We start from the raw sequence: 57,671 nt of genomic DNA, 5'->3' as shown, positions 1-57,671 counted from the left end.
ACCCGCCTTCGACCGTGGGCGGCACTGCGCGGCGCTTTCGCCGTCGCAAGGCGGCGGCGCAATATCTCCTCGAAAAATATGGCTTCGGCGCTGCCGCGACCCTCGCGAAACTGGCTGTGACCGGCGGCGGCCCCGAATATTATAAGGCTGGCCGCACACCCCTTTATGCCGAGGACAGCCTCGACGCTTGGGCGCTGTCCAAAATCGGCGCGCCGCGCCGCTCGACTTCGACTGTTTAGCCCAGCGTATCGTTCCGGCGACGCCCGCGATGCGCGACGAGTTTCATGCCAGCGACGAAGGGGTTGAGGACGTCGATCCCCGCCCCTTCGTCGCCGCGCGTGATGCTCATGAAGACGATGCACGCCGGTACTGGAAGTCGCAGATCCGCGAGGCCCTCCACGGACGGATCGTCGAACTAGTCTCGCACCTGCTCGCCAAGAAGCCAAATGGCAACGCTCGCAACGGCAAACGTCGCTGGGGCAATCACCATTCGTTTGAAATGAATGTGTCCGGCCCCTTTTGCGGACGTTGGCGTGATTTCGAGACGGACGAACGCGGCGACGTGTTCGACCTTATTCGCCGGCAACTCGGGCTCAATTTTCGCGACGCCCTCGATTGGGCCGCACACTGGTGTGGAATTTCTCGCATCGCGCCGACCAGCGCTGAGATCGCGGGATGGAAGACCGCCGAAGCGGAGCGGGTTGAACGCGAGCGCCGCGACACTTTCGAGCAGGCCAAGAAGGAAGCCGCGACAATCGCATTTGTTCAGAGGATTTGGAGAGATACAATTGCCATCGACGGCACCCTCGGCGACAAATATTTTTTCGACTGCCGAAAAATTCAGGCGCCCGAATATCCCGCATCCCTACGCTGGAGCATCAAAGAACGCGCGATAATCGGCGCCATCACGAACGAAGCTGGCGAGATCGTCGGCGTTCAACAAATCGCGGTCACACCTTCCGGGACGAAAGACACAGATCGCTGGCCTGAACATGGGAGCGCCAAGAAGACACTCGGTTTCGCAGGCAAAGGTGTCCTTCGATTTCCGGGACCTGACGACGAGCCGATTTGCTTCGCAGAAGGACCCGAGACGGGGCTCAGTGTCTGGGCGGCAACTGGCTTCGAGACCCATGTCCTCGTGGGGTCACTCTCCAGCGTCATCGGGCGCATCTGCGATCCTAACGGCAATCCACTGCCATGTTATCAGCGCCGCAGAATTATATTGTGTCAGGACGACGATGCGCCCGGCGCACCGGCGCTGCGCGCTGCGAAGGATGCCCTTGCCAAGCTGACTAAGCTTGGTTTTGACGCCGCAATCGCGACGCCCTTCAATCCTCGTCGTCATGACAAGTCCGATTTCAATGATTTGCTCCGGGAGCAAGGCCTGGATGCAGTTCGTCAACGGATCGAAGCCGCCGTTGTCGGCTATGAAACTCGCCACGTTGACTTCCTGACGCTCGAAGAGGGGCAGGAACGCCTTGGCGAGCATATGGAGGGGTTCTTCGCGCAGGTACACCGGTCGCATTATCGCAATACGGCCCCGCCGGCCCTGCCCCTCGCGATCGCCGCCCCGGTCGGCCTTGGCAAAACCCATGCGGCGTTGGCTGAAGCTCTGCGAACGCTGATTGCGATGCGGGAGAAAGTGAACGATCGCGTGAAAAGCGCAAAAGTGATTGTTTTCGCCGTTCCTTCGATCGACTTGGCTGACGAAGTCGCCGCTCGATTCAATCAAATGGCTTGCGCGGCAGGTACAAGATTGAAGGCGGCGGTCTGGCGCGGCGCCGCCGCAATCAACCCCGATGGTGACGGCGAAAGCACGATGTGCTGTGACCTCGAAACCATGCAAGAAGCCCTTCGCCTGGAAGCGGAAGTCGGCAAGGAAGTATGCGATCGAGAATGCCCGCATGTGTTCGGGTGTGCTTACTGTCTTCAGAAGGAAGAAGAGGCCGATCTGTGGGTGATTTCTCATCCTGCGATTTTTCACAATGCGCCGCGGCCGATCCGCAACGCGAAAGTGGCCGCTCTGATTATTGATGAGAGCCCCTGGCAAGCTGGCCTGGTTGGCTTGGGCGACGACAAGATTGAATTGCTCCTGAATGACCGCGATGGCCGCTTCGGCTTCAAGGTGCGATGGCTTCACGTCGGAGAAGATCGCCTGGTCATCGCTCGCAAAAAACTCTTTGATGCTCTTAAGGCACACCCATTGGGATTTGTGGGCCGTGCGGCGCTCTTGAGCGCCGGACTGACAGCGGACGAATGCAAAAACTCAATTCAGGACGAACAATTTCGGAAAATGAGAGAGGAGAATTGGAGGACGCGGGAAATCAACGCCAGCATTCGCCCGATGATGGCGCTCTGGCGGGCGGTCGCAGACCTATTGGGAGACAACGGACCGGACAGATGCGGTCGGCTGTTCGTGTTTGAAAATGAAAATGGACAGAAGGTTCTGAGGGTGACCGGCTGCCTCTCGGTAGCCGCCGATTATCGAGCGCCGACGTTGCTAATCGACGCCACGATGGACGTGGAGCTGCTTCGACCATTTTGGTCCGACATCGAGGAAGCGCCACCATTTTTGATCGACGCCCCGCACCAGAAAATCATCCAGGCGACAAACAAGACCTATGCAAAAACCTCATTGCTTCGTGATCAGGACGGAGATGGCCGTCCAAACGAGAAAGCGAGGGCCCTCCGGCTACAAAAACTGCGGTCCGTCATTTTGCGGGAACGGCGCAACGTCCTGGGAGAAACCCTTGTCGTTGGAAACAAGCAGGTCATTGACGAATTGAAATTGCCCCAGAGGCTGGTCCATGCGGCGTGGTTCAATGCCGTGGCAGGCCGCGATCATTGGAAGAACGTCGGCTTGGTCATCGTCGTTGGCCGCCCGATGCCGAGCCCCAGAGCGGTCGAAAAACTCGCGCGGGCGTTGACGGGGCGCGTGCCGGAGGCGGCTGAAGATTGGTATCCACGTCGCGATGTCGAGCGCTTGAAACGAAACGGGCGAGAGACAATCGTAGTCGTGGGCGAGGGTTTTTCTCATCCCGACGAATATTGCGAGCGCGTGCGCCAGCGCATCGTGAACGGCGAAATCGTTCAAGCAATTGGGCGCGGTCGCGGCATACGACGCGACGCCGCGCGACCGCTGAAAATTCTCGTTCTCGGCGACACGCCGTTGCCGTTCCCGGTTGACGAATTTGCGAGTGCTGAAATCAACAACGCGTCGGCCACCGATCGCATGCTCGCCGAGGGCGGCGTCGCTTTTGAAAATGGAACGAGCGCGTCGAAGGCGTATCCGGAACTCTGGCCGATGGTGGGTGCCGCCAAGACCGCACTTCAGCGTCAAGGGCATTTGGTGCTAGCGGAGAAATGTGTTCGGTTTCAGTGTGCGGGCAAAGGTCGGCACGTCGAGCGCGCCTGGTACGATGCGCGCGTCGTTGAAGACCCACGTGCTGCCATCGAAAGCTTGTTAGGCCCGCTTGTATTTTTTGAGTTTACGGATGACGCGGAAACGGGTGACGGGACTGAGCCCGCGTCGCAGCCGCGATTATCTCCAGACGCCAAGCGGTATCTCTCACTGCTCGAACAATTGTCGCTCACCGCCGGCAGACGCGTCTTGCATCCCGGATCGAACACGGAGGTTACCGCAGTCGGCCGGGACGCTCTTCGCGCGAATTTCTATGCCGACAAGATTGGTGATGCGGAAACTGTTCGGAAGGCGTTCAGACGCGCCGAAGTCCGCATGCTCGAATTGCGCCTCATTGAAATTTTCGGCGTCGGCGAAGATGAAACGGTCGGCCTCCTGCCGGGACAAAATGTCTGACCTCCGCAACATTTCGATCGGGATATACCTTATCAGGATGTTGCGGTGGTCGGGAAAACTGTCCCGCTCTGCCGAGAAAAATGCGTTAGAATTTCGAGAACGCCAGAGATCGAAGCGGGTCAAAAATCGATGCCGCTTCCGAACGAATTGAAATGAATGGATCGACGATGTTGACCGCGAAACAACAGCGCTTTGTCGAGGAATATCTCTGCGACCTCAATGCGGCGGCAGCCTACCGCCGGGCTGGCTATGCCGCGCTCGGCAACGCTGCTGAAGTGAACGCGGCTCGCCTGCTCAGAAATGCTCAGGTCGCCGCTGAAATCGAACGCCGCAAAAAGCACCGCGCCGAGCGGGCGGAAATTCGCGCCGAAGCTGTGTTGCAGCGTCTTTGGGCGATTGCCACCGCCGACCCGCGCGAAATCATCAACGTGGTCACTGATCCTTGCCCTGAGTGCTGGGTTGATGGCGAAAAACACCATGCGCCGAATGGCGCTTGTCCCCGCTGCTGGGGACGGGGCAGTTCGCGCGTATTCATTTCCGATTTGAAAAAGCTCAGCGACCCGGCGCTCGCTCTCCTGGCGCGGGTGAAACAGACGCGGCACGGTGTCGAGGTCGAATTGCACGATCAAATGGCGGCGCTGGAAAAGGTTGCACGCCACCTTGGCATGTTCAATGATAAGCTGACATTGAAGGGCGAACCGGAAAACCCGCTGCAATTGCTTATCCAGCAAGTTCAAGGGAGCACATTGCGCGTCGTCGGATCGACCGATCAACTTTGATCTCGATCGGCCTCCGATGTTTGCCGCGCGCCGCGGTCAGAACAGCGTGGGAGCGCGCTCGTCAATTGCGGCGATGCGCGGGCGCGTCTTGCATGCTTGAAGCGCATCAGCGAGCAACGAGATCGAAGCCTGCCATTCGGTCCGCTCTTCGGCATTGTTGCGCCTGCTCGCCACGAATGACATGGCTTGAACCACGTCGTATTTCGTTTGAGCTTTCACCGGCTGACCGGGCACCGGATCGAGGAACTTCACCGGCTTCTCGGTCGCCTCGCCTTTGGCAAACGGCTCGGTCAATTCGACGTCCTTGCCGGCATCGCAAATATGGTAAACGCGCGCGGCAGCTTTCTTGCCCCATCGCGCCGAAAGGTGTTTGTTCACCCAGTCCGCGACATCGCCAATGGCGACAGGCTGCTCCTGCCAATTTTTCATTCTCTCGCGGTCAGCGTTAACCGCTGTCATTGTTGAACGTATCCGGTCGGAAATTTCGGACAAATCCAGGCTCTGGCCGTGGCGTTCCCTGATTTCGACCTTGGTTTCTCCGATCACCAGTCCGTTGCTGCACACGAACCTGAGCCAGCCGAACAGCACGACGAGACGCGATGAACCGTCCACCGAATTGAAGCACTCCAGACGCAACCCGAGCTTCCGGCCATATCGGTCTGTGATGGCGTCACGATCTGGAAAATAGATGCGCAGGTTCATCCACTCGCCAAGCTCAGAGAGCCCGATTTCGTAGCGCAGTTCTTCGACGTTCAGGCCTGCGCTCTTGAGTGCGCCACGACAGAGCGTCGCCACTTCATCGTGGCGTGCAAGCGCGTAGCTCGTTGATACCAAGCCGATCGGCATTCGCCGCTCAACTGAACCGCGCCGGGTTTGCCGGAGGCGTTTTTGTTTAAATCAGGCCGCAATGGCGGTCTGATTGAGTGAGGCGTAATAGCGCGCCTCTGCCTCGGCTGGCGGGATGTTGCCGATTGGCTCCAGCAGCCGGCGGTGATTGAACCAGTCGACCCATTCCAGCGTGGCAAACTCGACGGCCTCGAAACTTCGCCACGGTCCACGCCGATGAACGACCTCGGCCTTGTAAAGCCCATTGATCGTTTCGGCGAGGGCGTTGTCGTACGAATCTCCAACGCTTCCGACTGACGGCTCGATGCCGGCCTCCGCCAACCGTTCCGTGTACTTGATAGACACATATTGGCTGCCGCGGTCGCTATGGTGAACCAGGCCGCCGCCATGAATGGGCCGGCGCTCATGCAGGGCCTGCTCAAGCGCATCGAGGACAAAGGTGGCGTGAGCCGTCCGACTGACCCGCCATCCAACGATCCGTCGGGCATAGGTGTCGATGACAAAAGCGACATAGACCATGCCGCCCCAGGTCGAGACATAGGTAAAGTCTGACACCCAGAGGCGATTGGGCGCCGGCGCCTTGAACTGCCGATTGACGCGATCCAGCGGGCAAGGAGAGGCCTTATCCTGGATCGTCGTGCGAACCGGCTTGCCGCGAATGACGCCATGCAGGCCCATGGCGCGCATCAAGCGGGCGATCGTGCAACGCGCGACCGCTATGCCTTCTCGGTTCAATTGCAGCCAGACCTTGCGCACGCCATAGACCTCGAAGTTTTCGGCGAACACCCGTCGGATCGCCACCTTGAGGGCCAAGTCGCGCCTGGCCCGCTCGGAAAGCTTCAAGGGATCGACGCGTTTGGCGAGATGGGCGTGATAGGTAGAAGGGGCGATCGGCAGGATTTTGCAGATCGGCTCGACCCCATGGGCTTTCCGGTGATCGTCGATAAAGGCGACCATCACTTCGACCGGCGGTCGAGCTCCGCCAGCGCAAAATAAGCCGACGCCTTGCGCAATATCTCATTGGCTTGCTTGAGTTCGCGGTTCTCGCGCTCCAGCGCCTTCAGCTTATCCGCAACCTCGGTCGGCACGCCGGCGCGTTTGCCGTTGTCGACTTCAGCCTTGTTGACCCATTCGCGCAGGGTGTGCGGCGAACAGCCAATCTTCGACGCCACAGACGACACCGCCGCCCAGCGCGTGGCGTGATCGCCCTCGTGATCCAAAACCATCCGCACCGCGCGGGCGCGAACCTCAGGTGAAAATTTATTGGTCGTAGTGCTCATGATGGCTCCATCCTATTTGGGAATTGGAGCCTCCGGCAAACCCGGCGCGGTTCAAACCGGCGATCGAGGCACTCTCACGACAATTTGCAAGAACGGGTTCTGCGGCTCGTCAGGTCCGTCCCGAAACGGCTCCAAATCAAATGTCGGTATGACGCTGAGGATCGCGTCCCAATCGCCGGAATAATAGTTAACGGTCCGCGCTCGCCATGATGGACGGTCCGGCAATAGGGTCAATGCAGACATAGAAAGCTCGCAATTGAATAAGGACAGTCGCGCCAATGAGGCAATGACGCCGAATGTACCTTAAAAGCGGTCGTCTTAACGACGCCGCTGGTACCAAATTCCAGTCGGTGACCTAGGCCATCGACACCCTGAGCCCGGCCACCCGCATGCTAATCCAGATACTCGGCTCTGTCGCCGAGTCCAAACGCGCAATGATCGCCGAGGCCGACCTCATCGTGTACAGCCCCCTATCTGAAGTGGTCTCGGAAAGCCTGATGCAGGGCTTCGACGGCATCAATGGCGCCGATCACCTCGACGGCGGTGAGGCTGACAGGCGTCGAATGCGAAAACGGGTTGAGCACGACCTTGCGCCACATGCGCAGACTGGCAATTGCCGGATCGACGGCCGATTTCATAGCCACGCGAGAAGGTTCCCCCAGCCATATTTCAATGGCGTTCAACAGATCGTCGGTCGTGAGCTTACGCGGATCAATCTGGAATCTGACCGGGATCGCCTTTCGCTCGCACACCTTCTTCAGCGACAATTCAAACGCGACACGCGCATGAACAGCGCTCGCGGGATACTCATGGGCGGTGTGAAACTTCCGCGCGGTGGCAATATTGCTCGCGACAGCATCAATGTTCTGTGGGCGCAGGACCGGGCGGCTTCCACCGGTTGGCTCAATCTCCTCGAAAAGTTCGAGCGCGTTCCAGTCCTTGCGATCGGCGAGATGGAAGCGGGCCATTTCGAACCAGACACGATCATGGGTCAAGAGCACGATCTGCCAATCGGGGAAGTGCTTGTCGAGCGCCTGGAGGACCGGCAGCCTGTTCGATTGATCAAGGCCGATCAGCACGTCATCGAGCACCATGAGGCGCGGCGTATCGGTTTGGAGCGTGGCCGCGCACACTTGGCGACCGGCGAAATAGATGGCGAGCGCGAGTGCTGAGAGGCGGGCTTCGTTCAGAAAGGTTTGTGGGGAAGAGAGACTTGTCCCTCGAAAGGTTAGGCCGACAGTGATACTTCTACCTTCAAACTCGCGCCCCGTCTTCAGCCGTGCGTTATCGTAAGTGACACCAGGAAAGCCAAAGCTTATGACGCTCAGATCATCCCAGCCCAATTCGAATAGCAGGGGGTCAATTCTCGGGCGCAGGTGGTCCAAGGCGTCACGCAGTCCCTGGTTGAATGATGCCGCGACTACGTTGACCTCATCGATCTCCTTTTTTCGGAGGTGCGGGCGCGTCCTGTCGCGAGCCTTGGCTGCAAATCCCTCAAGTTTCTGCCACAGCGAGATGAGCGGTGCTTCTGTGCCACCTGCAATAACAACAGGATAATCCCTTAGAAGAACGCCAACGCAGACATCAAACAGGTTCACAACGCCCGATCCGTGCCTATAGTTCGTGTCGAGAAGCGCACGGTAGTCGAGGATTGCCTTTCGATAGGCGCCATTGACGATGCGGGCGTCGGAAGCGGGTGTGATGTCGGCTGGATGGCGCGCCTGATCCCATCGAGCGGCTGGCTTCCCGTCATCGAGCTCGATCTCGATGTAGCCGGCCGACGGAGGAAGCGCGGAGAAGCGGTTACGCAGGTTCGTAAAGCGGGCCTGGCGGCCGGCGGCATCGGCAAGCTCAATCGAGAAAAATTCATTTAACGCATGAAAGATCGAGGACTTGCCGGCGCCGTTTTCGCCATAGACCAGAAGGTTCTTGCCGCTTAGCGCGATGGTGACAGGCTCGGGACCAGCGAAGGCCCGGAAGTCGCAGACCGTGAGTGTCTTAATCTTGATCGGCGCGATGATCGGCGCGTTGGTGACGGCGACGGGAGCCGTTCCGGCGGATGGCAGCCCTTCGACGTTTATTATTGTCGCTTCGTTCATTCCCGGCCTTCGATGATGCGGACCACGTCAAGCGCAGCGAGGTCAGAGAGCATGGTGCGCAGTCGCGCGCCGGGGACGAGGTGAGTGGCGGCGAAGCTTTCCGCCGCTCTCACGAGCGCCGAACCTTCGAGGCCGGAGAGCGCACTAAGGCCCGCTTTTTCCGCCTCTTCGCACAGGGTCAGGCCACGGGCGTGAAGATCGTCCCTGAAGAAGAGTTCGTAAACGAAGCCGTTGAGGAGTTGTTCAAACCGCGGATCACGTGCAGCGATCGGCGCGTAATCAATCTGATTGACTAACTTCTCTCCGAGTGTGCCCAGGCGCGGTACGGGAAATGCCTCCAATCCGTCAGGTTGGACTTCATAAAACCCGCCTTGCTTACTAGAAAATACGTTACGCGAGTAATATTCAGATATACTTGAATTTAATATAGATAAAAGAAAGTTGTCGAACTTACCGGTCTTTATGAAGTAAGCCGTATTTCCTATAATTGATCCGGAACGATCAACGCAAAACGACGGGCGATAAGAAACCTTAGTAGACAGGATTTTTCGTTCCGAAAAATCTTCCCAATATTTACACGATCGTAGTTCCCAAAATTGTTTTCCTTGATCGTAGCGGTCGACAAGCTGGTTTCGGTATTGGATCATGAATTTGTAAATTGAAGGATAGGTTAAGGCAAAAATTGCCTCAGCGTTGCGAGATCCACTCCATGGGTGAGTCACGTTCTCGGAGGATGGTATCTTTATTAGCCAAAGGTCTTTTGGTTCAGCGTGCCAACGTTCGACGTCTGTGCCGCGAAGATATGGCAAGATGATCGCCGCGGCACTCCTGTGCTCGGCAATCAACCGATCTTTCGTTAATCCATCAATTACGAAGGCATTGTTGAATCCGGTCGTAATGCCTCGATAGACCCTCGCTGAGACGAAATCTTTGAGCGGGGTACCTGTTGAACGGATGCGCTCTAACAGTCCACGTTTGACCTGCGGCTCCAATTGCCAGCCATCCGCGCCCAGCGCCTTTTGCGGCATGTCGAAGCCGATCTCGTCCACCAGCTTCGGGAAGCCTTCGACCTCGGATTTGTCACGATCCGCCGGCCAGTTCATCACCCGCAAACTGTCCTTCGCATTCGGCGCCTGCACCGGCGTACTACGACGCGCGGCGATGATGATTGTGGGGTATGCGATAGCGTCGAACACCTCGGCATCGCCGAAATCAACGATACGGCGCAACTCCGTTTGCCGGTTCATCCAGCCGCGCAGGTTTGTGCCGTATTTGGCGCGATACCACTTGTTAGAAGTGATGTACGCGAAGGCCCCACCGGGACTGAGCAGTTCGACGCCGCGCTGCATGAAATAGACGAAAAGGTCCGCCGTGCCGGCATAGGCGCCGAGGGGGTTCCCCTTTTTGTCCTTGCCACCAAAGTGCTTCTCCAGCAGCGGCTTCTGAGCCTTGATCGCTTCGTGGCGCACATAGGGCGGGTTGCCGATGACCAGATCGAAATTGGACGACAGGCCAAACATCCATTCGGGGTCGAAGAACGGCGCCGCCGCATTCTGATCGAACGGGTCCCACGCCGCCATTTTACGTGCATCGCCCTCCGGGAGGCCTCGATCAGATTTGAGCAGCCCGGCCAGTTCATCACGCAAGCGCGCAATGTCATCGCGCCGGGCGCGCTTCGTCCTGGCGGTGCGGGCGCTGAAATAGCGCGCATTCATGCCCCTGAGTTCGGCCTCTTTCTCCGCGATCTTGGTATTGCGGAACAGATCGGACTGGGCGGGTCGCTCGATCCGAATGAGGCTGTTGGCGGCGACAAGCTTGGTCTCCAGGTTCGGCAACGCCGTGATATTGGCATTATCCTGAGCACGATCGATTTTTTGGCTAACCACCAGGGAGATGAAGAAACGCAGCTTGGCGATCTGCACGGCGATCGGCTGAATATCGACGCCGAACAGGCACTTGTCGATCAGATAGAGCTTGCGCGCATAGTCTGGCTTGTTTGCATCCGAGAAGTCGTGGTCGAGTTTCGCCAGCGCGGCTTCGGCCTCCTCGATCCGCTTTTCCTTATCGGCTGGGTTGACGGTCGCGTGAGCGGCGGCAAGACTCTGCTCCAGCGGCCCACGGTTCTGCGCTTTCCAGCGCACATTGTCTGGGTCGAGCCGATGCAGAACGTGAATGAGCTTCTGCAACAGCCCCATCGGGAAGGCGCCGGAGCCACAGGCCGGGTCGAGCGCCTTGAGGCTGTCGATAGCGGCGACGAGCGTGTCCGTCTCGGCGCCGGAAAACGGATTGCCTGTCTCCTTGAACGAGAGAAGGTTGCGCAGACGTGCGTCGAACTCTGCGAGTCTGCTGACGGTCGAACTGCCGTTCGAACGTGGCGTGTCCGTGAGATCAAATTCGCCGGGCATCGCCATGTCGAGCATCTGCGGTTTCGGCTGGCGGCGGTCTGGCTCGGAGGGCTTCGTTGCAATGCGGAGGCTGAAATACGCGATCAGCGCCTCATCCACCATGTAGTCGACAACTTCGCGCGGGGTATAGAACGAGCCGGATTTCTTGCGCGCCGTCGTGCGTGTATCAGCATTGTAGCTCGCTAGCAGGTTCTCAAAGACCTTGCCGAGCAGTTCGGGATCGAGCGCCACCTCCTCCTCGACGGGCGTGTTCTCTTCGACCGTGAACTTGTAGCGCGAGAACAGCTCGATCAGACCATCGGCTTCGTAGGCCTTGCCTTTGGTGTCATATTCCTCGTTGAGATCGACCTTCTCAGCCCGTGCAAAGAATATCTTGTTGGGGACTTCGAGGGGATTTCCAGGCCGTTCGGAGAAGCCGTCGATCCGAATGACCTCCCGGTTGCCCTCCTTAACCAGGCGCCGCTTCAAATCTGGGTTTCGCTCAAGGTCGAGCGCCGAAACCTCACGGTCAAGACACTCGAAAAGTCCGCCGTTCAGGAAGGGCACCTGCTTGAAGAGCGCAAGCGCCGCTTCTGGTTCACGGAAGGCGTCGCGGAAGCGATAGACGGAATGGATGAGATATTGCCCATCGAGACCGCTGCCGGTCACTTTGGTGCGCCACTTGCGATCTTCAGTCATCTCCGTGTTAAGGGTGGCAAAGAACAGGTTTTGCAGGACGGCCTTGTAATAGGTGCTGTTGTCGCGCTCGTTAGCGGGGTTCTCGTTCAGCAGCTTGTCGAGCTGATCGGGCTCGAATAGCGCCTCTGGGACAAGGCCCTTTTCCTTGATAAACCAGACGAAAATGAGCCGGGTCAGCAAGCGGATAACGGCAATCTGGTTTTGTTCGTCACGCTTCTTCTGGTCCGTCTCAATCGCGGCGGCTGGAAACGTCACTTCGTTCACCGACCAGAAGAACCAGTTCGCCAGTTCGCGATAGAAACGCGTGTTCAACGCCTGCGCGGACAGGGCCTCGATCCAGCCGTCATAGAGATCGCGAAAATTGGTCGGTGTGCCTCGGCCGCGTACCTTCACCTCCGAGAGGGCGATGTCGTACAGGATATCGACATGGGCGCGATGCGGCGCGGCAAGGTTGATGTCCTTGACGATCGATATCCGTTTCTCCACCACATCCCGCGACCCGTCCTTCTTGTTGGGGCGACGGTCGATCACGGCCAAGGAAGCGAAGTCGCCGTGCGTGAAGAGGATGACGGCCGGCATTGGGAATAGACGGTTGATCTCCCGCGTGATGCCGGCCAGCCCGCCACGGGTCCACTCATCCCCAGCCAACTCGATGGCGAGGAAGACGAATGACTCGATGATAGAGGTCCGGTAATCCTGCTGGCTCTGGAAGAGATCGCGGTTGCCCTGGGCGAGGATTGGGATTTCATCGTTGGTGAGCTGAAAGAGGAAGTCGACACGCCGCCATTGGTCGATTTGCGCCGCGGTCTTGCCGGCAAGGCCGCCCGCCGGGTCCACAAACCTCAGAAATGAAGACGGCTCCCCATCGAGATCGACGGTCTTGCGGCTAGCATAGCCGAGCGCCGCGAACAGCTCTGTCGCGGCCTGTTTGACCGGCTTCGTGATCAGCGCTTTCAGCGCTGATTGGACCTGAAGACGCGCGTCAGCCATCCACGCTCTCCGTGTCCCGCATGATGACCAGCCACGTGATCAGGTCGAAGTCGGACGCGGATTTCGGCAGCGTGGTATCGTCGATCAGCTTACCACCTCTGCCGGTGAAGAGATTGCCCAGGTTCTTTTTGTCGTATTGCGAGGCTATGGCGCTGATAGCGGCGTCCAGCAGGTCGCTGAAGCGGGTCATGTCCCTGCCGTCGTCGGTCTGCGCATCGAACAATTCGCACAGTTTGGCATAGGGCGCGGTCGCGCCCTGACAGACGGCGCGAAAGATTTCGAGCACCTGTTTCGGTGCGGTGAAATTGTATCGGACTTCGCCGGTTTCGTGTACGTACACTAGAAAATAGGGCTGTAGCGGGTTCACGGCTTCGCCACTTGGCGAGGTCACCCGCTGCTTGAGGCAGAAGATCGTCCCCGGCTGGATCGTCGGATAATCTGGATGCGGCGGCACGACAGTATAGAGGCCGAGCGGCGCTTCATCGAGACGCTCGCGATTGGCTTCGATGTAGCCCATCAACTCGATCCGGAAATCGTCGAGTGTGAACTCGTTCAGGGCCACTGACTCGTTGAAGTCCTCAAGATCGAGCACCTCGTCTTTCAGGCGAAGTAGCTGCTTGTCACGATAGCGGAGATCATCTTGAATCAGGTCTTCAATATCTTTCGTTTGAAGAATATTGTCCTCGGCCGTCGCGGATATATCGACGAGAGCCATACGCGCCTCGACGCGATTTTTCAGGTTGATGTATTTATTCAGATCGGGCGTCGGCCAGAAATTCACCAATTGGATTTCGTCGTTAAGACTGCCGATGCGATCAATGCGGCCGAAACGCTGGATGATACGAACTGGGTTCCAGTGGATGTCGTAATTAATTAGATAGTCGCAGTCCTGAAGGTTTTGGCCCTCCGAAATGCAGTCAGTGGCGATCATGATGTCGATCTCGCCATTCTGCGGCATCGACTTAATTTTCGAGCGCTGCTTGGCTCGCGGGGAGAAGTTCGTCAAAATCTGAGAGAACTCCGCCTTGCCAAATGTCGTTCGGTTCGGCTTGGAGCCGCCCGAGACGAGCGCAATGTGAACGCCGAGCGTTTTCCTGGCCCAATCCTCCAACGCCTCATACAGGTAAGCCGCCGTATCCGCAAAGGCACAGAACACGATCACTTTGCGATTTTCTTCGCCGAAAGTGTTGCGTTCGGGATGCCGAACCTTGTGCTCGATCAGCTTCTTGACTTCCGCGAGCTTCGCATCGCGGGAGGTATCGACGGCCTTTGCCGCATCCGAGAGCAGGGATAGCTGTTGTTTGTCGGTCGCAAGGTCTCTGAGCCACCGATCGACGTCGAGGTGGGCCATCTCGAATTTGAGCTTTGTCCCCACCTGAAAGGCTTGTGTCAGCTCTTCGTCGTCCTCGTCCTCGGCAGCAAACAAATCTGGCTGTAGGGCTTCAGCCGCTGTTTGTGCATGGAACTGGTAGCCGCGCAACCTCCCTTCAATCTGCTCGATCTTCGCAACTGTCCGCTCCATCGTAATCGCGAAGGCGTGGACGGAGCTTTCCAGCCGCTTGAGGAAATTGACCTTGATCATGCCGATCAGGAATTTTTCGCGATTGGCTTGGGAAAAGTTGACGATCTTCCGCTCTTCATATTGAGCGGTGTATGCCGGCAGGACGTATCGCGACGGATTAAAGAGCGAGAGTTCGTATTTTGAAATCTCGTCATTAAGCCGATCATAAGACAGAAATCGCCCCTTCAGGTCGATTTCCGAGAATACGGAAAGCGGCTTCCTTCGCTTCGGGAAATGGCCGATCTTCTCAAGTGATGCCCTATAGTATTTCTTGATGTGTTTGCGGGACCTGGCGATGGTGAGTTCGTCGAGCAGTGTGAAGAAGGCGGCGGGGAGACGATCCATTAAATCGCGGGCGTCGCGTTCACCGCTGCGACGCGCCCATTCCATGAACGTCTTTTGCGCAGTGGCGAGTGTGTCTTTGATGCTGTTGATCGCCAAATCCGGAGCAAAGGCAGAATCACGCCCTTCTGTTACAAAGTAGATTTGGTTCCGTAGGTCGCGAAGGTCGTTGTTGACCGGCGTCGCAGACAGCAGCAGAACCTTGGTCCTGACGCCTTTTTTGATCACATCGTCCATCAGTCGCTCGTAACGGCTTTTCCTGACGATGTTTCCGTCCTCATCGCGCTTACCCTTTGTATTATTCCTGAAATTGTGAGACTCATCGATCACAATGAGATCAAAGTTACCCCAATTTATTGTCGCCAAATCGATGCCATCAACCTTGCCGGATTCACGTGACAGGTCCGTGTGCGAGAGCACCGTGTAGCTAAAGCGGTCTCGCAAAAAAGGGTTCAGATCGCTATTGTTTTGGGCTAAGAAAACGGTCCAGTTATCACGCAATTTCTTTGGGCATAAAACTAAAACCCGGTGATTGCGTAGCTCAAAGTATTTAATCACAGCGAGTGCTGAGTAGGTTTTCCCAAGACCAACGCTATCGGCAAGAATGCATCCATTGTGGGCGTTTATTTTATGGATCGCGCCTTTCGCTCCGTCTTTCTGGAAATCAAAAAGTGCTTTCCACACGTCTGTATCAATAATCGCGGTTTGTTCAAACAGAGCCGCATCTGCATCATGACCGGAGATAAAACGCTCGAAAATATGGTATAGCGTCTTGAAATAGATAAATTCTGGTGGATGGTTGACATAAAGTTGTTCAAGATAGCGAAGTACTTCGTCCTTTACGTCTGAGACGAGATTTTGATCGCTCCATAGAGCATCGAACCAACCTTTCAGGTCGGCACGATCGCGATCACTATCGACAATCAAATTGAGTTCGATATTCGGCGTGCTCGATAAACCTAGACCGCGACGCGTGAAATTGGAGCTCCCAACTATCGCGTGTTCTCTGCGACCGTCGTCAATGTGATACATTTTTCCATGAACAAAATTGGCGTCGACAACGGAGCGTATATCGACTTTTTCGCTCAACCATCGAGCGCAATCAGAGGCAACCTTACGCTGCTGCAGCCGGTTTACGAGTTCAAGCCCGTCGTCCTCGATCGCAAAGCTTTTGCGTTCGGTTTTCTCCGGATCCAACCCCCCTAAGAATCGCGGCTCGCCGAACAAAAATCTGAGGCGACCAATGCCGTCTAAGTTCGTTTTGAGGGCGTCATAAGCGTGGATCGTAAAATACGCGGATACGACCGATAGCGCGCTTCCGTCCGATATCCGGTGCTTGAGAAACTCCGCAACGCTGCCTCTAGCGTGGTTATCTCGAATCCCATGCATGGAGGTTGGGGGCGATTGCGTCATACTGGTCTCGCTCGATGAAGCGTTGAAAAAATAATCCTGCGTGGAGCCCTTGAGTGATTCAGAGGATTGTTTTTCGACCAAAGTGTTGGTGTCGGCCCTCTTGAACCGGCATTGCCCCCGGACCTTAAATGCTGAGACCTCGGCACGCTGGGCCATCGTATATAGCCTGCAGCCTGTTCCGCGAAACCGGAAAGTGTTGTGCGGGCGTGCTTGGCCTCGACCCCGTTGCCCGCGCCGAGTTTTAGCTTTGCTCTCGATTGAACGAGGCAGCCGTAAGCTGCGAGCAATTGGTCAATCGCTACGCGCTCTTTGATTTTAGGGTGGAAGGCGGCTTCAGACATTCCGGCAGGCAATCAGGACAAAGATGCAAAATGGAGGGCTGGAACAAAATTAGACAATGACCCAGGGCGTTGGCGACTCACTGCCAAGTTAGCCCGAAAATTATGAACGGCAAGCCGGGCATGTTTAGCGACCACTGCCGCCTTGGTCGGCTCAAGAACGCAGTCCAGCCGCAGCAGCACGACCATCGGCAACATGACAAGTCGGTATTGCGGAGGACGATAGGGGCCGCGCAGGCGATTAGCGATTTCCCAGATTTTTCCGGCAATGACTTTGTGGTGATCGGTGAGCAAATCAAAAATCCTTTTGAGCGTGATCTTTGCCTTACCGAGCGCCGATAACAAGTCCCGTTAGATTTTCGCTTCTTTTGTCGATGGCGCGGGTGGGGCCGCCGATGGACCAGGTTTGGGCTGTCCGCGTCGTGGCCAACTCTTATCACCAGGTAGGGACGCCTGACTTCAGTCGCAGGTCTGAGCAGCGATGAAGCGGTCAATCGCGGCTTCAGGAACGATGGTTCTGGCTGTCCAGATGAGATGTCTCAAGGTCTCGTCGCCCGCCATCTCGATTGCTTCGTTGATTGCCTTTTGGTTTTTTGGATGACTGTAATCTATATAAGTCATTGCAAGAATGTATCCCAATTTTTGACGAAGCTCATCTTTGCCGTCGGCCAAATAGATAGCGAACTTCAGAATCTCCGCTGCTTCATCGGGACTTTGGCAAATCGTGCGCATTCCATGTTCTTCGTATTCTTCGCTTTCTTGAGAAAGCATTTCATCCAACACTTCGTCGCCAGACAATCGAGCTCTCATCATAAGGGTTAAAATATCTTGAAGGTGGGCGAAACTAAATGGTGCATCGAATTTATCAGCCCGTTTGACCTCCGTGGGAATCGCTGGGGATGGATCGTCAAAATATGCCGCCATCGCCTCCACTTCATGCACTGTCAAACGGGTGGTCTTGCCGGTGGCCAATGCGCGGATCACCGCCTCGCTCAAGCCGATGGCTTTCGCGAGGCCAGCTTGTGACTTCCCCTTTTTATGAAGGTTCGCCCATATCCACTTTTGGTGGTCGGGCATGCACTGGGGCTTGATCCACTTGATGTCGCTCTTCATGATTAAATCCGTCCTCCTAAATCCAATCGGTTTTTGAACCGTCCAGCCAGGCAAGGCAGGCCGTAGCGATTCGCAATGACGTGGCCACAGGGCTCGAATCTTCACATACTGCCCATCCCCAGCGCGCGATAGCCCCTCGCCAGTCCGGCACAACGGCAAAATCACGAGCCCCGCAGGTCGAGAAGCGAAACCGGCGAGCGCGGCCAATTTCAGGGAACGGGGTTCCGTCAGGAAGGCCGATCACATCGAACGCTACGGACGCGGAATGATGGCAGACCCGGCACACGGGGCAAACGCCCGTCAGGCCCTTGGCCTTCATCGTGGCAATGGTCGGGGCCTGGGTCGGCATCTTACCTGCCATTGGCGCGGCCGAAGTGAGATTGTGGCGGTGCGCCGGCGCTTACCGATGATTTCCAAAAACTGCTTACCGAGCGCTTACCGAGCGCAAAAACACGCCTGAAATCCGCGTCAACCTGTCACCTAAGCCATTGATTTTGCTTGGTGAGCGCGCTGGGACTCGAACCCAGGACCCTCTGATTAAAAGTCAGATGCTCTACCGGCTGAGCTACGCGCTCCCTTACGGGCGAGAGGGGAAGTACAGGGCTTCTCCGCGCCGGTCAATACTCATTCCGCGCTTTCCCCGGCCCCGGGCCGCGCGGGATGCGCCAAAAACCGTCAACGGGCGCGCCATTTCCTCACCAGCGCGAACAGGCGAGGATCGCGCTTGATCGCGGTTTTGATCGTCGCGGCGAAGGCGAAGAAGGGCGCAGCCACGCGGCCGAGCGCGGTCGGCGCGAACAGCACGTCGGCAAGCTGCTCGGTTTCGTCGCAAAAGACGTGCTTGTAGCGAGCCTCTCCGATCCCGAGATCGAACGCGGAAAGGTTCCGCGCGCATGCGTCGCGCAAGACATGGCTCAGCAGCAATTCGCCGGGACTGGATCTGGCGATCTCCGGGTTGGACTCGTAGGAAATGAAAGTGCCCTGGAGCCGTCCGCCGTTACGACCGGCACCCAGAGCCGCGATGAGTCTCCCATCCAGCGCCAGCGCGTGAAACTCCATTGTTTCCCCCGCGTCGTGGCGGGCCAGCGCGCGATAGAAGTCATGTGTCGCATCGACCTGCTCTGGCGCGATGTGCCCGGCGCCTTGGCGGCTTTTATGCGCGAAATAAGCGTCGATGATCTGCTCCGACTCGCGCGCGTTTTCGGCGCGGAAATAACACAATGGGCCCATTGCCACGAGGCGCTTCTCCTTCTTGCGCAATTTCTTGCGCGCGTCGGCGGAAAGGCGCGTCGCGAGGAAGGCCTCGCCGTCCCCGGCCAGACGCGTCGAAAAAGCGTTGCTGGCGGCAGGGCGATGCGGCAGCAATGTCAGCGGATTGGCCGCGCCGCGCCAGGATACCGGCAGATTCACGAGTCGGTAGAGGTGCGGGCCATCGGGGATGGCGCGCGCCGCCGCGCGCAATAAGTCCTCCAGATCGCCCGCGGTGAATGTCCGGTCTGCGCGAAACAGGCCGAGATTGTAATTGGAATGTTTGCCGCCGAGGAATTGCGCGACCCGCAGCGAGCCAAAACGAAAAAGGCCGAGCGGAAGCAGCGCCAGCGGAGCGCCGCCTTCGTCGCGCGCCAGAATGAAGAAAGGCCTCGCCTTTTCCCGCGCGGCAAAGCTTTCCAGCCAGGCCAGCAGAAAGGCCTCGCTCTGATAGAATGAGCCGCAGGCTTCGGGCGCCAGGTCGCGCCACTCATCGAGAACTCGCGCCGGATCGTCATAAACTTCAACGCGCGCGAAAGCAGCCCCGGCCGGCGCAGCGTCCAGAGCGGCAGAAGGACAAAGCATTTGCGGCGCGGCCACGGACATTCGCTTTCCCTCGGCGCGAAGAGTTTCCGTCCTATCAACAAATGGTCAATGCATGATTGCTAGTTTGTTGTTTCGCGACAAAGCTGGAGCGCCTTGGCCGGGATGGATTGGAAGAAAAACGCGATAGCCGCCGGATTCGGCCTGTTTCGCGCCACGCAGCTGCACCGGCTCGCGGGAGATTTCTTTCGTGGCCGCGGCGTCATCCTCACCTTTCATCGCGTCCGCCCGGCCCGGGACGCCGCCTTCGCGCCCAACGCCCTACTCGAAATCACGCCGGATTTCTTCGACGCCATTCTGACTCGCCTCCGCGAAACAGGCTACGCCATCGTCTCGCTCGATGAGGCCGCGTCGCGGCTGGTCAGCGGGGAGGGAGGCCCGTTTGCGACGCTCACCTTCGACGACGGCTATCGCGACATGCTGGACCATGTGCTCCCGGCGCTGGAGCGGCACGACGCGCCAGCGACCTTTTATGTCGCGCCCGGCCTCGTCGACCGCACGGCGCGGCTGTGGTGGATCGAGCTTGAAGAAGCCATCCGCCGTCTCGACGTCGTGGAGCTGAACCTCGACGGCGAGGAGCTTGGGCTGCTGACGACCGATAATTCCGAGAAAAACGAGGCGTTCGAACTGCTCATCCAGAAGCTGCGCGGCGGCGGCGAGAAGCGCCTGCTCGCGGCAGTGGCGGAACTAAGCGCGCAGGCCGGAATTGACCCGCGCGCGCTGGTCGAAGCCGAGTGCCTGGGCTGGGAGGAACTGCGGGAGATGGCAGCTCATGACCTGGTCGCCATCGGCGCCCATTCGATGACCCATGCGCGGCTCGCGGACCTGGAGGTCGGGGCGGCGCGCGCGGAAATCGTCGAAAGCCGCAATCGCCTCCATCGCGAACTCGACCTGCCCTGCCGCCATTTCGCATTTCCCTATGGCGATCCTGCATCGGCCGGTCCGCGCGAATTCGCGCTGGCCGCCGAGGCCGGCTTCGCCACCGCCGTCACCACGCGCCCGGGCATGGTCTTCCGCCAGCATGCGGACCAACTGCTTGCCCTGCCCCGCATGTCGGTTAATGGGCTTTGGCAGGATCTCGCCTCGTTCGACGTCCTGCTGTCCGGCGCGCCGTTCTTTCTTTGGAACGGCGGCCGCCGGGTCAATGTGGGCTGAGGGCGCAAGCCGCTTACAACGGTCGCGTCGCCTGTCAAGGAACGTCATGAACGCCCATGCCGTCCCCCTACGATGGCGATCCCGCCAAGGAAGTAAGACTTACTTTCCCTTGATCTCCCAACTCGTATTGTGCGGGATGTCCATAGCGGAATAATCACCCATACCAGCCAATGCCGGCATCGCATTGCATGCAAACGGCTCACTGCCGGTGATACCAGCGTATTTCCCGGTGCCGCCCGTGATGATGTGGGTGCCGCAACTCATCGCCGGCTGTGACTTGTCAACGTCGCGGGTATCGAAAGTCGAGAAAATCTTGTCGCCGTCGGCATCCGCCAGGACGCACGCGCCATCGATATATTTCTTCGGGCCGGAGTCGACGCTCAACGCCGTGCATCGCGCCGACATCTTGTCCAGCATCTTCTCCCCCTTCATGTTCTGGGTGGTTCCAACGGCTTCCAGCAAGGTGGCTGAGAAACCGGGAGCCGCAAGACTCTGCACGGGCCGGAAAATGAAGTGGGTCACGTAGGGCGTGGTCCCCTTCTTCTCCATCATCTCGGCGCGGGCCATCCCTGGAGTTAAGGCCGCGAGCGCCATGGAGAGAAGTATGGGCTTCACAACCGCGAAATTTGCAGTGGGAGCCGCTAACATTTTTTTCATTGCAACCTCCCTGGGCTGATAACGGCAGCTAGGAGAATCGCGAATACGCACTGAAGATCGAGCGCGTTCGCGGCCGCTTCAGTTTTTCGTTTCTACTTGAACGCCTTTCAGCCGGCATCGCCAACATTCAGCAAACGACAACGCTTTAGCCATCCGGCTGCGGCATTTCTTTATATTTATGTAAAATTAACACTACGTCATGACCACAACAAGCTCTGCCATTGCTCGATTTTTATTATTTATACTTATCGCTTAGCACTAGCTGTTTGGGGCAAATGGAATCAATTTGTAATTGCTCGCTAAATTAGTCGTCCCGGCGCTCCATCCAGGCGATCAGCGGGACCATCGGAACGGCCCAGCCAAGGCCCAGCACGGCGAAGATCAGCAGACGCAATACGCCGGATTGCACCTTCAGGGCCGTGACCTGCGCCAGCATCATCGCCGCCAGCGCATAGACGATGACAAAAACGACCATGAAGATCGCGCCGATCAATTTCCGCTGGCGGCTGCGCATTGAAAACTCTCCCCGAGGAAACGCCGACCGCGCGGCGGGGCGCACGGCTTCGCGCGTTCATACCAAGTTCATGCCGCGAGGTGCAAATAAAGGATGACGCCGCTGTATTACGGCCGGCGCCGGAAAAAATATTCTGGGAGATTAGAATGCGCATCCTCAAAATTTCCGCCTTGGCCTTGGCCTGCGTTGCCGGCGGACTGGCTTTCTCGCAGGCGAACGCTGCGCCGGACATGCCGAAGGGACCGCAGGGCTGGATCGAACGCATGTGCTCCGCCGACGCCAAGGGCGACAAAATGGCCTCGCATATGGAAAAGCGCGCCGCCCGTATGGCGACGATCCTCCAGTTGAACGACGCTCAGAAAGCGACGCTGAAAGATCTTGAGGACGCGCGTGCCAAGCAGCGGGCCGATTTCAAGACCTCCCTCTGCGCCAAGAAGCCCGATCTCTCGACCTTCCCCAACCGTCTGGCCTTCCGCGAGCAGATGATGCAGCATCGGCTCGACGCGCTGAAGGCCGAAACGCCCAAGCTGATCGCCTTCTACAACAGCCTCGACGACAAGCAGAAGGCGGCCTTCGAGGAAATGCGCGGCGCGATGATGGGCGGCCACCACCCGATGATGGGGCGCGGTCCGGGCGAGCGCCATGGCATGGGTCCGGGCGGCCACGACGGCGGCGATTCCGGCGACGAGTGACGCCGCATAAGGCTTCGAATTCACACCGCAGTGGCCCCCCGCTGCGGTTTTTCTTTGCCGCTTGGCCGCGCCGGGCTAAAAGCCCGTAACGCCATCGGAAACGACATGCCGAATCGCAATTCTTCGTGCGCTGCTGCGCCGACCCCCGACCCACAACGCGCCGTGCGAATTTGGCTGTGGCTGGTCGCGGCGGGTATTTTCGCCATGGTGGTCGTCGGCGGCGCGACGCGACTGACCGAATCCGGCCTGTCCATCACGGAATGGAAGCCGGTGACCGGCGTCCTGCCGCCGCTGAACGAGGCCGATTGGGGCGCGGCCTTCGACAAATACAAGCAGATTCCGCAATATCGCGAATTGTTCCCGGACATGGACCTCGCCCGGTTCAAGACCATCTATGGCTGGGAATGGAGCCATCGCCTGCTCGGGCGCCTGCTCGGTCTGGTGTTCGCGCTCCCCTTCCTGTGGTTTCTCGCGCGCGGGAAAATCACGGGCGCCCTGCGCTGGCGGCTCGCCGGCATTTTCGCCTTGGGCGGCCTGCAGGGCTTCGTCGGCTGGTGGATGGTCTCGTCCGGCCTCGTCCATCGCGTCGAGGTCGCGCAGGAGCGGCTTGCGATCCATCTGCTGCTCGCCTCGGCGACCTTCGCCGCCGTGCTTTGGACGGCGACAGGCCTCATGCCCAATTACCGCGACCCGCTCGGCCCTGACGGGGCGAGTTTCCGGCGCGAAGGCGCGGCGCTCGTGGCGCTGGCTCTGGCGCAGATCGGCCTCGGGGGCCTGGTGGCCGGCTTGCGCGCCGGGCTGGTCTATAACACCTGGCCGCTGATGGACGGACGCTTCATCCCCCCACGCGAAAACTTGTTCAGCCTGACGCCCTGGGCCGCCAATTTCCTCGACAATGTCACGATGGTGCAGTTCCAGCACCGCATGACCGCCTATCTTCTGGCGGCGCTGGCTCTGTTTCATGCGCTGCATATCAGCCGTGAGACGCTCGCGAAGCGGGCCGTTCGTCGGGCGGGGCTGCTCGCCGCGCTGGTTCTGGTCCAGGCGGGATTGGGAATCGCGACGCTCGTCCTCGCCGTTCCGCTGCATGCGGCGCTGGCGCATCAGGCCTTCGCGATGGCCGTTCTTGGCCTGGCGACGATCCATCGCCGGAAACTGGGTTGAAGCGTCGAACTCGCCTTTTGCGATTATAATTTCCTTTATACATATCCACGATTGTAACGGCGCTCCATCGTCCAAATCGTGGGAAAATAAATCATGTTGCGTGCGATCGTCGCCTCCGTCGCCCTGATGGCCGCCGGCCTGCCTGCCATTTCCTGCACCGCCGTCGACATCACGGCGGCCGACAACACCGTCATCGCGGGACGGACGATGGAATGGGCCTTCGACATGCAATGGAAGCTCGTCAGCCTGCCCAAGGGCGCCAAGCTGACGCTCACGGCGCCGAAAGATTCAGGCCTGCCGACCAAAGAAGTCGAAATCCTCTATCCGCTCGTCGGCGTCGGAGCCGGCGTGATGCCGGGCAATCCCTTGCTGGAAGGACAGAATTCCGAGGGCCTCGGCATGAGCGGCAATTTCCTGCCGGGCTTCACCACCTACCAGTCCGTGACGCCGCAGGATAAATCCGCCGTCGAAATCCTGTCCTTCGGCGCCTGGGCGCTGGGGCGCTTCGCCAATGTGAAGGACTTGCGCGCGGCGCTTCAGGTAACGAAAGTCTGGTCGGATTCCTCGCTCGCGACCGGCCCGACCCCGCCCCTGCTCCATTTCGTCTTCACCGACCGCAGCGGCGCCAGCATCGTGGTGGAATATGTCGACGGCGAAGCGCGCATCCATGACAATGTCGCCCATGTTTTGACAAATGCGCCGACCTATCCCTGGCACCTCGACAATCTGCGCAATTACCTGAACCTTTCCACGGTCGGCGTGCCGAGCCGTCAGATCGGCGCGGTCAATGTCACGGCGATCGGCCAGGGCGGCGGACTTGTCGGCCTTCCCGCCGATTACACGCCGCCGTCCCGTTTCCTGCGCGCGGCCTTCCTGCAGCATGGAACCCAGGCCTCGAAGACCGGCGCGGAGGCCAGCCAGGCCGTCGCGCATATCCTGAACACCGTGGATATTCCGATCGGCGTCGCCCAGTCCAAGCTCGAAGACGGCTCGCTTATTTCCGATTACACGCAATGGGTCACGATCAAGGATCTGACCCACAACCGCCTGCTGATCGCCGACTACAACCACCGCCTCGGCTATCTCGCCATCGACCTCGATCCGATCTTCGCGCAAACGAAGCCCGCGACGCGGCTGGTCAGCGACCTGCCCTATCCGAAGACCGAGGGCGGCGTGAACGTGTTCGCGCCCTAACCGGTCTGCCGCTCGAGAAAGGCCCGCGCCTCGTCCGAGAAGGGCTTGGAGCGCCGCGTCGTTACATCGGTCAGCACGACGGTCGACTCACCCGTGGCGACGCATTCGCCGTGCTGGAACACCGCCTGCTCCAGCCGCAGCGAACTGCGCCCGACCAAGGCGACGCGCGTGCCGATCTCGACCTCGCCTGGCCAGTTCACCTCGCGGCGGTAATCGAGCAGCAGCCGCGCCAGCACGAAGGCGCCATTCGGCCCCATCAGGTCCGCGCCGCCATTGATGAGCATTTCGACACGGCCGGTTTCGAGAAATGTCGCGAAAACCGCGTTGTTCACGTGGCCCTGCCGATCTGTGTCGCCATAGCGCAGTTTTTCGCGGGCCTGGAAGGGGAAATCGGCCAGGACAGGCGCGGGGCCGGGAGCCGACGAAGACGTGCGTTGCGACATGGGACCTCGCTCAGGTGGATTCCATGAAAGCGATTCTAGAGCTTTCCCGAAGCGGACGGAATTTGCAATTTTCGCGTGGGCGGCGGATTCGCTGCAAGAGAATACCGGTTCCCCTTCGCGTTTCGCCGCCGTAAGGTTCCCGCCATTGGCCGAACGGAAGAATCAGTTCGACCAGCGCAGGAGCCCGCAAAATGTTCGGACTTTTCGCGAAACAGCGCGTCATGGGAATTGTCTTCGCGGTCGTTTTCCTGGTCGCGGCGGCGGCGTTGGGCATCCTCTATCTCTGGTCGCCGCACGCCACGCTGCGCATCACCTCCGGCGTAGAGGGCTCGAAAGCGCAGCGTTTCATATCGGCCTTCATCAAGGTCGCCGAGGCGCAGCATCCCCGCATCCGGTTCCAGACCGTGCCCGTCGCAAGCCTGACCGAGAGCGCCAAGGCCTTGGAACAGGGCAAGGCGGACATCGCGATCATCCGCAGCGACGCGACGCTGCCCGCCAATGGCGAGACGCTGGTCATCCTGCGTCATGACGCGGTCGCCGTGATCGTGCCGCACCACTCCTCGATCAGCAGCCTTCCCGATCTGACCGGCAAGAGCGTGGCCATTCCCAGCGGACCCGCGCAGGACGACGATTCCCACGCGCTCGACCTGCTGCTGAACTTTTACAATATCACGCCGGACAAGGTGAAACGCGAGTTCCTCGCCATCGAAGACATCGGTCCGGCGATCCTGCACAAACGGGTCGTCGCCGCGGTCGCGGTCGGTCCCGTCGGCCCGGGCCCGGCCGTCGATACGGTCGCCTCGATCGCCGCCGCCACCAAGGGAACGCCGAAAGTCCTCGGCTTCGACGACGCCGACGCCATCGTCAAACGCTTCCCGATGTTCGAATCCTATGACGTTCCAGAGGGCGGCTTCAAGGCGAAACCTGCGGTTCCCGACGACACCGTGACCATGCTGGCGGTCAATTACCGCTTCGCCGTGCCGATCACCATGCTCGATATCGTCGCCGACGCCATCGGGCGATCCATCCTGACGGCCAAGGCGCAATTGATGAATGTCGCCCCGATGGCGGGGCAGATCGAGGCGCCCGACGTCTCCGACCAGAATCCCCTGCTGCCGATTCATCCGGGCTTTGCCGCTTATCTCTCCAATGGCGACCAGAGCTTTTTCGATCAGGCGCAGCGCTATCTCTATATTTTCGGCATTCCTCTGAGCATTGGCGCGTCGCTGATCACCCTGCTGGTCAGCATGTTCAATGCGCGCGGTTCGAAAAAGGATCGCGACGCCGTCGAGCGCCTGCTTTCGATCGCGCATGAGGCCAATACAGCAGATCGCGAACGGCTGGAAACGCTGGAGAAAGAACTTCACGAGGCGGTCGCCGACTGCATCGCCAAGCCCGGCGACGCCGCAAAAGGCGAGCAATGGAAGACGCAGCTTGTCCTGCAACACGCCATGAGGCGGTTCGAGCGGCGCGACGCCGCGCTGAAAGCCGGAGGCGCTCCGAGCCAGACGCCGCAAGCTGTGGACGTCAGCCCATCACATTCGCCATGACCACGACAATGGCGTAGACGGCAAAGGCGAGCAGCGTGGTCGCCAGCGCCTTTTTCAGGAGCAACGGCGCGACGGGCGCGCCGGGATCCGCCCCCTCCGGGAGGTCTTCCCGCGCTTCCTGATGATTGCGCACGCCGAAGGGCAGCACCGCGAACAGGCAAACCCACCACGCGGTGAAGAAGATGGCCAGCGCCATCGGCAAAGTGAAAGGCGCGAAATTGAAGTCCGACATTTCGCGCCCCTTCGGTCAGACCTGTTCGATTTCGACGAGCGTGCCGTTGAAATCCTTGGGATGCAGGAACAGCACCGGCTTGCCATGGGCGCCGGTCTTCGGATTGCCGTCGCCGATGACGCGGGCGCCCGTCGCCTTCAGTCGGTCGCGGGCGGCGATGATGTCGTCGACCTCATAGCAGACATGATGCATGCCGCCGTCGGGGTTCTTCTCCAGAAACTTGGCGATGGGCGAACCGGCGCCGAGCGGCTCCAGCAATTCGATCTTGGTGTTCGGCAACTGGATGAAAACCACCGTCACGCCATGGTCGGGCTGTGCGATCGGGTCCGAGACTTCGGCGCCCAGCACGTTGCGATAGGTTTCGGAAGCGGCGGCGATGTCCTTCACCGCGATGGCGACATGGTTCAAACGACCGATCATGCTCTGCTCCTGTCTCAAACTTCTATCGCCAGCACATGGACATGCGGCTTCTTGCCCCAGACGGCGGCGACTGCCGAGCGCACGGCGCGCTCCACCGCCGTGCAGGCGGCGTCGGCGTCTCTTTTCTTCGCGCGTGGCAGTGTGTCAAGCGTTTCGAACAGCGCGCGATCCACGACATCGCCTAAGGGGCGATTATCGCGCGTCTTTTGCGGCAGGCCAAACATGGTGACGTCGGGCACGCCCGCGAGATCGCCCTTGGCGGTGAGGGCGAAGGCGATGGAAATAATTCCCGCCGCCGCCAGGCGGTGGCGCTGACGGAAACATTCCTCGGACGCGCTCAGGATCAATTCGCCATCCTGATAAAGCTTGCCGGACGGAATTTGCGCCAGATGCGTCGGACTGTCGGGGCCAAGCGCGATCATGTCGCCATTATGCGCGATCAGGACATGCTCGACGCCCCGGCTGCGGGCGAAATCGGCATGCACTTGAAGATGCAGCGGCTCGCCATGGGCGGGCACCGCGACCTGCGGACGCAGCCAGTCGTAGAGCTTGGCGACTTCGCCCCGGCGCGGATGGCCCGAGCAATGAACCAGCGCGTCGCGGTCGGTCAGCACGTCGACCCCCTGCAGGATCAGGCCATTGACGATGGCGTTCACCTCGCGCTCATTGCCGGGAATGGTGCGCGATGAGAAAATGACGAGATCATTGGGCGCGAGCTTGACCGCATGTTCGCCGCGCACGATGCGCGACATGGCTGCGCGCGCCTCGCCCTGGCTGCCGGTGGCGAGCACCACCACCTTGTTCGCCGGGAGGCGCGCGAAACTGTCGAGCGAGAGCAATTCCGGGACGCCGTCGAGATAGCCGCATTCGCGCGCCACCTCGAGCGAACGCTCCATGGCGCGCCCCGCAAGCACGATGCGGCGTCCCGCCGCCTCGGCCGCCAGACAGACCGAGCGCAGCCGCGTGACATTGGAGGCGAAGGTCGTGACCATGACACGGCCCGTCGCCGCGAGGATCTTTTCGCGCAGAACAGCGGCGACCTGAGCCTCTGACGGGCTTTCGCCCTCGCGCAGGATATTGGTCGAGTCGCAGATGAGAGCGCGCACGCCTTCGTCGCCGATCTTCTTCAGCCGCTCGATGTCGGTCGGCCGGCCGAGGCCCGGCGTCGGGTCAAGCTTCCAGTCGCCCGTATGGACGACCACGCCCGCCTTGGTGCGGATGGCGAGCAGGTTCGACTCCGGGATCGAATGCGACATCGGCACGAATTCGATCTCGAACGGGCCGAGCGTCAGCCGCGACCCCTGCGCGACGATCTTGATCGGCACCTGCGGCGCGCCCGGCTCGGCCAGCCGCCGCGTCGCGAGCAGGCCCGCCGCAAAGGCCGTCGCATAGACTGGGCAGCCCAGCCGCGGCCACAGCGCCGCGATAGCGCCGACGTGATCCTCATGCGCATGGGTCACGATCAATCCGAGCAGATCGGCGCGGTGTTTCTCGATGAAGCCGAGATCGGGCAGGATGAGATCGACGCCGGGCATGTCCGCCCCGGCGAAAGCAACGCCGCAATCAACCAGAATCCATTTGCGTTTTTTCGCGGGTCCGAAGCCATAAAGCGCGGCGTTCATGCCTATTTCGCCGAGACCGCCGAGCGGAGCGAAAACGATTTCTTCCTGATCTGTCGCCATTCCAATTGCCTTTACGGGTTCTGTGCGCCGAACGCCACGTCGCCCGCCTCTATGGTCTCGATCGTTCCGCCCGTCCTTTCCAATAGCATGCGCCCTTGCGCGTCAATGCCCTGGAAGAGCCCTTCGAGCGTCTGGCCGTTGCGCGTCACCCGCGCCATCTCCCCGATCCCGCCCGCGCGCTCCAGCCACGCCGCGCGAATGGCCGCGAAATTGTCGCCGCGCGCCCAGAATTCCAGCCAATGCGCGAAACGATCGGACAGAGCCGCAAACAGCGCGGCGCGATCCGCCGATGCCGCGCCGATGCTGCGCAGGCTGGCGGTGGGGTAAGGCGCGTCGCCGGGCGAATTCTGGCAATTGACGCCAATGCCGACGACACAGGCGAATTGTCCGTTGCGCAGGCTGGCGCCCTCCAGCAGCAGGCCCGATATTTTGGCGCCGTCGCACAACGCGTCATTGGGCCATTTCAAACGGATTCGGGGATCGTCGGCGGTCATCGCCCGCAGCGCGTCGATCAAGGCTACTCCCGCCACGAAGCCAAGCTGCGCGACGCGCGACGGCGGAGCCGGATCGATCAGCAGCAGGCTGGCGTAAAGATTGCCGGGCGGCGACGTCCAGACGCGGCCCATGCGCCCCCTGCCCCGCGACTGGGTCGCGGCGACGATCCACAGCCGGCCCGGATCTCCGGCGGCGACCCGACTCATCGCCTCGTCATTGGTCGAGCCGAGCGCGGTGAAGACTTCGAGTCGATATCCGGCGCGCGACGCGGCCGGACCAAGGGCGCAATAAAAATCCATCAGCGCCCGATCACAAAAGAGCCTCCGGCGCGTCGGCCATCGATAGGGATGGACGCGCGCCGGAGGCGCTGAAACATCATTTCGCTTGCGATCAGAACAGCGAATGGGCCGCCGCGGTGGCCGCCTCGACCAGCGGCGCCGGATAGACCCAGAATAGAAGCATGGCGAGCGACGCGAGCGCCAGGACGGCGCGCTGGGTGCCGCTTGGACGGTCGAGCGCCGGGGCCGGATCGTCGAAATAGATGATCTTGACGACACGGAGGTAATAATAGGCCGCCACGGCGCTGGTGAGAATGCCGATCACGGCCAGCCAATAGAGCTGTGCGTCCACGGCCGCCATGAAGACGTAGAACTTGGCAAAGAAGCCCGCCAGCGGCGGCACGCCGGCCAGCGAGAACATCAGCATCGACAGGAAGAAGGCCATCGGCGGATTGGTGCGCGAGAGGCCGGCGAGATCGGAAATCTGCTCGACCGCCTTGCCATTGATCCGCATCGACAGGATCGCCGCAAAGGTCCCGAGCGTCATGACCAGATAGATCGCCATATAGAGCGCGACGCCCTTGACGCCCGCCTCGGTCCCGGCGGCGAGGCCGACCAGCGCGAAGCCCATGTGGCCGATAGAGGAATAGGCCATCAGCCGCTTGATGTTGGTCTGGCCGATCGCGGCGAAGGAGCCGAGCGCCATGGAGGCCAGCGCCATGAAGACGATGATCTGCTGCCACTGGCTGACCGCGCCCGGGAAGGCGGTCATGATGACGCGGGTCGAGATCGCGACGGCGGCCATTTTCGGCGCTGAGGCGAAAAAGGCAGTGACCGGCGTGGGCGCGCCTTCATAGACGTCCGGCGTCCACATGTGGAACGGCACGACCGACATCTTGAAAGCGAGGCCGGCGAAGAGAAATACGAGGCCGAAGATCACGCCCGTGCTCGGATGTCCGCCGATCGCCGCCGCGATGCCGCCAAAGGACACCGTGCCGGCGAAGCCATACAGCAAGGACGCGCCATAAAGCAGCATGCCGGAGGACAGAGCGCCGAGGACGAAATATTTCAGACCGGCTTCCGAAGCGCGCGCATCGTCGCGGCTGAGCGCCGCGACGACATAGAGCGCCAGCGACATCAGCTCCAGCCCCAGATAGAGCGCGATCAGGCCATTGGCCGAGATCAGCACCAGCATGCCGAGCGTGGCCAGCACGACGAGAATCGGAAATTCGAACTTGTCGACGCCGCTGCGGCGCAGGAAATCGCCGGACATGAGCAAGGTGACGATCGACCCGGTCAGCGCCAGGCCTTTCATGAAATCACCGAAGCGATCGTCGATGAAGGAGTCGTTGAAGACCGCGCCGGCCTCCTTGGCGCTGCCAAGGAAAACGGCGACCAGCGCTGCGCCGAGAAGGGCGACGGCCAGTTCGGTCATCGGTCCGTCGCTCTCCTTGCCGCGAATAGCGCCGATCAGCACGAGCAGGATGGCGCCGACCGCGAGGATCGTTTCCGGCAGCGCATGGGCGATTTCGAGACTAAGCGAATTCATGGAACGTCTCTCAATGCAGCGTGAGGGCGGCGGTCTTGGTCAGGGCCAAGGCGGATTCGTAACCCTTGATCAGTTCGGCGACCGAACCGGCGCAGGCGTCGAGGATCGGGCCGGGATGAACGCCGTAATAGATCGTCAGCACGACCAGCGGCGCCAGCACCGCCATTTCGCGCGGGCTGAGATCCTTCAGGCTTTGCAGGCTCGGCTTTTCGAGCTTGCCGAACACCACGCGCCGATAGAGAAACAGCGCATAGGCGGCCGATAGAATGACGCCGGTGGTGGCGAAAAAGGCGACCCAGCTATTGGCCTGGAACACGCCAAGCAGCGACAGGAACTCGCCGACGAAGCCCGAAGTGCCCGGCAGACCGACATTGGCCATGGTGAAGACCATCAGGGCCACGGCATAGACCGGCATGCGTTCGACAATGCCGCCATAGGCCGCGATCTCGCGGGTGTGCATCCGGTCATAGATGACGCCGACGCAAAGGAAGAGCGCGCCGGAGACGAGGCCGTGCGACACCATCTGGAACACCGCGCCCTGCACCGCCTGCTGGTTCATGGCGAACAGGCCCATGGTGACGAAGCCCATATGCGCCACCGAGGAATAGGCGATGAGCTTCTTCATGTCGTCCTGAACCAGCGCCACCAGCGAGGTGTAAATGATGGCGATGATCGACATGGCGAAGACGAGCGGCGCGAAATAATGCGACGCATCGGGGAACATCGGCAGCGAAAAGCGGATGAAGCCATAACCGCCCATTTTCAGCAGAATGCCCGCCAGGATCACCGAACCCGCCGTGGGCGCCTCGACGTGGGCGTCAGGCAGCCAGGTATGCACGGGCCACATCGGCATCTTCACCGCGAAGGAGGCGAAGAAGGCCAGCCAGAGATATTTCTGCAGGTCCGGGTCGAACTTCGCGTGCAGCAGCACCGTGATGTCGGTCGTGTGCGTCTGGGCATACATGGCCAGGATGGCGATGAGCATCAGCAGCGAACCGGCAAGCGTATAGAGGAAGAACTTGAAGCTCGCATAAATGCGGCGCTTGCCGCCCCAGACGCCGATGATGATGAACATCGGGATCAGGCCGCCCTCGAAGAACAGGTAGAACAGCACGATATCCAGCGCGCAGAACACGCCGATCATCAGCGTCTCCAGCACAAGGAAGGCGATCATATATTCCTTCACGCGGTTCTCGATCGAGTTCCACGACGCCGCGATGCAGAACGGCATCAGGAAGGCGGTCAGGACCACGAAGGGGAAGGAAATTCCGTCCACGCCCATCTTGTAGCTGAGGCCCGAGCCGAACCAGCTCTTTTCTTCGAGGAACTGGAAGTCCGCGACGCCGGGAACGAACTTGCCCCAGGCATAGAGCGACAGCGCGAAAATCACGAGCGTCGTCCACAGGGCGATCCAGCGGATGTTGTTCTTGCCCGATTCCGTTTCGCCGGGAACCAGCAGGATGAGCGCGGCGCCGACCAGAGGAAGGAAGGTCAGCCCGGAGAGAATGCCAAAACCGAACATCAGCGTACCCCGCCGACCAGATAGAAGGTGATGATCGCAGCAAGGCCGATCAGCATCGCAAAGGCGTAGTTATAGATGTAGCCGGTCTGCAACTTGACGATCCAGCTGGTGCCGTCGAGCACCCGCGCCGCGACGCCGTCCGGGCCGAGGCGATCGATGATCGCAACGTCGCCGCCCTTCCAGAACAGGCGGCCGAGCCAGAAGGCCGGACGCACGAACAGGAAGTCATACAGCTCGTCGAAGTACCATTTGTTGAGCAGGAACTTGTAGAGCGGGTTGAACCGGGCGGCGAGACGGGCCGGCGTTTCCGGCGCGAACACATACATATAGGCCGCGACCACAAAGCCGCCGAGCATCATCAGGAAAGGCGCGAGGCCGACCCATTCCGGAATCTCGTGCATTTCATGCAGGATGTGGTTGTTGGGGCCGACGAACAGCGAATTGCGCCAGAACTCGCCGGCGTCATGGCCGATAAAGACGTTCTTAAAGGCGAGGCCGGCGAAGATCGCGCCGATGGACAGCACATAGAGCGGGATCAGCATCGTGTTCGGGGATTCATGCGGATCGAGCGCGTGATGACCATGATCGTCATGAGCGTGATCATCCTTGGCATGGTCATCGTGACCATGCGCGTGATCGTCGTGACCATGCGCGGCGGCGTGCGCATCGCCGTGGCCAGCCTCGGCCCAGTGCGGCTTGCCGAAGAAGGTCATGAACACCAGGCGCCAGCTGTAAAAAGAAGTCAGCGCCGCTGCAACCACGGTCATCACGAAGGCATAGGTCGCGGCCTGGCCATGCACGCCTGCGGCATAGGACGCCTCAATAATGGCGTCCTTGGAGAAATAGCCGGCGGTGAGCGGGAAGCCCGTCAGCGCCAACGTGCCGAAGGTCATGCACCAGAAGGTGATCGGGATTTTTTTCGCGAGCCCGCCCATGTTCCGCATGTCCTGCTCATGGTGCATGGCGTTGATCACCGAGCCGGCGCCGAGGAACAGCAGGGCCTTGAAGAAGGCATGGGTGAAGAGGTGGAAAATGCCGATCGAATAGCCGCCGATGCCGAGCGCGACAAACATATAGCCGAGCTGCGAGCAGGTCGAATAAGCGATCACGCGCTTGATGTCGTTCTGCACCAGGCCGATCGTGGCGGCGAAAAAGGCGGTGGTGGCGCCGACGATCGTCACCACGGTCAGCGCCGCCGGCGCTTGTTCGAACAAGGGCGAGAGGCGCGCCACCATGAACACGCCAGCCGTCACCATGGTTGCGGCGTGGATGAGTGCAGAAACCGGGGTCGGGCCTTCCATCGCGTCCGGCAGCCAGGTGTGGAGCAGGAACTGTGCCGACTTGCCACAAGCGCCCATGAAGAGCAGCAGGCAGGTGATCGTCATCGCGTCCCAGTCGGAGCCGAAGACATGGATCGTCTTGTTGGCAAGGCCGGGCGCGGCGGCGAAGACCGCATCGAAGGAGATCGACTGGGTCAGCATGAAGACCAGGAAGATACCCAGCGCGAAGCCGAAATCGCCGACGCGGTTGACGACGAAGGCCTTGATCGCCGCAGCGTTCGCCGAGGGCTTTTCATACCAGAAGCCGATCAGAAGATAGGACGCGAGGCCCACGCCTTCCCAACCGAAGAACATCTGCGCCAGATTGTCGGCCGTCACCAGCATCAGCATGGCGAAGGTGAAGAGCGAGAGATAGGCGAAGAAGCGCGGCCGCGACGGGTCCTCGTGCATATAGCCGATCGAATAAAGATGGACGAGCGACGACACCGTCGTCACCACCACCAGCATGACGGCGGTCAGCGTGTCGACGCGCAGGGCCCAATCCACTTTCAGGACGCCCGACGTCATCCAGTTGCCGAGCACGGGCGCGGAAAAGGGCGCGCCGCCAAGGCCCACGCGTGCGAACACGATCCAGGACAAAAGGCACGAGACGAACAGAAATGACGTGGTGACGATCTCGCTGGGACGCGCGCCGATCCTGCGACCGAACAGGCCAGCGATCAGAAAGCCGAGAAGGGGGAGAAAGACGATAGCGGAATACATGTCGTTCAGCCCTTCATCATATTGATGTCTTCGACCGCAATCGTGCCGCGGTTACGGAAATAGGTGACGAGGATCGCAAGGCCGATCGCAGCCTCGGCGGCCGCGACGGTCAGGATGAACAAGGCGAAGATCTGTCCCGTCAGGTCGTGCAATTGCGCCGAAAAGGCCACCAGATTGAGATTGACGGAGAGCAGGATCAGCTCGATCGACATCAGGATCACGATGACGTTCTTGCGGTTGAGGATGATGCCGGCGACGCCCAGTGTGAACAAGACGGCGGCGACGATCAGATAATGTTCAAGACCGATGACCATTGGCCGCTCCTCACACGCCCGCCCGAGACGGGACTTTCTTGACTTCGATGGCCGAGGCGCGGGTGCGCGCGTTCTGCTCCGCGATGTTCTGGCGGCGGACATTCGTCCGATGCTGCAGCGTCAGGACGATCGCGCCGATCATGGCCGTCAGAAGGACGAAGCCAGCGGCCTGGAACAGATAGACATATTGCGTATAGAGCACGCGGCCGATCGCCTCGGTGTTCGAAAGATTGGCCGGCGTCGGCGTGTTGAGCGCGGCCTGCGGCGCCACGCTCCAGACGCCGATGACCGTGATCAGTTCGACCAGAACGACAAGGCCGACCAGCATGCCGACCGGCAGATATTGCAGGAAGCCCTGCTTCAATTCGGCGAAATCGACATCGAGCATCATCACGACGAAGAGAAAGAGCACCGCGACCGCGCCGACATAGACGACGACCAGAATCATGGCCAGGAATTCGGCCCCGGTCAGCAGGAAGAGGCCCGCCGCATTCACGAAGGCGAGAATCAGGAACAACACCGAATGGACCGGGTTGCGCGCCGAAATGACCATGACGGCGGATGCGATCGTGACGATCGAAAACAGATAGAAAAAGGCCGCGGCTAACGTCATGGTCCACCTGTGCGCCCGATGTTCGGGCCTTGATCGCTCATCTTCCGACCTGGATTAAACAAACTTGGCTTAATCAAGAGTCGGCGTGGGGTAAAGTCTGCTTTAGGCAAGGCCCGCGCCCGAATGGCGCGGGAGAAAAATCAGCGGTAAGGGGCGTCCGCAGCCAGGTTGCGCGCGATTTCGCGCTCCCAGACCGCGCCATTGTCGAGCAGGCGCTGCTTGTCGAAGAACAGCTCCTCCCGCGTCTCCGTCGCGAATTCGGCGTTCGGCCCCTCGACGATGGCGTCCACCGGGCAGGCTTCCTGGCAGTAGCCGCAATAAATGCATTTGGTCATGTCGATGTCGTAGCGCGTGGTGCGACGGGTGCCGTCATTGCCGCGCGGCGCCGCTTCGATGGTGATGGCCTGCGCCGGGCAGATCGCCTCGCACAGCTTGCAGGCGATGCAGCGCTCTTCGCCATTGGGATAGCGGCGCAGCGCGTGCTCGCCGCGATAGCGCGGCGATTGCGGGTTTTTCTCGTGCGGATAATTCAGCGTCGCCTTCGGCTTCAGCAGATAGCGGAAGGAGAGGAAGAAGGCGCCGACGAATTCCTTGAGCAGCAGGGCCTTGGCGGCGGTCACGATTGGCATGGCGATCCCCTCACTGGCCGACTTTGACGACGAATTCGAGCACCGCGGCGACGATGATCACGGCGGCGAGCGAAATCGGCAAGAACACTTTCCAGCCCAGCCGCATCAGCTGATCGTAGCGATAGCGCGGCACGAAGGCCTTGACCATGGCGAACAGGAAGAAGAACCAGCTCACCTTGAGCACGAACCACACCACGCCCGGCACCCAGGTGAAAGGCGCGATATTGATCGGAGGCAGCCAGCCGCCGAAAAACAGAATCGTCATCAGCGCGCACATGGTGACGATGGCGACATATTCGCCGAGCATGAACAGCAGATATTGGCCCGAGGAATATTCGACCATGAAGCCGGCGACCAGTTCCGATTCCGCTTCGACCAGATCGAAGGGCGGACGGTTGGTCTCGGCCAAGGCCGACACGAAGAAGATCACCAGCATGGGGAGCAGCGGCAGCCAGTACCAGCCCAGTATGCCCCATTTGGTGTCCTGCGCGCGGACGATATCGCTGAGGTTGAGCGAGCCGGCGCAGAGCAGGACGGTGATGATCACGAAGCCGATCGAGACCTCGTAAGACACCATCTGCGCCGCCGAGCGCAGCGCCGCGAGGAAGGGATATTTCGAGTTGGACGCCCAGCCGCCCATGATGATGCCGTAAACGCCGAGCGAGGAAATGGCGAAGATGTAAAGCACGCCGACGTTGAGATTGGCGACCGCCCAGCCCTCATTGACCGGGATGACCGCCCAAGCCGCCAGCGCGAGGGTCGCTGTGACCAGCGGCGCGATCAGGAAGACGCCCTTGTTGGCGCCGTCGGGGATGATCGGCTCCTTGACCATGAACTTGATCATGTCGGCGAAGGACTGCCAGAGGCCCCAGGGGCCTACGACATTCGGGCCGCGCCGCAGCTGCACCGCCGCCCAGATCTTGCGGTCGGCGAGGATATAATAGGCGACCAGCACCAGCAGGACGATGAGAATGCCTAAGCTTTTCGCCAGGATGATGAGAAGGGAGAGCAGGAGGTCCATGTGCTTCTTCTCCTCATTCCGCCGCTTGGGCGGTGACGCGGCCCTGGGCAAGGGCCGAGCATTCGCCCATGACGCGCGAGGCGCGGGCGATCGGGTTGGTCAGGAAGAAATCGGAGATCGGCGAGACCAGCGCGCCATGCCCCAAAGTCCCGTCCGGCAGCGAAGCCAGAGACGCGGGATCCGAGGTCGCAATGGCGTCGACTCGCGCGAGCCATGGCCTGGCCTCATAGATCTTCGCGCGTAACTGCGTCAGCGAATCGAAGGGCAGAGCCTTGCCGAGCACGGCGGAAAGGGCGCGGAAGATCGCCCAGTCCTCGCGGGCGTCGCCGGGCGGGAAGGCGGCGCGGTCGGAAATCTGAACGCGGCCCTCGGTGTTGACATAAGTGCCGGTCTTTTCGGTATAGGCCGCGCCCGGCAGGATGACGTCGGCGCGATGGGCGCCGCGGTCGCCATGCGAGCCGACGTAGACGACAAAGGCGCCCGGCTCGACAGTGATCTCGTCCGCACCGACGAGGAAAGCGACGTCAAGCGCGCCGGCCTTGGCCATGGCCGCCGTATCGAGACCGCCCTCGCCCGGCACGAAGCCGATATCGAGCGCGCCGACGCGGGCGGCCGCCGTGTGGAGAACGGACAGGCCGGTCCAGTCGCCCTTCGGCGCGCCGAGCTTGGCGGCCAGCGCCAGAATGGCGGCGCCGTCCTCGCGGGCCAGAGCCCCCTGCCCGACCAGAATCAGCGGACGCTCGGCCTTGGCGAGGATTTCGCCAAAACCTTCGCCCTGCGCGAGTTTGGCGAGCGCGTCGGTGCCGGCGCCGAGGTGGGTGTAAGTATAGGTCAGGTCGAGATTTTCGCCGATCACGCCGATCGGGAAATCGCCATGGCGCCAGCGTCGGCGGATGCGGGCGTTGAGCACCGGGGCTTCCCAGCGCGGGTTCGAGCCCACGATCAGCAGAGCGTCGGCGCGATCCACGCCTTCGATGGTCGCGTTGAACAGATAAGAGGCGCGGCCCCTGGCCGGATCGAGCTTCACGCCATCCTGGCGGCCGTCGATATTCTTGACGCCGAGCGATTCCGCGAGCGCCTTGGCCGCGAACAGATCCTCGACCGAGGAAAGATCGCCGCCGATGAAGCCGATCTTTTCCGGCGCGGCGGCCTTGACCTTGGCGGCGATGGCGGCGAAGGCCTGCGCCCAGCTCGCGGGGCGCAGCCTGCCGTTTTCACGAACATAGGGCCGGTCGAGCCGCTGGGTCTTGAGGCCGTCAACGATCTGGCGGCTCTTGTCGGAAATCCATTCCTCGTTCACCGCCTCGTTGAGACGGGGCAGGATGCGCATGACCTCGCGGCCGCGCGTGTCGATGCGGATCGCCGAACCCAGCGCGTCCATCACGTCCACGCCGGGGGTCTTGTTATATTCCCACGGGCGGGCGCGGAAATTTTGCGGCTTGGGCAGCAGCGCGCCGACCGGGCAAAGGTCGGTGACATTGCCCTGGAGCTCGGAGGTCATCGCCTTTTCGAGATAGGTCGTGATCTCCATGTCCTCGCCACGGCCGATGGCGCCCATGTCGGACGTGCCGCAGACTTCGGCGGTGAAGCGGACGCAGCGCGTGCAATGGATGCAGCGAGTCATCTCGGTCTTGACCAGCGCGCCGATATATTTGTTCTCCACCGCGCGCTTGCTCTCGTGATAGCGCGAGCGGTCCAGGCCGAAGGCCATGGCCTGGTCCTGCAGGTCACATTCGCCGCCCTGGTCGCAAATCGGGCAGTCGAGCGGATGGTTGATGAGCAGGAACTCCATCACGCCTTCGCGCGCCTTCTTGACCATGGGCGAATTGGTCAGGACGACCGGCGGCTCGCCGTTCGGACCGGGACGCAGGTCGCGCACCGACATGGCGCAGGAGGCCGTCGGCTTGGGCGGGCCGCCCTTCACCTCGACAAGGCACATGCGGCAATTGCCCGCCACCGACAGGCGTTCATGATAGCAGAAGCGGGGGATTTCCTTGCCCGCCTCTTCGCACGCCTGGAGCAGCGTGTACTCCGGCGGGACGTCCACTTCGATGCCGTCGACGATGATCCTGGCCATCTGGTCTTTCCTTTTGCCTCGCCCGCCCCAGGGCGATCAAGGCGCCCCTCGCAACGGCTCGGCGTCGCATTCGCTCCTAGCATCGGCTTCGCCGATGCAAAATCCCATCTTTCGTGGCGCTTACTGCGCCGCTACTTTCACCGCGTCCTTGTCGGCCCGCGCCGTATAGCTGTCGATGCGCGCTTCGATCACCGGACGGAAATGCGTGATCAGCCCCTGCACCGGCCAGGCCGCCGCATCGCCGAGCGCGCAGATCGTGTGTCCCTCGATCTGCTTCGACACGTCGAACAACATGTCGATTTCTTTCTTCTGCGCGCGGCCTTCGACCATGCGCTGCATCACGCGATACATCCAGCCGGTGCCCTCGCGGCAGGGCGTGCACTGGCCGCAGCTCTCGTGTTTGTAGAAATGCGACAGACGGGCGATGGCGCGGATGATGTCGGTGGACTTGTCCATGACGATCACCGCCGCCGTGCCAAGGCCCGACTTCAGCTTGGACAGGCTGTCGAAATCCATCGGGCAGTCGATGATGTCCTGCGCCGGCACGCAGCGCACTGACGAGCCGCCGGGAATGACCGCCAGCAGATTGTCCCAGCCGCCGCGAATGCCGCCGCAATGCTTTTCGATCAACTCCCGGAACGGGATCGACATCGCCTCTTCGACATTGCACGGCTTGTTCACATGGCCGGAAATGCTGAACAGCTTGGTGCCGGCGTTGTTCTTGGCGCCGAAGCCCGCGAACCAAGCGCCGCCCCGGCGCAGAATGGTCGGCGCCACCGCGATGGATTCGACATTATTGACCGTCGTCGGGCAGCCATAGAGGCCCATATTGGCCGGGAACGGCGGCTTCAGCCGCGGCATGCCTTTCTTGCCTTCAAGCGATTCCAGCAAGGCGGTTTCTTCGCCGCAGATATAGGCGCCGGCGCCGTGATGGACATAGACCTCGAACGGATAGCCGTGAATGTTGTTCTGGCCGACCAGATTGGCGGCATAGGCCTGATCTACCGCGGCCTGCAGGCGCTCGCGCTCGAAGATGAATTCGCCGCGCAGATAGATATAGGCGGCCGAGGCGCCCATGGCGAAACCGGCGATGATACAGCCTTCGACCAGCAGATGCGGGTCGTTGCGCATGATCTCGCGATCCTTGCAGGTGCCGGGCTCGGATTCGTCGGCGTTGACCACGAGATAGGAGGGGCGCGCCGGGTCGGGTTTGGGCATGAAGGACCATTTCAGGCCGGTCGGGAAGCCGGCGCCGCCGCGTCCGCGCAGGCCCGACGCCTTCATTTCGGAAATGATCCAGTCCTTGCCCTTTTCCAGCAGGCCCTTGGTGTTGTCCCATGCGCCGCGCTTGCGCGCGCCTTCGAGGCCCCAGTCGCCATAGCCGTAAAGGTTCTGGAAGATGCGATCCTTGTCCTGAAGCATCCTCGTCTCCTTACTTGGCCGGATTGGCGGGCTGAAGAGCCGCCTGCATGTCGCTGAGCGGGCCGCTCTTGCCGTCCGCGCCATAGAAATCCGTCAACGCCGTCAGGCCGCCGAGCGGCTCCGAGCGCAGCCGGCCGTTCTGGGGCCCGATATGGACGGGCCGTCCCGCGGCGAGATCATCGAGCAGCTTGGTGAAAGTCGCGGCGTCGAGATCCTCGAAATAATCGTCGTTGATCTGGACCATCGGGGCGTTGCAGCAGGCGCCGAGACATTCGACTTCGAGCCAGGAGAACAGGCCGTCGGCGGTCACATGGCGCTGCTCGCCGATGCGCTCCTCACAGATTCGAATGAGATCATCCGAGCCGCGCAGCATGCAGGGCGTCGTGCCGCACAGCTGGATGAAATATTTGCCGACCGGCTCCAGATTGAACATCGTGTAGAAGGTCGCGATTTCCAGCACGCGGATATAGGGCATGCCGAGCAGGTCCGCGACCTTCTCGATCGCCTTTTGCGGCAGCCAGTAATCATGCTGCTTCTGCGCCTGCCACAAGGCCGGGATCACGGCCGAGGCCTGGCGGCCAGGCGGATATTTGGCGATCTGCGCATCGAGCCAGGCGCGGTTTTCCGGCGTGAACTCGAAGCTCTCGGGCTGTTTTTCGGCGAGACGGCGGACGCTCATGATGACTGCTTCCCGTTGGAGCGGCGCAAATCCTGAAAGACGACGTAAGCGGCGACCAGAACAGCGCCGATGAGAATGCCAAAATCGGATTGCGGCTGGAACAAAGGCGCGCCGCTCGACCAGCGCATGAGGACGAGCACGGCGATCGCCGAGACGAGGCCAGACAGCAGGAAATGCCAATTCTTGCGCAGGGAGTCCATGACCGTCACCGATCCACCTCCCCGAACACGATATCGAGCGCGCCAAGGATGGCGGAGACGTCGGCCAGCATGTGGCCCCGGCTCAGGAAGTCCATGGCCTGGAGATGGGCGAAGCCCGGCGCGCGGATCTTGCATTTGTAGGGCTTGTCGGTGCCGTCGGCGACGAGATAGACGCCGAACTCCCCCTTGGGCGCCTCGACCGCCGCATAGACCTCGCCGGCCGGCACGTGGAAACCTTCTGTGAACAGCTTGAAGTGATGGATCAGCGATTCCATCGACTGCTTCATCGCGCCACGACGCGGCGGCGTGACCTTGTGATTGGGCGCCAGCACCGGGCCCTCATTGGCGCGGTCCAGCAGCTTGTTCACGCATTGGCGCATGATGCGGACCGACTGGCGCATCTCTTCGAGGCGCACGACCTGGCGATCGTAGCAGTCGCCATGCTTGCCGACGGGAATGTCGAATTCCATTTCCTCGTAGCATTCATAAGGCTGCGCGCGGCGCAGGTCCCAGGCCGCGCCGGAACCGCGCAGCACCGGGCCGGAAAAGCCCCATTTCCAGCAATCTTCCAGCGTCACGACGGCGATGTCGACATTGCGCTGCTTGAAGATGCGGTTCTCGACGAACAGGTCTTCGAGATCGTCGCACAGCTTCAGGAACGGGTCGAGCCAGGCGCCGATGTCCTCGATCAGCTTGACCGGCAGGTCCTTGGCGACGCCGCCCGGACGGAAATAATTGGCGTGCATGCGGGCGCCCGAGGCGCGCTCATAGAACACCATCAGCTTTTCGCGCTCTTCGAAGCCCCAGACCGGCGGGGTGAGCGCACCAACGTCCATCGCCTGCGTCGTGACATTGAGGATATGCGAGAGCAGGCGGCCGATTTCACAATAAAGCACGCGAATTAGCTGGGCGCGGCGCGGAACCTCGACGCCGAGCATCTTCTCGATCGCCATGCAGAAGGCATGCTCCTGATTCATCGGCGCGCAATAGTCGAGCCGATCGAAATAGGGCGTGTTCTGCATATAGGTGCGGGCTTCCATCAGCTTTTCGGTGCCGCGATGGAGCAGACCGATATGCGGATCGACGCGCTCGACGACCTCGCCGTCCAGCTCCAGCACAAGGCGCAGAACGCCATGGGCCGCCGGATGCTGCGGGCCGAAATTGATCGAGAAAGTGCGCGGCTTCGGTTCGGACATGTGCTGCTCGCCCATCAGATTTTCACTTCGACGCCGTTCTTGCGCATTTGCGCCTGCGCCGATTCCATCGCCCGAGGAACGACATAGGTCTGCATCAACGGCATGATCTGCGCCATTCGCGCCGACAGCGTCGGCATTTTCTTCAGCGCGCTGGCGCCGACCGGGGTGGACTGGAAGCGGATCAGCGCCTCCAGCTCGTCCCGGCTCATGATTTCAACCATGTCCAGGACCGCCGCCCGCTCCAGAATTTTCCCATTGTCCTCGAACAGGTTCTGGAGAAAGGCCGCGACGAATTCCTGGGCCTGCTCTTCGGTCAGTTCCGGGTTTTTCGTCCGCAACTGGTTATTCACGTTCTGGACCAGGAAAGGCACGCTCTTCTGCACCATGCCGCCGAGATTGAAGCTCCTGGCGAAGCTTTCCGCAGCCGCGACCGTCGCGGGTTCATAACCCTTGAGCTTTTCCTCGATCTGGCCCGGCGCCTGATCCTGCGCGCGCGCCGACAGCCCACCCAGAAGGGCGAGAGTCGCGACTGCCGCGAAGATTCGAGCGAAGGCGCGCATCGGTCAGACCTATTTGGTGGCCTTCTCGTCGCCCGGAAGCTCGTATTGAGCCGCTTCCCAGGGCGAGAGAAAATCGAAGCTGCGATATTCCTGGCTGAGCCTGGTCGGCTCATAGACGACGCGTTTCTGCGCATCGTCATAGCGGACCTCGACATAGCCCGACATCGGGAAATCCTTGCGCAGCGGATGGCCGTCGAAACCATAATCCGTCAGCATGCGGCGCAGGTCGGGATGGCCCGAGAACAACACCCCATACATGTCATAGGCCTCGCGCTCGAACCAGTCGGCGGCGGGCCAGACGTTGACGCTGCTCTCGACGGGCTGCGTTTCGTCGGCATGGCATTTCACGCGAATGCGGAGATTGGCCTTGGGGTCGAGCAGATGCACGACCACGTCGAAGCGCTTCTCGCGCGCGGGCCAATCGACCGCAGTCAGGTCGATGAAGCAGATGAAGCCATTGTCGCGCAGGAAAGTCAGCGAGGGGATCCACTGCGCCGCGTCGACGACGACGGTCAGTTCGTCATAGGCGATGTCCGCCGATAGCACGGCGGCGCCCAGGCCCGCCGAAATCCTGGCGGACAGAGCCTGCAATTGGTCCCGCAGGACGGCGGCGTGATCCACCGCGGCAGCGTTCTGCTCATTGGCCATATTCGAACCCCAGAACCGGCTTGCGCCGGAAATGACGACAAGACGCGCCGGAGGCGGCGCGCCGGATATTCAGCGCTCGATCGTGCCGGTGCGGCGGATTTTCCGCTGCAGCAGCATGATGCCGTAAAGCAGCGCTTCGGCGGAAGGCGGGCAGCCCGGCACGTAAATGTCGACCGGAACGATGCGGTCGCAGCCGCGCACCACCGAATAGGAATAATGATAATAGCCGCCGCCATTGGCGCAGGAGCCCATCGAGATGACGTAACGCGGCTCGGGCATCTGGTCATAGACCTTGCGCAGCGCGGGAGCCATCTTGTTGGTCAGCGTGCCGGCGACGATCATCACGTCGGACTGGCGCGGCGAGGCGCGCGGCGCGAAGCCGAAACGCTCGACGTCATAGCGCGGCATCGCCACCTGCATCATTTCCACGGCGCAGCAGGCCAGGCCGAAGGTCATCCACATCAGCGAGCCAGTGCGCGCCCAGTTGATGAGATCGTCGGTCGCGGTGACCAGAAAGCCCTTGTCGGCCAGTTCGTCATTGATCGACAGGAAGGTCGGGTCATCCGAACCGATCGGCTTGCCGGTGCGCGGGTCCAGAATGCCACGCGGCGAAGGGGCGATGAGGGTCTGGCTCTTTTCAGAGATCAATCCCATTCCAGGGCTCCCTTCTTCCACTCATAGATAAAGCCGACGGTCAGCACGCCGAGGAAGACCATCATCGACCAGAAGCCGAACACGCCGATCTTGCGGAAGGCTACGGCCCAGGGGAACAGGAAGGCGACTTCCAGATCGAAGATGATGAACAGCAGCGAGACCAGATAGAACCGCACATCGAATTTCATGCGCGCGTCGTCGAAGGCGTTGAAGCCGCATTCATAGGCCGAGAGCTTTTCAGCGTCGGGCGCCTTGAACGCGAGCAGGAAGGGCGCGACGAGCAGCGCCCCCGAAATAATCGCCGAAAGGGCGATGAAAATCACCAGCGGCAGATAATCGTTCAGGAGGACCGGCATGGCATTGTCCTGGCTCTGGGTTCCGGCTCGCCGCCCGCCCGGGGCAAGGGCCCGGTCTGACTCGTCGCCGCTGCGTGGGTGGGGAAGCCGCCTTGAAAAAGCCGCATCTCTCCACGGGATCGTCTTGGTTCCGTATCGCAGGGCGGCGCCGCGCGCAAGGCCTAAGCGCGCACATGCTCCCGGACGCGTCCGGCCCGTCCGAGGCCCACCGGCCCCGCCGCGCCACGAGTCCCGTGAAAAGCCGGGTTTTCCTTGCCTTTCGCCTGCGCAAAGGGCAGCAACCAATCATGCGAAAGTTGGAGCGCGGCGTCAGACTGGCGCAAATCGCGCCGCGACGCCAGTTTGTTTAACAATCGCTTTTTTTTGGCTTTGGCCCGTCGCCCGCAAGTCGGAGAGCGATTGCGCATCTTGCCGCCGAGAGGGACGCGTCTGGAACCGCGCGATCCGATTCCCTCGTCCACGAATCGTCATTGATCTGGCGAGCTTACGACAACGAATTTTCGGTCGAACCGTGGGGCGCGGCTGGCCAACAGAGCTGGCGTTTGGGCTTTGATTTTGGAGGATTTTTTACATTCAAACGGTCAGCAGACGGTTTGAATGGCGAGAGAGACGGGACTTGAACCCGCGACCTCCGGCGTGACAGGCCGGCGCTCTAACCAACTGAGCTACTCCCCCGCTCGACCGCGACGCTGCTGCGTCGATCGGAGGCCTGCGAATTAAGACAGCCGCGCTGGCAAGTCAAGCGTTGATGTGGCGAATTGTTGAAAGGCTTTCCGCGGCGCCGGGACGACCCGGCGGAACCCCTCAGAAAGCGCGGCTCGCCAGCCGCCAGCGCGCCATTTCATGCGGCGTCACGACGTGAATCGAATTGGAAGAAATACGCTCTGCGAAACGAATCAGATCGCCGGAGACCCCCATGCGCGCGCTGTAACGCATCAGCGCGCCCGCCAGCGAGCCGTCGTCATAGACCCGGCGCCCTTTCGAATCGAACATGCTGTCCGACGCATTGGCGAACATCCGGTGAATGCCAAGCGATGCGCCGCGCGGCGCGACCCGTTTCACGCCGCCCATGAAGGAATAGACGCAAGCCGAGAGACATTGATGCGACACGATGGTCGCCGCGCCGATTCGACGGAACATCTGCCCCAGCTCCATCGAGGCGACGACATAGCCCCCCTGCGAATTGAGAAGCACGACCGTCCGCAAATCGCGATCGCCGACGTTTTCGCGCAGAAATTCCAGGAATTCACTCGGGGTCGAATTGGTGATCTGGCCTTCCGCGACGATCACGCGCGGACAATGGGCTCGGCAGCCGGTCCCATCAGCAACGCTTTGCAGACGGAACTCCATCGCCCGCGCGCCGCCAGAAACCAGGGTCAGGAGAGCGAAAACGGCCAGAGGCGCGGCGAAGGCGCGCGAAAGATTCCCAAACTTTCCAGCCGACATCGACTTCCCCGGAGTTTGGTGGGCGGTGACGGGCTCGAACCGCCGACCCTCTCGGTGTAAACGAGATGCTCTACCAACTGAGCTAACCGCCCCAATACCCAATAACGCGGCGGATTTCCACCGGTCGTCTTCGGCTCTTGAATCCGGCTCTTAGAACGGCGAGCCCGCGCTGGCAAGAACGAAAACGCCGACGCAAAAGCGCCGACGGTGACAGGCCCGCCGGACCCCGAACCGGGCCTTCGCGCGAACGCCGGCGCGGGACCGCCCGCGCCGGGATGCGAACGCGGCTTACTTGTTGACGGTGGTCTTCAGCTGCGCGCCGGGCTTGAAGCGGACGCTCTTGGACTCCGGAATGGTAATCTCAGTGCCCGTCGCCGGATTGCGGCCCTTGCCGGCGGCGCGGGTCTTCACCGAAAACGTGCCAAAGCCGACCAGGCGGACTTCTTCGCCCTGCTGAAGCGCATTGGTGATAGCGGCGATGACAGCATCCAGAGCGGCGCCGGCGGCGGCTTTGGACGTTTCCGTGGCTTCCGCGACCGCGTCGATCAATTCGGCTTTGTTGGTCATTTGTATTCTTCCCGTTTTTAGGGCGCGTCTCTTCCGACCGCGCCAGATGACTCACCGCGGAGCGCCCAACGCCCCGGTAATCCGATTTCCATCGAGGAGCGCACGAATAAGGCGCCGCTCAGGCGGCTGCAACTCGAATCGAGCCATCCCGACGCCGCCACTTTCTGATTGAATGCCCCGCAAATCAAGGGATTCCGCGAGAGAGCGCGTGAAAAAGCCAAAAATAGCTTCGGTTTCGCTCGGAGAAGCGAAGTTTGCAGCGCAAAAAAGCCGGGGCGTCTGACGCCCCGGCTCTGGCCGCCGCGCTTGTCACGCGGCGTTTCAAGATACTCGCGGAGACTGGCGCGTCAGTGCGCCACGACCCCGACCGTCTCGTCCTCGATCTCCGGCTTGGCCGGCTTGACCGCGCCTTCTTCCCAGGAGATCGGCTCGGGCATGCGCAGAAGCGCGTGCCGCAGAACCTCCTCCATGCGCGAAACCGGCACGATTTCGAGGTTATTCTTCACGGATTCCGGAATATCCACCAGATCCTTGGCGTTGTCTTCCGGGATCATGACCTTCTTGAGCCCGCCACGCAGGGCGGCGAGCAGCTTTTCCTTCAACCCGCCGATCGGCAGCACCCGGCCGCGCAGGGTGATTTCGCCGGTCATGGCGATATCGCGGCGCACCGGAATGCCCGTCATGACCGAGACGATGGCGGTGGCCATCGCCACGCCCGCCGACGGGCCGTCCTTCGGCGTTGCGCCTTCCGGCACGTGAACGTGGATGTCACGGCGATCGAACAGCGGCGGTTCGATGCCGAAATCCACCGCGCGCGAGCGGACGTAGGAAGCCGCCGCCGAGATCGATTCCTTCATCACCTCACGCAGATTGCCGGTGACCGTCATGCGGCCCTTGCCAGGCATCATGACGCCCTCGATCGTCAGCAGCTCGCCGCCGACCTCGGTCCAGGCCAGGCCCGTGACGACGCCGACCTGATCTTCCAGCTCCGCCTCGCCATAGCGATAGCGCGGCACGCCGAGATAGGTTTCGACGTTCTCCTCGGTGACGACGACCTTGGCGATCTTCGTTTTGGAGAGCAGGATCTCCTTCACCGCCTTGCGGGCGAGATTGGAGATTTCGCGCTCCAGGTTGCGCACGCCCGCCTCGCGGGTGTAGCGCCGGATGATCTTGGTCAAAGCCGCGTCTTCGATCGACCATTCCGTCGGGCTGAGCCCGTGCTTCTTGGTCGCGGCGGGGATCAGGTGCTTGCGCGCGATCACCGCCTTCTCGTCCTCGGTATAGCCGGCGATGCGGATGATCTCCATGCGATCCATCAACGGCGCCGGAATGTTCAGCGTATTGGCGGTCGTCACGAACATCACATTCGACAGGTCGTAGTCCACCTCGAGATAATGATCGTTGAAGGTGGCGTTCTGTTCCGGGTCGAGCACTTCCAACAGCGCCGAAGACGGATCGCCGCGGAAATCCTGACCCATCTTGTCAATCTCATCGAGCAGGAAGAGCGGATTGGACGTCTTCGCCTTCCGCATCGACTGGATCAGCTTGCCGGGCATGGAGCCGATATAGGTCCGGCGATGGCCGCGGATTTCCGCTTCGTCGCGCACGCCGCCAAGCGACATGCGGACAAATTCGCGGCCCGTGGCCTTGGCGATCGACTTGCCGAGCGAGGTCTTGCCGACGCCCGGAGGGCCGACGAGGCACAGGATCGGGCCAGTCAGCTTGTTGGCGCGGCTCTGCACGGCCAGATATTCGACGATGCGGTCCTTGACCTTGTCCAGGCCGTAATGCTCGGCGTCGAGCAGTTCCTGCGCTGAATTGAGGTCCTTCTTGATCTTGGAGCGCTTGTTCCACGGGATGGACACCAGCCAGTCGAGATAGTTGCGCACGACCGTAGCTTCCGCCGACATCGGCGACATCTGGCGCAGCTTCTTCAGCTCGGCCAGCGCCTTGTCATGCGCTTCCTTCGACAGCTTGGTCTTGCGGATCTTCTCTTCAAGCTCGGAGAGATCGTCCTTGCCGTCCTCATCGCCCAGTTCCTTCTGAATGGCCTTCATCTGCTCATTCAGATAATATTCGCGCTGGGTCTTCTCCATCTGGCGCTTCACACGCGTGCGGATGCGCTTCTCGACCTGAAGGACCGAGATCTCACTTTCCATCAGCGCGAGGCATTTTTCGAGCCTCTTGGCGACAGAGGTCATTTCCAGCACGGCCTGACGATCGGAGATCTTGACCGAGAGATGCGAGGCCACGGTGTCGGCCAGCTTGCCGGGATCGTCGATCTGCGCGACCGCCGACACGACTTCGGGCGACACCTTCTTGTTGAGCTTCACATAGCCTTCGAATTCCGAGGCGACCGAACGGGCGAGGGCTTCCGCTTCGACCGGATCGGGCATTTCCTCGGGCGTCACCGACGCCTCGGCCTCGTAATATTCGTCGGTGCGGACGTAGCTGGACACCTTGGCGCGCGCGACGCCCTCGACCAGGACCTTGACGGTGCCGTCGGGCAGTTTCAGCAGTTGCAGCACGCTGGCGAGCACGCCGGCCGAGAACACGGCTTCCGGCTTGGGGTCGTCCTCGGCCGCGTTCATCTGCGTGGCGAGCAGAATGAATTTGTCGGCCTTCATCACTTCTTCAAGCGCGCGAATGCTTTTTTCGCGGCCGACGAAGAGCGGCACGATCATGTGGGGGAAAACGACAATGTCGCGGAGCGGCAGAACCGGATATTTGTCGGTCACGCCGGCGGGGGGGAGCTCACGCTTGGGGCTGGTCATCGCTTGATCCTATCTCTCATGGCAGGCGAAACCGTCTGTGAAGGCGATTTGACCCGCCCATGCGGCTTCGGCGTTCCGGCCCTTGGAGCCTCGACATCTCCGGAGGGAGTTGCGGGGCTGCAATTTTCTGTTTGCGCGATCCCGGCTCGATCAGCATTCCGGGACAGCTTGCGGCGCCGGAGGCCTCCGCCCCATGCGCTGCCGACCTTTTCAAGCATCGGCGGCGATTGGGTTAACATAAGTGGCAGATGGGGCGCGCCGCTGCGCTTTCAAGCCTTCCAAACGAAAGCGCGGCTTTTTCCAAACGCCAGACTCTCCATGAAAGAAGGCGGCGGCCTGAGCCCCCGCCTCCCTTGACCTCAGGCGCTGACGCCGCTCTTTTCCGCCCGTTCGGCGTAGATATAGAGCGGCTTCGCCTTGCCCTCGACGACTTCGGGGCCAATCACCACCTGCTCCACGCCTTCCAGCCCGGGGAGGTCGTACATGGTGTCGAGCAGGATGCCCTCCATGATGGAGCGCAGGCCGCGCGCGCCGGTCTTTCGTTCGATCGCCCGGCGGGCGATGACGTTGAGCGCCTCGTCCTGGAAGGTCAGTTCGACATTCTCCATCTCGAACAGGCGCTGATATTGCTTCACCAGCGCGTTCTTCGGATCGATGAGGATCTTCTTCAGAGCCTCTTCGTCGAGATCCTCCAGCGTCGCGATGACCGGCAGACGTCCGACGAATTCGGGGATCAGGCCGAATTTCAGCAGATCCTCGGGCTCGACATTGCGGAAGATTTCACCAGAGCGGCGTTCGTCAGGGCCAGTGACCCGGGCCTGGAAGCCGATCGAGGTGGTCTTGCCGCGATTGGAGATGATCTTGTCGAGGCCAGCGAAGGCGCCGCCGCAGATGAACAGGATGTTGGTCGTGTCCACTTGCAGGAACTCCTGCTGCGGATGTTTCCGGCCGCCTTGGGGCGGAACGGAGGCGACCGTGCCTTCCATGATCTTCAGCAGGGCCTGTTGCACGCCTTCGCCCGACACGTCGCGGGTGATCGACGGATTGTCCGACTTGCGGGAAATCTTGTCGATCTCGTCGATATAGACGATGCCGCGCTGCGCGCGCTCGACATTATAGTCGGAGGCCTGCAGCAGCTTGAGGATGATGTTCTCCACGTCCTCGCCGACATAGCCCGCTTCCGTCAGCGTCGTAGCGTCGGCCATGGTGAAGGGCACGTCGAGAATACGCGCCAGCGTCTGAGCCAGCAGGGTCTTGCCCGAACCGGTCGGACCGACCAGCAGGATGTTCGACTTCGCCAGCTCGACGTCGGAATGCTTGGTCGCGTGATTGAGGCGCTTGTAGTGGTTATGCACCGCCACCGAGAGCACGCGCTTGGCCTGGAATTGGCCGATCACGTAATCATCGAGAACCTTGCAGATTTCCTTCGGCGTCGGAATGCCGTCGCGCGTCTTGACCAGCGCGGACTTGTTCTCCTCGCGGATGATGTCCATGCAGAGTTCGACGCACTCATCGCAAATGAACACCGTCGGCCCGGCGATCAGCTTCCGCACCTCGTGTTGGCTCTTGCCGCAGAACGAGCAATAGAGCGTGTTTTTCGAGTCGCTATTGCCAACCTTGCTCATCAGCATCTCCTTGCGGCCGACCGGGCCTCGTTCGACCGCCCTTGCGCCGCCCCCGGCGGTTGAACCGCCAAAGGCCGCTGGGATTCTCGCCGCCGGTTCGGCGAAATCGCGCTCTCGCGCCCCGGTTTATCCATTGACGTCAGCGGCCTGATTTTATGCCCGTCGGCGCCAATGGCAAGCGTCACAATATTTTTAAGCCCATGCAAGACGGGCGCCGTCCCCAGTTCATTTCGCTTCCGCTTCCTCGGGACGCTTGCTGAGCACGTCATCGATCAGGCCGAAAGCCTTGGCCTCATCCGATGACATGAAGTGGTCGCGGTCGAGCGTGCGCTCGATCGTCTCGTAGTCCTGGCCCGTATGCTGGACGTAAACGTCGTTCAGGCGCTTCTTGACCTTCATGATGTCCTCGGCATGGCGAAGGATGTCCGACGCCTGGCCCTGGAAGCCGCCCGAGGGCTGGTGAACCATGATGCGGGCGTTGGGCAGGGCAAAGCGCATGCCCTTTTCGCCGCCGCACAGCAGCAGCGAGCCCATCGAGGCCGCCTGCCCCACGCACAGCGTCGAGACCTTGGGCTTGATGAACTGCATCGTGTCGTAGATCGCCATGCCCGCCGTCACCACGCCGCCCGGCGAGTTGATGTACATGGAGATTTCCTTTTTCGGATTCTCCGCCTCGAGGAACAGCAGCTGCGCGATGATGACCGAGGCCATGCCGTCCTCGACCGGGCCGGTAAGGAAGACGATTCGCTCGCGCAAAAGTCGCGAATAGATGTCGAAGCCGCGTTCGCCGCGCGGCGTGTTCTCGATGACCTGCGGGATGAGATATTGATTATAGACGTCAACCGGATCGCGCATGGATCTTTTTCCTTCGACGGCCAAAGCCGTTCTTGTGGCCTCATCCCAACATAATGCGCCTGCGGTCCGAGGCAATGGCCGCCACGCATCCAAAAGAAATGCAAGAACGAGGCCGAATGGAGGCGCCGACGCGCGCCCCGGAATATCAGGGGCTAGACGGCGGCCTCGCCTGCGACGCTGCTGCGTATTGCGCGCCCCTTGCGCGGCTACGAAGCGGCGAAAGGGCTTTCAGATGCCTTTTTTTACGAATCAGCCCGTCTCAAACGCGACAAGTCTTCTGGCTTAAAGGCTCGTGCATGAAAAAAGTCTGAAGCCCGCCCGGCGCTTTTCGCGCGCCAAATGAAAAGCGCCCGCGAAACCGCGGGCGCTTCACATGTTTCTCGTCAAAGGATTCAGGCGTCGGCCGCGTCATCCTCGGCCTTGAACAGCTCATCCTTGGAGATGGTCTTGTCGGTCACCTTGGCGGCCGCGATAATGTGATCGACGACCTTTTCCTCATAGATCGGGGCGCGAATCTCGGCGAGGGCCTGCGGGTTCTTCTGATAATAATCCCAGAACAGCTTTTCCTGACCCGGGAACTGGCGGGCGCGCTCGACGATGGCGCGGCTCACCTCGTCGTCGCCAACCTTGACGCCGGCCTTTTCGCCGACTTCCGCCACGACCAGGCCAAGGCGCACGCGGCGCTCGGCGATGCGGCGATATTCGGCGCGCTGCTCTTCCTCGGTCGTGCCTTCATCGGCGAAAGTCTTGCCGGAGGCGTTCTGCTCAGCCTGGATCTGGCCCCAGATGCCGCTGAACTCCTGCTCGACCATGTCCTGCGGCAGTTCGAAGTCGAACTTCTTGTCGAGGGCGTCCAGCAGGGCGCGCTTCAACTTGTCGCGCGAGGCGCGGTCGTAATCGGCCTTGACGCGGGCGGTCACGGCTTCGCGCAGCTTGCCGAGATCCTCGAAGCCGAATTTCTTCGCGAGCTCATCGTCGACGGCGACTTCGCCCGCAGCGGCGACCGCCTTGACGGTGACGTCGAACACGGCTTCCTTGCCGGCGAGATGCGCGGCCTGGTAATCGGCGGGGAAGGTCACGACGACCTTGCGCTCGTCGCCGGCCTTGGCGCCTTCGAGCTGGCCTTCAAAGCCAGGAATGAACGAGCCCGAGCCGAGCACGAGATCGACGTTTTCCGCCGTTCCGCCCTCAAAAGCTTCCTCGCCGATGCGGCCGACGAAATCAATCGTCAGCTTGTCGCCGCTCTGGGCTTCCGCGCCCTCTTCGCGCGCCGTGTAATTCTTGTTGCGGTCGGCGAGATCCTTGAGCTGCTGGTCGATGTCCTCGGCCGGAATTTCGGCAATGACGCGCTCGAGCTCGATATCCTCGAAGGAGCCGACCTCAAAGCTCGGCAGGACCTCGAAAGCGATGCTGAACTTGAGGTCGCCGGTCGCTTCGAGCACCTTATCCATCTCGGCGCGGTCTTCCGGGAAGTCGAGCTTCGGCTGGCCGGCGAGGCGGAGATTATTGTCGGCGAGAATCTTGGTCTGGGCGTCGTTGACGGCCTGCTGGACGACATCGCCCATGATGGACTTGCCATAGAGGCGCTTCAGATGACCGGGCGGCACCTTGCCGGGACGGAACCCGTTGATGCGCACCTTGCCCTTGAGCTCGGACAATTGGGCCTCGAGCTTGGAGGCCAGCTCGGAAGCCGCGAGGATCACCTGATATTCGCGCTTCAGCCCTTGCGAAAGCGTTTCAGTCGTCTGCATCGTCAAAACCTTCTCAAAACCTCTGCGCCGCTGGGCCGAAGGGCCTTTGCGGGATGAAACCAGCCGAATCGGGCGTTTTGCCGGGCGCTGGTGCGGGCGGAGGGACTCGAACCCCCACGATTTTCACCACCGGAACCTAAATCCGGCGCGTCTACCAGTTCCGCCACGCCCGCGCGCCTGCGCGCCCGCGAAACAAGCGGCCGCCCACGTAGGTTGGGGTCTATAGCAATGGAAGAAAAGGAAAGCAGCAAAAAAATGGAGTTCAACCCGTCCCATTCGCCGACTTGCAATCAGAATCTGCTAAGCTCGCGCGCTTTCCGCCCCCGAGAGGCCCGATGATCCTCACCCGCCGCACCCTGTTCGGCGCCGTCGCAGCCAGCGTTTTCCCCCTGAGCGAAGCCGCCAGGGCAGAGGATTCCGACGGTTTCACGCAGCTTGTGGCGCGTCCCGGCGTGATTCCACTGAACCCGGCGCCCGCCGCGCAGACGAAAATCTGGGGATTCGGCGGCGACGCTCCGGGCCCACTTTTGCGTGTAAAACTTGGGCAGGAGATCAAGGCCCGGCTGGTCAACAAGCTGGAGCAGCCCACCGCCCTGCTCTGGCGGGGCATGCGCGTCGCCAATGAAATAGCCGGCGCGGCCGGTCAGGCGCCGAAATATACGGCGCCCGGCGAGAGCCGCGACTTCCGCTTCACGCCGCCCGACGCGGGGACTTATTTCTACCAGCCGCTCGTCCAGCCCTTTTCCGGCGAACAGCTCGGGCGCGGGCTTTATGGCGTCGTCATCGTGGACGAGCCGCAGCCGATCTTCTCGGATTCCGACCTCGTCCTCGTGCTGGACGACTGGCGACTCGATTCCTCGGGCCAGATCGTCCCCGATTTCGACAATCCCGCCGACGTCATCCGGCAAGGACGCCTCGGCGCGGTCGCCAGTGTGAATTCGCGCGCCAAAAACCCGCCGCTGACCTTCGCGCCCGGCGCGCGATTGCGGTTGCGGCTCGTGAACGCCGCGACGGCGCGGATCATGGACCTCGCCTTTCAGGGCGGCGACCTCAAGATCATCGCGCTCGACGGCCAGTTCTGCGACCCGTTCGAGCCGGCGCGGCGCGCCTTGCCGCTCGGCCCCGGCGCCCGCTGCGAATTGCTGCTCGATCTGCCGCCGGTGGAGGCGCAAAGCTGCAAGCTCATATTGCGCGGCGAGACGGAACTGCCGGACGTCACGCTGCTGGAGTTCAAGACGGAAGGCGCGGCCAAGCCGCCCGCGCCGCCGATCCTTCCGCAGCCGACCAATCCGCTGCTGCCTGCTCAAATCCGGCTGGAAAAGGCGAAAAAGCTCGATCTGGTGATCGAAGGCGGCGCGACGCGGACCACGCCGTCGAATTTCAAACCGACAGGCGACGCCCTGCGCCGCACCTGGTCGATCAACGGCAAATCCGGGACGGGCTTCGACGGCCCGCCGCTGTTCTCGGTGAAAAAAGGGACGCCGGTGAGCCTCGGACTTGTGAACAAGTCCCTGTTTCCACAGGTCATCCATATCCAGGGCCATGTCGTGCGGCTGCTGCACGATCTCGACGACGGCTGGGAGCCCTATTGGCGCGACAGCGTAATCGTCCCGCCGCTACGAACGAAGCATATCGCCTTCGTCGCCGACAATCCCGGCAAATGGCTACTCGCTTCGGCCATTATGGACCATTTCGGCAATGGGTTGGCGGCGTGGTTTGAGGTGACGTAGGAGCCGACAGGAGCGCCAAGGCTTTGCAAAAAGCACTCCCGCCTCGATTAAGTGCACGTTTCAACCGAAAGCCTATTATATGTCCAAACGGAAAACAAAACACCCTGACAAACCACATATCACAAAATGCATTTTTTGCGGTGGCGTTCCCCTTTCCGAAACTCACATTTGGCCAAATTGGCTGCGAAAAGTTATACCAAAGCAAAATAACCATTTTGAACTTTTAAACAAAGCAGTACCGATAGGGCCTGCTCGCACGGACTACTCAGAGTCTCTCCAAAAATATAAAAGAGACCTCTTTTCCAAAGATCCATTACTCGCTTGCGGGGCGTGCAACGGTGGGTGGATGAAGGACATCGAAGATAAGGTGGTTTATTTTTTAAAACAGGCACTTAAAGGAGAGTTAAAAAGACAGCTATCGCGCTCAGAACAGGCTGCATTAGCCGCATGGATTGCTCTTATAACCATACTTGCTGAATATGAAGGTAACAAAATACCTACTATTTACCATAACATCCTAAGTCATATTAGACAATACGCCACACCTACAGATAATTTCAATATTTTTATTGGATAAAATAACGGTGATAAATGGAAAAAAAGATATCATTACGATTCAATGGCATTACACAGAAACATCTCATCCGAATTAGACATTCCAATCGGCAGAGACGGACGCCCCGTATACAACTCTCAAATCACAACAATGGGGATTGGCAATTTAATTATTCAAGTTTTTACATGCCCATACGATAATGTGGCATATAGTTACCGGATTGCAGCAGAAGGTGCCGGTCTATTTCAATTGTGGCCAGCACGGTACATCCTCTGGCCTATCTATCAGCGCCTTTTGCAATTCCCATTGAAGAATGGATTCTCTGACAATGAGATTGATCAGCTTTCTAGCTCGATGAGAGACAGAATATTAGCGACAAGTAATATGTAAATCTGCAATTACGGTGACATGATACTTATTCCCCAATAAGCCTCGGTGAATAGTATCACGTCACTGTAAATGCTTGTGGCATGCTGATCGTGGGTGACGTCCGTAGCGTCTATGCTTTTGTTGTATGAAGAGTGACTGCATACCCGTCCGGGTCCTGGAAGCTGAAAAAGCGTCCGAACGGCCCGTCTTGGGGAGGCGATAGAACGGTCACGCCAGCGGCTGTGAGCCGCTCGTGGAAAGCGTCTGCATCGTCGCAGGCGAGCCAAAGCGACACGCCCCAACCAAGTCGCTCGGAAGCCGACAAGTCGACCAGCGGAGCACGAATCGCAAACGGGATAGGCGTCGTGTCGAACACAACCGCGCCAGGCTGCGGATTCCGACGAAGCCGGCCACGCATTCCAATAGGAAGCCGGCCACCTATTCCGATCTGAAGCCGGCCAGCGTTCCGATTTGAAGCCGGCCACTTGCAGTTTGCCGCCGCAGGTCAGGATTGATGATGTTTCGCCG

General features: G+C 60.7%; 47 protein-coding genes, 4 tRNA genes and 1 other annotated feature (1 of these 52 running past the window's edge). Of the genes, 10 read left to right on the top strand and 41 right to left on the bottom strand.

Going from position 1 to position 57,671, the window contains the following annotated elements:
- The 3 genes from QZ409_RS11250 to QZ409_RS11240 form a co-directional block, all read left to right on the top strand.
- Nucleotides 1–239 carry the 3' portion of a hypothetical protein gene (locus tag QZ409_RS11250; RefSeq protein ID WP_296710866.1) on the top strand. Its footprint begins 34 nt before the window's first position, so only the last 239 of its 273 coding nucleotides appear in the window; the start codon falls outside the window, past its left edge; the stop codon is at nucleotides 237–239.
- Nucleotides 188–3,817, top strand: coding sequence for a toprim domain-containing protein (locus tag QZ409_RS11245; RefSeq protein WP_296710863.1), 3,630 nt, complete (start codon nucleotides 188–190; stop codon nucleotides 3,815–3,817). Before QZ409_RS11250 ends, QZ409_RS11245 begins: the two co-directional genes overlap by 52 nt.
- A 152-nt stretch (nucleotides 3,818–3,969) precedes the next feature.
- Nucleotides 3,970–4,596, top strand: a complete 627-nt coding sequence (locus QZ409_RS11240) for a terminase small subunit (protein ID WP_296710859.1) — start codon at nucleotides 3,970–3,972, stop codon at nucleotides 4,594–4,596.
- A gap of 36 nt (nucleotides 4,597–4,632) precedes the next feature.
- Here QZ409_RS11240 and QZ409_RS11235 read toward each other — a convergent pair whose 3' ends face one another.
- The 9 genes from QZ409_RS11235 to QZ409_RS11195 all read right to left on the bottom strand — a co-directional run bounded on the left by QZ409_RS11235 (nucleotide 4,633) and on the right by QZ409_RS11195 (nucleotide 19,515).
- Nucleotides 4,633–5,442, bottom strand: a complete 810-nt coding sequence (locus QZ409_RS11235; protein ID WP_296710856.1) for a DUF932 domain-containing protein — start codon at nucleotides 5,440–5,442, stop codon at nucleotides 4,633–4,635.
- A gap of 51 nt (nucleotides 5,443–5,493) precedes the next feature.
- A protein-coding gene (locus tag QZ409_RS11230) for an IS3 family transposase (RefSeq protein WP_296710854.1) occupies nucleotides 5,494–6,722 on the bottom strand; the annotation gives its coding sequence in 2 pieces (ribosomal slippage) (nucleotides 5,494–6,434 and nucleotides 6,434–6,722; 1,230 coding nt in all).
- Nucleotides 6,325–6,441 (bottom strand) — a sequence feature (AL1L pseudoknot). It overlaps the preceding gene by 117 nt.
- 470 nt (nucleotides 6,723–7,192) lie before the next feature.
- Nucleotides 7,193–8,821, bottom strand: coding sequence for an AAA family ATPase (locus QZ409_RS11225; protein ID WP_296710852.1), 1,629 nt, complete (start codon nucleotides 8,819–8,821; stop codon nucleotides 7,193–7,195).
- Entirely contained in the window at nucleotides 8,818–12,894 is a 4,077-nt protein-coding gene (locus QZ409_RS11220) for an Eco57I restriction-modification methylase domain-containing protein (protein WP_296710850.1), read from the bottom strand. The genes QZ409_RS11225 and QZ409_RS11220 overlap by 4 nt, the downstream gene beginning before the upstream one ends.
- Nucleotides 12,887–16,366 carry a helicase-related protein gene (locus QZ409_RS11215; RefSeq protein WP_296710847.1) on the bottom strand — a complete coding sequence of 1,160 codons (3,480 nt, stop codon included), beginning with the start codon at nucleotides 16,364–16,366 and terminating at the stop codon, nucleotides 12,887–12,889. Before QZ409_RS11215 ends, QZ409_RS11220 begins: the two co-directional genes overlap by 8 nt.
- Before the next feature lie 197 nt (nucleotides 16,367–16,563).
- Nucleotides 16,564–16,893: a type I restriction-modification system subunit M N-terminal domain-containing protein gene (locus tag QZ409_RS11210; protein WP_296710844.1), complete on the bottom strand. Its 330-nt coding sequence runs from the start codon at nucleotides 16,891–16,893 to the stop codon at nucleotides 16,564–16,566.
- Between the two features lie 114 nt (nucleotides 16,894–17,007).
- A complete protein-coding gene (locus QZ409_RS11205; RefSeq protein ID WP_296710842.1) occupies nucleotides 17,008–17,661 on the bottom strand; it encodes a helix-turn-helix transcriptional regulator in 654 nt (217 codons plus the stop codon).
- A 499-nt stretch (nucleotides 17,662–18,160) separates the two neighbouring features.
- Nucleotides 18,161–18,236 (bottom strand) — tRNA-Lys (locus QZ409_RS11200).
- A 100-nt stretch (nucleotides 18,237–18,336) separates the two neighbouring features.
- Nucleotides 18,337–19,515 (bottom strand): GNAT family N-acetyltransferase, encoded by a 1,179-nt coding sequence (locus tag QZ409_RS11195; RefSeq protein WP_296710841.1) that lies wholly within the window; start codon nucleotides 19,513–19,515, stop codon nucleotides 18,337–18,339.
- A 102-nt stretch (nucleotides 19,516–19,617) separates the two neighbouring features.
- On the opposite strand from QZ409_RS11195, the gene QZ409_RS11190 reads away from it, so the two are divergent.
- Nucleotides 19,618–20,667 (top strand): polysaccharide deacetylase family protein, encoded by a 1,050-nt coding sequence (locus QZ409_RS11190; protein WP_296710839.1) that lies wholly within the window; start codon nucleotides 19,618–19,620, stop codon nucleotides 20,665–20,667.
- Between the two features lie 99 nt (nucleotides 20,668–20,766).
- On the opposite strand, the gene QZ409_RS11185 is transcribed toward QZ409_RS11190, so the two are convergent.
- Both QZ409_RS11185 and QZ409_RS11180 read right to left on the bottom strand, forming a co-directional pair.
- Entirely contained in the window at nucleotides 20,767–21,324 is a 558-nt protein-coding gene (locus tag QZ409_RS11185; RefSeq protein WP_296710837.1) for a hypothetical protein, read from the bottom strand.
- 304 nt (nucleotides 21,325–21,628) lie between these two features.
- Complete coding sequence (locus tag QZ409_RS11180) at nucleotides 21,629–21,838, bottom strand: DUF2842 domain-containing protein (RefSeq protein WP_296710836.1); 210 nt, start codon at nucleotides 21,836–21,838, stop codon at nucleotides 21,629–21,631.
- A 146-nt stretch (nucleotides 21,839–21,984) separates the two neighbouring features.
- Here QZ409_RS11180 and QZ409_RS11175 point away from each other — a divergent pair, with 146 nt between their 5' ends.
- The 3 genes from QZ409_RS11175 (at nucleotide 21,985) to QZ409_RS11165 (ending at nucleotide 24,888) form a co-directional block, all read left to right on the top strand.
- Nucleotides 21,985–22,530, top strand: coding sequence for a Spy/CpxP family protein refolding chaperone (locus tag QZ409_RS11175; protein ID WP_296710834.1), 546 nt, complete (start codon nucleotides 21,985–21,987; stop codon nucleotides 22,528–22,530).
- Nucleotides 22,531–22,635: 105 nt separating this feature from the next.
- Complete coding sequence (locus tag QZ409_RS11170) at nucleotides 22,636–23,694, top strand: COX15/CtaA family protein (RefSeq protein WP_296710832.1); 1,059 nt, start codon at nucleotides 22,636–22,638, stop codon at nucleotides 23,692–23,694.
- Between the two features lie 93 nt (nucleotides 23,695–23,787).
- Entirely contained in the window at nucleotides 23,788–24,888 is a 1,101-nt protein-coding gene (locus tag QZ409_RS11165) for a choloylglycine hydrolase family protein (RefSeq protein ID WP_296710831.1), read from the top strand.
- On the opposite strand, the gene QZ409_RS11160 is transcribed toward QZ409_RS11165, so the two are convergent.
- Nucleotides 24,885–25,331, bottom strand: coding sequence for a thioesterase family protein (locus QZ409_RS11160; protein ID WP_296710827.1), 447 nt, complete (start codon nucleotides 25,329–25,331; stop codon nucleotides 24,885–24,887). The two genes, QZ409_RS11165 and QZ409_RS11160, sit on opposite strands and share 4 nt — an antisense overlap.
- Before the next feature lie 191 nt (nucleotides 25,332–25,522).
- On the opposite strand from QZ409_RS11160, the gene QZ409_RS11155 reads away from it, so the two are divergent.
- On the top strand, nucleotides 25,523–26,881 hold the full coding sequence (locus QZ409_RS11155; protein WP_296710825.1) for a TAXI family TRAP transporter solute-binding subunit: 1,359 nt from the start codon (nucleotides 25,523–25,525) through the stop codon (nucleotides 26,879–26,881).
- On the opposite strand, the gene QZ409_RS11150 is transcribed toward QZ409_RS11155, so the two are convergent.
- The 29 genes from QZ409_RS11150 to QZ409_RS11010 all read right to left on the bottom strand — a co-directional run bounded on the left by QZ409_RS11150 (nucleotide 26,859) and on the right by QZ409_RS11010 (nucleotide 54,661).
- Nucleotides 26,859–27,113 (bottom strand): DUF1467 family protein, encoded by a 255-nt coding sequence (locus tag QZ409_RS11150; RefSeq protein ID WP_296710824.1) that lies wholly within the window; start codon nucleotides 27,111–27,113, stop codon nucleotides 26,859–26,861. The genes QZ409_RS11155 and QZ409_RS11150 overlap by 23 nt on opposite strands.
- Before the next feature lie 15 nt (nucleotides 27,114–27,128).
- Nucleotides 27,129–27,533 carry a methylmalonyl-CoA epimerase gene (mce, locus tag QZ409_RS11145; protein ID WP_283365512.1) on the bottom strand — a complete coding sequence of 135 codons (405 nt, stop codon included), beginning with the start codon at nucleotides 27,531–27,533 and terminating at the stop codon, nucleotides 27,129–27,131.
- A 14-nt stretch (nucleotides 27,534–27,547) separates the two neighbouring features.
- Nucleotides 27,548–29,215 (bottom strand): ribonuclease J, encoded by a 1,668-nt coding sequence (locus QZ409_RS11140; protein ID WP_296710814.1) that lies wholly within the window; start codon nucleotides 29,213–29,215, stop codon nucleotides 27,548–27,550.
- A gap of 11 nt (nucleotides 29,216–29,226) precedes the next feature.
- Nucleotides 29,227–30,009 (bottom strand): biotin--[acetyl-CoA-carboxylase] ligase, encoded by a 783-nt coding sequence (locus tag QZ409_RS11135; protein ID WP_296710811.1) that lies wholly within the window; start codon nucleotides 30,007–30,009, stop codon nucleotides 29,227–29,229.
- Between the two features lie 91 nt (nucleotides 30,010–30,100).
- Nucleotides 30,101–31,537: an NADH-quinone oxidoreductase subunit NuoN gene (nuoN, locus tag QZ409_RS11130; protein WP_296710807.1), complete on the bottom strand. Its 1,437-nt coding sequence runs from the start codon at nucleotides 31,535–31,537 to the stop codon at nucleotides 30,101–30,103.
- A gap of 10 nt (nucleotides 31,538–31,547) precedes the next feature.
- Complete coding sequence (locus QZ409_RS11125; RefSeq protein ID WP_296710804.1) at nucleotides 31,548–33,059, bottom strand: NADH-quinone oxidoreductase subunit M; 1,512 nt, start codon at nucleotides 33,057–33,059, stop codon at nucleotides 31,548–31,550.
- Complete coding sequence (gene nuoL, locus QZ409_RS11120; protein WP_296710800.1) at nucleotides 33,059–35,101, bottom strand: NADH-quinone oxidoreductase subunit L; 2,043 nt, start codon at nucleotides 35,099–35,101, stop codon at nucleotides 33,059–33,061. The genes QZ409_RS11125 and nuoL overlap by 1 nt, the downstream gene beginning before the upstream one ends.
- A gap of 5 nt (nucleotides 35,102–35,106) precedes the next feature.
- Nucleotides 35,107–35,415, bottom strand: a complete 309-nt coding sequence (gene nuoK / locus QZ409_RS11115) for an NADH-quinone oxidoreductase subunit NuoK (RefSeq protein WP_283365506.1) — start codon at nucleotides 35,413–35,415, stop codon at nucleotides 35,107–35,109.
- A gap of 10 nt (nucleotides 35,416–35,425) precedes the next feature.
- A complete protein-coding gene (locus QZ409_RS11110) occupies nucleotides 35,426–36,028 on the bottom strand; it encodes an NADH-quinone oxidoreductase subunit J (RefSeq protein WP_296710795.1) in 603 nt (200 codons plus the stop codon).
- A 140-nt stretch (nucleotides 36,029–36,168) separates the two neighbouring features.
- On the bottom strand, nucleotides 36,169–36,657 hold the full coding sequence (gene nuoI / locus QZ409_RS11105) for an NADH-quinone oxidoreductase subunit NuoI (RefSeq protein WP_296710793.1): 489 nt from the start codon (nucleotides 36,655–36,657) through the stop codon (nucleotides 36,169–36,171).
- 10 nt (nucleotides 36,658–36,667) lie between these two features.
- Nucleotides 36,668–37,678: an NADH-quinone oxidoreductase subunit NuoH gene (nuoH, locus tag QZ409_RS11100; RefSeq protein ID WP_296710790.1), complete on the bottom strand. Its 1,011-nt coding sequence runs from the start codon at nucleotides 37,676–37,678 to the stop codon at nucleotides 36,668–36,670.
- A 13-nt stretch (nucleotides 37,679–37,691) separates the two neighbouring features.
- Nucleotides 37,692–39,755: an NADH-quinone oxidoreductase subunit NuoG gene (nuoG, locus tag QZ409_RS11095; protein ID WP_296710786.1), complete on the bottom strand. Its 2,064-nt coding sequence runs from the start codon at nucleotides 39,753–39,755 to the stop codon at nucleotides 37,692–37,694.
- A 120-nt stretch (nucleotides 39,756–39,875) separates the two neighbouring features.
- Entirely contained in the window at nucleotides 39,876–41,177 is a 1,302-nt protein-coding gene (gene nuoF / locus QZ409_RS11090; protein ID WP_296710782.1) for an NADH-quinone oxidoreductase subunit NuoF, read from the bottom strand.
- 10 nt (nucleotides 41,178–41,187) lie between these two features.
- Nucleotides 41,188–41,856, bottom strand: coding sequence for an NADH-quinone oxidoreductase subunit NuoE (gene nuoE, locus QZ409_RS11085; RefSeq protein WP_296710779.1), 669 nt, complete (start codon nucleotides 41,854–41,856; stop codon nucleotides 41,188–41,190).
- Nucleotides 41,853–42,065: a hypothetical protein gene (locus tag QZ409_RS11080; RefSeq protein WP_296710776.1), complete on the bottom strand. Its 213-nt coding sequence runs from the start codon at nucleotides 42,063–42,065 to the stop codon at nucleotides 41,853–41,855. Before QZ409_RS11080 ends, nuoE begins: the two co-directional genes overlap by 4 nt.
- A complete protein-coding gene (locus tag QZ409_RS11075; protein WP_296710772.1) occupies nucleotides 42,062–43,252 on the bottom strand; it encodes an NADH-quinone oxidoreductase subunit D in 1,191 nt (396 codons plus the stop codon). Before QZ409_RS11075 ends, QZ409_RS11080 begins: the two co-directional genes overlap by 4 nt.
- Nucleotides 43,253–43,266: 14 nt before the next feature.
- Nucleotides 43,267–43,812 carry a DUF2059 domain-containing protein gene (locus QZ409_RS11070; RefSeq protein WP_296710769.1) on the bottom strand — a complete coding sequence of 182 codons (546 nt, stop codon included), beginning with the start codon at nucleotides 43,810–43,812 and terminating at the stop codon, nucleotides 43,267–43,269.
- A 9-nt stretch (nucleotides 43,813–43,821) separates the two neighbouring features.
- Nucleotides 43,822–44,460, bottom strand: coding sequence for an NADH-quinone oxidoreductase subunit C (locus QZ409_RS11065; RefSeq protein ID WP_296710766.1), 639 nt, complete (start codon nucleotides 44,458–44,460; stop codon nucleotides 43,822–43,824).
- 69 nt (nucleotides 44,461–44,529) lie between these two features.
- Nucleotides 44,530–45,114, bottom strand: coding sequence for an NADH-quinone oxidoreductase subunit B (locus QZ409_RS11060; protein WP_296710761.1), 585 nt, complete (start codon nucleotides 45,112–45,114; stop codon nucleotides 44,530–44,532).
- Complete coding sequence (locus QZ409_RS11055) at nucleotides 45,105–45,470, bottom strand: NADH-quinone oxidoreductase subunit A (protein ID WP_283365494.1); 366 nt, start codon at nucleotides 45,468–45,470, stop codon at nucleotides 45,105–45,107. The genes QZ409_RS11060 and QZ409_RS11055 overlap by 10 nt, the downstream gene beginning before the upstream one ends.
- Before the next feature lie 598 nt (nucleotides 45,471–46,068).
- Nucleotides 46,069–46,145 (bottom strand) — tRNA-Asp (locus QZ409_RS11050).
- A gap of 129 nt (nucleotides 46,146–46,274) precedes the next feature.
- A complete protein-coding gene (locus QZ409_RS11045; RefSeq protein WP_296710757.1) occupies nucleotides 46,275–46,916 on the bottom strand; it encodes a hypothetical protein in 642 nt (213 codons plus the stop codon).
- Between the two features lie 16 nt (nucleotides 46,917–46,932).
- Nucleotides 46,933–47,008 (bottom strand) — tRNA-Val (locus QZ409_RS11040).
- A 196-nt stretch (nucleotides 47,009–47,204) separates the two neighbouring features.
- Nucleotides 47,205–47,483: an HU family DNA-binding protein gene (locus tag QZ409_RS11035; RefSeq protein ID WP_283365492.1), complete on the bottom strand. Its 279-nt coding sequence runs from the start codon at nucleotides 47,481–47,483 to the stop codon at nucleotides 47,205–47,207.
- 347 nt (nucleotides 47,484–47,830) lie between these two features.
- Nucleotides 47,831–50,257, bottom strand: a complete 2,427-nt coding sequence (lon, locus tag QZ409_RS11030) for an endopeptidase La (RefSeq protein ID WP_296710751.1) — start codon at nucleotides 50,255–50,257, stop codon at nucleotides 47,831–47,833.
- Between the two features lie 359 nt (nucleotides 50,258–50,616).
- Nucleotides 50,617–51,882: an ATP-dependent Clp protease ATP-binding subunit ClpX gene (gene clpX, locus QZ409_RS11025; protein ID WP_296710746.1), complete on the bottom strand. Its 1,266-nt coding sequence runs from the start codon at nucleotides 51,880–51,882 to the stop codon at nucleotides 50,617–50,619.
- Between the two features lie 225 nt (nucleotides 51,883–52,107).
- A complete protein-coding gene (clpP, locus tag QZ409_RS11020) occupies nucleotides 52,108–52,737 on the bottom strand; it encodes an ATP-dependent Clp endopeptidase proteolytic subunit ClpP (RefSeq protein ID WP_296710743.1) in 630 nt (209 codons plus the stop codon).
- Nucleotides 52,738–53,129: 392 nt separating this feature from the next.
- Complete coding sequence (tig, locus tag QZ409_RS11015; protein ID WP_296710740.1) at nucleotides 53,130–54,488, bottom strand: trigger factor; 1,359 nt, start codon at nucleotides 54,486–54,488, stop codon at nucleotides 53,130–53,132.
- A gap of 88 nt (nucleotides 54,489–54,576) precedes the next feature.
- A tRNA-Leu gene (locus tag QZ409_RS11010) sits at nucleotides 54,577–54,661 on the bottom strand.
- 162 nt (nucleotides 54,662–54,823) lie between these two features.
- Here QZ409_RS11010 and QZ409_RS11005 point away from each other — a divergent pair.
- Entirely contained in the window at nucleotides 54,824–56,218 is a 1,395-nt protein-coding gene (locus tag QZ409_RS11005) for a multicopper oxidase family protein (RefSeq protein ID WP_296710736.1), read from the top strand.
- Nucleotides 56,219–56,297: 79 nt separating this feature from the next.
- Nucleotides 56,298–56,795, top strand: a complete 498-nt coding sequence (locus QZ409_RS11000; RefSeq protein WP_296710732.1) for a hypothetical protein — start codon at nucleotides 56,298–56,300, stop codon at nucleotides 56,793–56,795.
- Nucleotides 56,796–57,671: the final 876 nt, after the last annotated feature.

Origin of the sequence: Rhodoblastus sp. (assembly GCF_019449565.1) — a bacterium.
Classification (GTDB): Bacteria; Pseudomonadota; Alphaproteobacteria; order Rhizobiales; family Beijerinckiaceae; genus Rhodoblastus.
Note: the sequence above shows the minus strand (reverse complement) of the source record. Positions and strands in the feature narration are given on the sequence as shown.

Bases quoted from the DNA above. Each gene is read 5' to 3' on its own strand.
- QZ409_RS11005 (WP_296710736.1), top strand. From the start codon at position 54,824: ATGATCCTCACCCGCCGCACCCTGTTCGGCGCCGTCGCAGCCAGCGTT.
- QZ409_RS11155 (WP_296710825.1), top strand. From the start codon at position 25,523: ATGTTCGGACTTTTCGCGAAACAGCGCGTCATGGGAATTGTCTTCGCG.
- QZ409_RS11055 (WP_283365494.1), bottom strand. From the start codon at position 45,470: ATGCCGGTCCTCCTGAACGATTATCTGCCGCTGGTGATTTTCATCGCC.
- QZ409_RS11060 (WP_296710761.1), bottom strand. From the start codon at position 45,114: ATGGGATTGATCTCTGAAAAGAGCCAGACCCTCATCGCCCCTTCGCCG.
- nuoL (WP_296710800.1), bottom strand. From the start codon at position 35,101: ATGTATTCCGCTATCGTCTTTCTCCCCCTTCTCGGCTTTCTGATCGCT.
- QZ409_RS11125 (WP_296710804.1), bottom strand. From the start codon at position 33,059: ATGTTCGGTTTTGGCATTCTCTCCGGGCTGACCTTCCTTCCTCTGGTC.
- QZ409_RS11150 (WP_296710824.1), bottom strand. From the start codon at position 27,113: ATGTCGGACTTCAATTTCGCGCCTTTCACTTTGCCGATGGCGCTGGCC.
- nuoI (WP_296710793.1), bottom strand. From the start codon at position 36,657: ATGCCAATCGTGACCGCCGCCAAGGCCCTGCTGCTCAAGGAATTCGTC.
- QZ409_RS11070 (WP_296710769.1), bottom strand. From the start codon at position 43,812: ATGCGCGCCTTCGCTCGAATCTTCGCGGCAGTCGCGACTCTCGCCCTT.
- nuoK (WP_283365506.1), bottom strand. From the start codon at position 35,415: ATGGTCATCGGTCTTGAACATTATCTGATCGTCGCCGCCGTCTTGTTC.
- QZ409_RS11215 (WP_296710847.1), bottom strand. From the start codon at position 16,366: ATGGCCCAGCGTGCCGAGGTCTCAGCATTTAAGGTCCGGGGGCAATGC.
- QZ409_RS11045 (WP_296710757.1), bottom strand. From the start codon at position 46,916: ATGTCGGCTGGAAAGTTTGGGAATCTTTCGCGCGCCTTCGCCGCGCCT.
- QZ409_RS11220 (WP_296710850.1), bottom strand. From the start codon at position 12,894: ATGGCTGACGCGCGTCTTCAGGTCCAATCAGCGCTGAAAGCGCTGATC.
- QZ409_RS11205 (WP_296710842.1), bottom strand. From the start codon at position 17,661: ATGAAGAGCGACATCAAGTGGATCAAGCCCCAGTGCATGCCCGACCAC.
- lon (WP_296710751.1), bottom strand. From the start codon at position 50,257: ATGACCAGCCCCAAGCGTGAGCTCCCCCCCGCCGGCGTGACCGACAAA.
- nuoE (WP_296710779.1), bottom strand. From the start codon at position 41,856: ATGAGCGTCCGCCGTCTCGCCGAAAAACAGCCCGAGAGCTTCGAGTTC.
- QZ409_RS11065 (WP_296710766.1), bottom strand. From the start codon at position 44,460: ATGGCCAATGAGCAGAACGCTGCCGCGGTGGATCACGCCGCCGTCCTG.
- mce (WP_283365512.1), bottom strand. From the start codon at position 27,533: ATGATCGGTCGTTTGAACCATGTCGCCATCGCGGTGAAGGACATCGCC.
- nuoG (WP_296710786.1), bottom strand. From the start codon at position 39,755: ATGGCCAGGATCATCGTCGACGGCATCGAAGTGGACGTCCCGCCGGAG.
- QZ409_RS11135 (WP_296710811.1), bottom strand. From the start codon at position 30,009: ATGGATTTTTATTGCGCCCTTGGTCCGGCCGCGTCGCGCGCCGGATAT.
- QZ409_RS11140 (WP_296710814.1), bottom strand. From the start codon at position 29,215: ATGGCGACAGATCAGGAAGAAATCGTTTTCGCTCCGCTCGGCGGTCTC.
- QZ409_RS11035 (WP_283365492.1), bottom strand. From the start codon at position 47,483: ATGACCAACAAAGCCGAATTGATCGACGCGGTCGCGGAAGCCACGGAA.
- QZ409_RS11110 (WP_296710795.1), bottom strand. From the start codon at position 36,028: ATGACGTTAGCCGCGGCCTTTTTCTATCTGTTTTCGATCGTCACGATC.
- QZ409_RS11225 (WP_296710852.1), bottom strand. From the start codon at position 8,821: ATGAACGAAGCGACAATAATAAACGTCGAAGGGCTGCCATCCGCCGGA.
- nuoH (WP_296710790.1), bottom strand. From the start codon at position 37,678: ATGGACCTCCTGCTCTCCCTTCTCATCATCCTGGCGAAAAGCTTAGGC.
- clpP (WP_296710743.1), bottom strand. From the start codon at position 52,737: ATGCGCGATCCGGTTGACGTCTATAATCAATATCTCATCCCGCAGGTC.
- QZ409_RS11190 (WP_296710839.1), top strand. From the start codon at position 19,618: ATGGATTGGAAGAAAAACGCGATAGCCGCCGGATTCGGCCTGTTTCGC.
- QZ409_RS11180 (WP_296710836.1), bottom strand. From the start codon at position 21,838: ATGCGCAGCCGCCAGCGGAAATTGATCGGCGCGATCTTCATGGTCGTT.
- QZ409_RS11160 (WP_296710827.1), bottom strand. From the start codon at position 25,331: ATGTCGCAACGCACGTCTTCGTCGGCTCCCGGCCCCGCGCCTGTCCTG.
- QZ409_RS11235 (WP_296710856.1), bottom strand. From the start codon at position 5,442: ATGCCGATCGGCTTGGTATCAACGAGCTACGCGCTTGCACGCCACGAT.
- QZ409_RS11195 (WP_296710841.1), bottom strand. From the start codon at position 19,515: ATGTCCGTGGCCGCGCCGCAAATGCTTTGTCCTTCTGCCGCTCTGGAC.
- nuoF (WP_296710782.1), bottom strand. From the start codon at position 41,177: ATGCTTCAGGACAAGGATCGCATCTTCCAGAACCTTTACGGCTATGGC.
- QZ409_RS11185 (WP_296710837.1), bottom strand. From the start codon at position 21,324: ATGAAAAAAATGTTAGCGGCTCCCACTGCAAATTTCGCGGTTGTGAAG.
- clpX (WP_296710746.1), bottom strand. From the start codon at position 51,882: ATGAGCAAGGTTGGCAATAGCGACTCGAAAAACACGCTCTATTGCTCG.
- QZ409_RS11000 (WP_296710732.1), top strand. From the start codon at position 56,298: ATGTCCAAACGGAAAACAAAACACCCTGACAAACCACATATCACAAAA.
- QZ409_RS11165 (WP_296710831.1), top strand. From the start codon at position 23,788: ATGTTGCGTGCGATCGTCGCCTCCGTCGCCCTGATGGCCGCCGGCCTG.
- tig (WP_296710740.1), bottom strand. From the start codon at position 54,488: ATGCAGACGACTGAAACGCTTTCGCAAGGGCTGAAGCGCGAATATCAG.
- QZ409_RS11075 (WP_296710772.1), bottom strand. From the start codon at position 43,252: ATGTCCGAACCGAAGCCGCGCACTTTCTCGATCAATTTCGGCCCGCAG.
- nuoN (WP_296710807.1), bottom strand. From the start codon at position 31,537: ATGAATTCGCTTAGTCTCGAAATCGCCCATGCGCTGCCGGAAACGATC.
- QZ409_RS11240 (WP_296710859.1), top strand. From the start codon at position 3,970: ATGAATGGATCGACGATGTTGACCGCGAAACAACAGCGCTTTGTCGAG.
- QZ409_RS11175 (WP_296710834.1), top strand. From the start codon at position 21,985: ATGCGCATCCTCAAAATTTCCGCCTTGGCCTTGGCCTGCGTTGCCGGC.
- QZ409_RS11170 (WP_296710832.1), top strand. From the start codon at position 22,636: ATGCCGAATCGCAATTCTTCGTGCGCTGCTGCGCCGACCCCCGACCCA.